The 57,671-nt window shown below is 30.1% G+C and carries 54 protein-coding genes and 1 other annotated feature (1 of these 55 running past the window's edge); of the genes, 12 read left to right on the forward strand and 42 right to left on the reverse strand.

Going from position 1 to position 57,671, the window contains the following annotated elements; translation table 11 throughout:
* Nucleotides 1-82: 82 nt before the first annotated feature.
* The 4 genes from Q0V24_RS00005 to Q0V24_RS00020 all read right to left on the reverse strand — a co-directional run bounded on the left by Q0V24_RS00005 (nucleotide 83) and on the right by Q0V24_RS00020 (nucleotide 6,127).
* Nucleotides 83-1,294: a DUF6688 family protein gene (locus Q0V24_RS00005; protein WP_297517283.1), complete on the reverse strand. Its 1,212-nt coding sequence runs from the start codon at nucleotides 1,292-1,294 to the stop codon at nucleotides 83-85.
* A 147-nt stretch (nucleotides 1,295-1,441) separates the two neighbouring features.
* Nucleotides 1,442-2,080, reverse strand: coding sequence for a hemolysin III family protein (locus tag Q0V24_RS00010; protein WP_297517284.1), 639 nt, complete (start codon nucleotides 2,078-2,080; stop codon nucleotides 1,442-1,444).
* 95 nt (nucleotides 2,081-2,175) lie between these two features.
* Entirely contained in the window at nucleotides 2,176-3,465 is a 1,290-nt protein-coding gene (locus Q0V24_RS00015; protein WP_297517286.1) for a folylpolyglutamate synthase/dihydrofolate synthase family protein, read from the reverse strand.
* Nucleotides 3,466-3,484: 19 nt separating this feature from the next.
* Nucleotides 3,485-6,127, reverse strand: a complete 2,643-nt coding sequence (locus Q0V24_RS00020) for a valine--tRNA ligase (RefSeq protein ID WP_297517870.1) — start codon at nucleotides 6,125-6,127, stop codon at nucleotides 3,485-3,487.
* A 101-nt stretch (nucleotides 6,128-6,228) separates the two neighbouring features.
* Nucleotides 6,229-6,444, reverse strand: a binding site (T-box leader).
* Nucleotides 6,445-6,622: 178 nt separating this feature from the next.
* Here Q0V24_RS00020 and Q0V24_RS00025 point away from each other — a divergent pair.
* Nucleotides 6,623-6,982, forward strand: a complete 360-nt coding sequence (locus Q0V24_RS00025; RefSeq protein WP_297517288.1) for a tetratricopeptide repeat protein — start codon at nucleotides 6,623-6,625, stop codon at nucleotides 6,980-6,982.
* 53 nt (nucleotides 6,983-7,035) lie between these two features.
* On the opposite strand, the gene Q0V24_RS00030 is transcribed toward Q0V24_RS00025, so the two are convergent.
* From Q0V24_RS00030 to Q0V24_RS00040, 3 genes are read right to left on the reverse strand one after another with little or no spacing between them, the layout of a single operon-like run.
* A complete protein-coding gene (locus Q0V24_RS00030; protein ID WP_297517290.1) occupies nucleotides 7,036-8,145 on the reverse strand; it encodes a transglutaminase family protein in 1,110 nt (369 codons plus the stop codon).
* Nucleotides 8,135-8,791 carry a recombination regulator RecX gene (recX, locus tag Q0V24_RS00035; RefSeq protein ID WP_297517292.1) on the reverse strand — a complete coding sequence of 219 codons (657 nt, stop codon included), beginning with the start codon at nucleotides 8,789-8,791 and terminating at the stop codon, nucleotides 8,135-8,137. The genes Q0V24_RS00030 and recX overlap by 11 nt, the downstream gene beginning before the upstream one ends.
* Nucleotides 8,792-8,795: 4 nt before the next feature.
* Nucleotides 8,796-10,040: a pitrilysin family protein gene (locus Q0V24_RS00040; protein WP_297517873.1), complete on the reverse strand. Its 1,245-nt coding sequence runs from the start codon at nucleotides 10,038-10,040 to the stop codon at nucleotides 8,796-8,798.
* Nucleotides 10,041-10,162: 122 nt separating this feature from the next.
* On the opposite strand from Q0V24_RS00040, the gene Q0V24_RS00045 reads away from it, so the two are divergent.
* Both Q0V24_RS00045 and Q0V24_RS00050 read left to right on the forward strand, forming a co-directional pair.
* Entirely contained in the window at nucleotides 10,163-10,864 is a 702-nt protein-coding gene (locus tag Q0V24_RS00045; RefSeq protein WP_297517294.1) for a response regulator transcription factor, read from the forward strand.
* Nucleotides 10,824-12,377: a HAMP domain-containing sensor histidine kinase gene (locus Q0V24_RS00050; protein WP_297517296.1), complete on the forward strand. Its 1,554-nt coding sequence runs from the start codon at nucleotides 10,824-10,826 to the stop codon at nucleotides 12,375-12,377. The genes Q0V24_RS00045 and Q0V24_RS00050 overlap by 41 nt, the downstream gene beginning before the upstream one ends.
* 47 nt (nucleotides 12,378-12,424) lie before the next feature.
* Here Q0V24_RS00050 and Q0V24_RS00055 read toward each other — a convergent pair whose 3' ends face one another.
* Nucleotides 12,425-13,216: a LysR family transcriptional regulator gene (locus Q0V24_RS00055; protein ID WP_297517298.1), complete on the reverse strand. Its 792-nt coding sequence runs from the start codon at nucleotides 13,214-13,216 to the stop codon at nucleotides 12,425-12,427.
* Nucleotides 13,217-13,344: 128 nt separating this feature from the next.
* Here Q0V24_RS00055 and Q0V24_RS00060 point away from each other — a divergent pair, with 128 nt between their 5' ends.
* A complete protein-coding gene (locus tag Q0V24_RS00060; protein ID WP_297517300.1) occupies nucleotides 13,345-13,860 on the forward strand; it encodes a DUF4865 family protein in 516 nt (171 codons plus the stop codon).
* 305 nt (nucleotides 13,861-14,165) lie between these two features.
* Here Q0V24_RS00060 and Q0V24_RS00065 read toward each other — a convergent pair whose 3' ends face one another.
* The 4 genes from Q0V24_RS00065 to Q0V24_RS00080 form a co-directional block, all read right to left on the reverse strand.
* Nucleotides 14,166-16,202: a sodium-translocating pyrophosphatase gene (locus Q0V24_RS00065; protein ID WP_297517302.1), complete on the reverse strand. Its 2,037-nt coding sequence runs from the start codon at nucleotides 16,200-16,202 to the stop codon at nucleotides 14,166-14,168.
* A 181-nt stretch (nucleotides 16,203-16,383) separates the two neighbouring features.
* On the reverse strand, nucleotides 16,384-17,190 hold the full coding sequence (locus Q0V24_RS00070) for a DUF262 domain-containing protein (protein ID WP_297517304.1): 807 nt from the start codon (nucleotides 17,188-17,190) through the stop codon (nucleotides 16,384-16,386).
* Nucleotides 17,191-17,280: 90 nt separating this feature from the next.
* Nucleotides 17,281-17,424 carry a hypothetical protein gene (locus tag Q0V24_RS00075; RefSeq protein ID WP_297517306.1) on the reverse strand — a complete coding sequence of 48 codons (144 nt, stop codon included), beginning with the start codon at nucleotides 17,422-17,424 and terminating at the stop codon, nucleotides 17,281-17,283.
* Between the two features lie 128 nt (nucleotides 17,425-17,552).
* Complete coding sequence (locus tag Q0V24_RS00080; RefSeq protein ID WP_297517308.1) at nucleotides 17,553-18,377, reverse strand: MerR family transcriptional regulator; 825 nt, start codon at nucleotides 18,375-18,377, stop codon at nucleotides 17,553-17,555.
* An 88-nt stretch (nucleotides 18,378-18,465) separates the two neighbouring features.
* Here Q0V24_RS00080 and Q0V24_RS00085 point away from each other — a divergent pair, with 88 nt between their 5' ends.
* Complete coding sequence (locus Q0V24_RS00085) at nucleotides 18,466-19,812, forward strand: MATE family efflux transporter (protein ID WP_297517310.1); 1,347 nt, start codon at nucleotides 18,466-18,468, stop codon at nucleotides 19,810-19,812.
* Nucleotides 19,813-19,846: 34 nt separating this feature from the next.
* Here the strand turns inward: Q0V24_RS00085 and Q0V24_RS00090 are convergent, their stop codons facing one another.
* On the reverse strand, nucleotides 19,847-21,412 hold the full coding sequence (locus Q0V24_RS00090) for a ClC family H(+)/Cl(-) exchange transporter (RefSeq protein ID WP_297517876.1): 1,566 nt from the start codon (nucleotides 21,410-21,412) through the stop codon (nucleotides 19,847-19,849).
* Between the two features lie 409 nt (nucleotides 21,413-21,821).
* On the opposite strand from Q0V24_RS00090, the gene Q0V24_RS00095 reads away from it, so the two are divergent.
* A complete protein-coding gene (locus Q0V24_RS00095) occupies nucleotides 21,822-22,778 on the forward strand; it encodes an L-lactate dehydrogenase (RefSeq protein ID WP_297517312.1) in 957 nt (318 codons plus the stop codon).
* A gap of 57 nt (nucleotides 22,779-22,835) precedes the next feature.
* Here the strand turns inward: Q0V24_RS00095 and xth are convergent, their stop codons facing one another.
* From xth to Q0V24_RS00110, 3 genes are all read right to left on the reverse strand, one after another.
* Nucleotides 22,836-23,594, reverse strand: a complete 759-nt coding sequence (gene xth / locus Q0V24_RS00100) for an exodeoxyribonuclease III (protein WP_297517314.1) — start codon at nucleotides 23,592-23,594, stop codon at nucleotides 22,836-22,838.
* Nucleotides 23,595-23,620: 26 nt separating this feature from the next.
* Nucleotides 23,621-23,926, reverse strand: coding sequence for a hypothetical protein (locus Q0V24_RS00105; RefSeq protein ID WP_297517316.1), 306 nt, complete (start codon nucleotides 23,924-23,926; stop codon nucleotides 23,621-23,623).
* Between the two features lie 87 nt (nucleotides 23,927-24,013).
* Nucleotides 24,014-24,706 carry a peptidylprolyl isomerase gene (locus tag Q0V24_RS00110; protein WP_297517318.1) on the reverse strand — a complete coding sequence of 231 codons (693 nt, stop codon included), beginning with the start codon at nucleotides 24,704-24,706 and terminating at the stop codon, nucleotides 24,014-24,016.
* Nucleotides 24,707-24,880: 174 nt separating this feature from the next.
* Here Q0V24_RS00110 and Q0V24_RS00115 point away from each other — a divergent pair, with 174 nt between their 5' ends.
* Both Q0V24_RS00115 and Q0V24_RS00120 read left to right on the forward strand, forming a co-directional pair.
* Nucleotides 24,881-25,756: an LD-carboxypeptidase gene (locus Q0V24_RS00115; RefSeq protein ID WP_297517320.1), complete on the forward strand. Its 876-nt coding sequence runs from the start codon at nucleotides 24,881-24,883 to the stop codon at nucleotides 25,754-25,756.
* A 174-nt stretch (nucleotides 25,757-25,930) separates the two neighbouring features.
* Nucleotides 25,931-28,765 (forward strand): discoidin domain-containing protein, encoded by a 2,835-nt coding sequence (locus Q0V24_RS00120; RefSeq protein WP_297517322.1) that lies wholly within the window; start codon nucleotides 25,931-25,933, stop codon nucleotides 28,763-28,765.
* Between the two features lie 41 nt (nucleotides 28,766-28,806).
* Here the strand turns inward: Q0V24_RS00120 and Q0V24_RS00125 are convergent, their stop codons facing one another.
* The 5 genes from Q0V24_RS00125 to ybaK form a co-directional block, all read right to left on the reverse strand.
* On the reverse strand, nucleotides 28,807-29,217 hold the full coding sequence (locus Q0V24_RS00125; RefSeq protein ID WP_297517324.1) for a hypothetical protein: 411 nt from the start codon (nucleotides 29,215-29,217) through the stop codon (nucleotides 28,807-28,809).
* 116 nt (nucleotides 29,218-29,333) lie between these two features.
* On the reverse strand, nucleotides 29,334-30,071 hold the full coding sequence (locus tag Q0V24_RS00130) for an SDR family oxidoreductase (RefSeq protein ID WP_297517326.1): 738 nt from the start codon (nucleotides 30,069-30,071) through the stop codon (nucleotides 29,334-29,336).
* A 14-nt stretch (nucleotides 30,072-30,085) separates the two neighbouring features.
* Entirely contained in the window at nucleotides 30,086-31,039 is a 954-nt protein-coding gene (locus Q0V24_RS00135; RefSeq protein WP_297517327.1) for a dipeptidase, read from the reverse strand.
* 81 nt (nucleotides 31,040-31,120) lie between these two features.
* Entirely contained in the window at nucleotides 31,121-31,342 is a 222-nt protein-coding gene (locus Q0V24_RS00140; RefSeq protein WP_297517329.1) for a hypothetical protein, read from the reverse strand.
* A 99-nt stretch (nucleotides 31,343-31,441) separates the two neighbouring features.
* Nucleotides 31,442-31,927, reverse strand: coding sequence for a Cys-tRNA(Pro) deacylase (ybaK, locus tag Q0V24_RS00145; protein ID WP_297517330.1), 486 nt, complete (start codon nucleotides 31,925-31,927; stop codon nucleotides 31,442-31,444).
* A gap of 347 nt (nucleotides 31,928-32,274) precedes the next feature.
* Between ybaK and Q0V24_RS00150 the strand changes: the two genes are divergently transcribed.
* Together Q0V24_RS00150 and Q0V24_RS00155 are read left to right on the forward strand one after the other, a co-directional pair.
* Entirely contained in the window at nucleotides 32,275-33,198 is a 924-nt protein-coding gene (locus tag Q0V24_RS00150) for an ABC transporter ATP-binding protein (RefSeq protein WP_297517332.1), read from the forward strand.
* Between the two features lie 11 nt (nucleotides 33,199-33,209).
* Entirely contained in the window at nucleotides 33,210-34,865 is a 1,656-nt protein-coding gene (locus Q0V24_RS00155) for an ABC transporter permease (RefSeq protein WP_297517334.1), read from the forward strand.
* A 59-nt stretch (nucleotides 34,866-34,924) separates the two neighbouring features.
* Here Q0V24_RS00155 and Q0V24_RS00160 read toward each other — a convergent pair whose 3' ends face one another.
* From Q0V24_RS00160 to glyA, 3 genes are all read right to left on the reverse strand, one after another.
* Nucleotides 34,925-36,424 carry a PH domain-containing protein gene (locus Q0V24_RS00160; protein WP_297517336.1) on the reverse strand — a complete coding sequence of 500 codons (1,500 nt, stop codon included), beginning with the start codon at nucleotides 36,422-36,424 and terminating at the stop codon, nucleotides 34,925-34,927.
* Nucleotides 36,411-36,929, reverse strand: coding sequence for a PH domain-containing protein (locus Q0V24_RS00165; RefSeq protein ID WP_297517337.1), 519 nt, complete (start codon nucleotides 36,927-36,929; stop codon nucleotides 36,411-36,413). The genes Q0V24_RS00160 and Q0V24_RS00165 overlap by 14 nt, the downstream gene beginning before the upstream one ends.
* 202 nt (nucleotides 36,930-37,131) lie before the next feature.
* Nucleotides 37,132-38,364, reverse strand: a complete 1,233-nt coding sequence (gene glyA / locus Q0V24_RS00170; protein WP_297517338.1) for a serine hydroxymethyltransferase — start codon at nucleotides 38,362-38,364, stop codon at nucleotides 37,132-37,134.
* Nucleotides 38,365-38,630: 266 nt separating this feature from the next.
* Here glyA and Q0V24_RS00175 point away from each other — a divergent pair, with 266 nt between their 5' ends.
* Together Q0V24_RS00175 and Q0V24_RS00180 are read left to right on the forward strand one after the other, a co-directional pair.
* A complete protein-coding gene (locus Q0V24_RS00175) occupies nucleotides 38,631-39,401 on the forward strand; it encodes a threonine/serine exporter family protein (protein WP_297517340.1) in 771 nt (256 codons plus the stop codon).
* Complete coding sequence (locus Q0V24_RS00180) at nucleotides 39,401-39,913, forward strand: threonine/serine exporter family protein (protein ID WP_297517341.1); 513 nt, start codon at nucleotides 39,401-39,403, stop codon at nucleotides 39,911-39,913. Before Q0V24_RS00175 ends, Q0V24_RS00180 begins: the two co-directional genes overlap by 1 nt.
* A gap of 14 nt (nucleotides 39,914-39,927) precedes the next feature.
* Here the strand turns inward: Q0V24_RS00180 and Q0V24_RS00185 are convergent, their stop codons facing one another.
* From Q0V24_RS00185 to ruvB, 18 genes are all read right to left on the reverse strand, one after another.
* Entirely contained in the window at nucleotides 39,928-40,209 is a 282-nt protein-coding gene (locus Q0V24_RS00185; RefSeq protein ID WP_297517343.1) for a metal-sensitive transcriptional regulator, read from the reverse strand.
* 31 nt (nucleotides 40,210-40,240) lie between these two features.
* Nucleotides 40,241-40,513 carry a hypothetical protein gene (locus tag Q0V24_RS00190; protein WP_297517344.1) on the reverse strand — a complete coding sequence of 91 codons (273 nt, stop codon included), beginning with the start codon at nucleotides 40,511-40,513 and terminating at the stop codon, nucleotides 40,241-40,243.
* Nucleotides 40,514-40,763: 250 nt separating this feature from the next.
* Entirely contained in the window at nucleotides 40,764-42,563 is a 1,800-nt protein-coding gene (gene aspS / locus Q0V24_RS00195; RefSeq protein ID WP_297517346.1) for an aspartate--tRNA ligase, read from the reverse strand.
* 12 nt (nucleotides 42,564-42,575) lie between these two features.
* Nucleotides 42,576-43,832, reverse strand: a complete 1,257-nt coding sequence (gene hisS / locus Q0V24_RS00200) for a histidine--tRNA ligase (RefSeq protein ID WP_297517348.1) — start codon at nucleotides 43,830-43,832, stop codon at nucleotides 42,576-42,578.
* A 22-nt stretch (nucleotides 43,833-43,854) separates the two neighbouring features.
* Nucleotides 43,855-45,336: a coproporphyrinogen III oxidase gene (locus tag Q0V24_RS00205; protein ID WP_297517350.1), complete on the reverse strand. Its 1,482-nt coding sequence runs from the start codon at nucleotides 45,334-45,336 to the stop codon at nucleotides 43,855-43,857.
* Nucleotides 45,326-45,946, reverse strand: a complete 621-nt coding sequence (locus Q0V24_RS00210; protein ID WP_297517351.1) for an MBL fold metallo-hydrolase — start codon at nucleotides 45,944-45,946, stop codon at nucleotides 45,326-45,328. Before Q0V24_RS00210 ends, Q0V24_RS00205 begins: the two co-directional genes overlap by 11 nt.
* A 15-nt stretch (nucleotides 45,947-45,961) precedes the next feature.
* Nucleotides 45,962-46,411: a D-aminoacyl-tRNA deacylase gene (gene dtd, locus Q0V24_RS00215; RefSeq protein ID WP_297517352.1), complete on the reverse strand. Its 450-nt coding sequence runs from the start codon at nucleotides 46,409-46,411 to the stop codon at nucleotides 45,962-45,964.
* Between the two features lie 17 nt (nucleotides 46,412-46,428).
* Complete coding sequence (locus Q0V24_RS00220) at nucleotides 46,429-48,609, reverse strand: bifunctional (p)ppGpp synthetase/guanosine-3',5'-bis(diphosphate) 3'-pyrophosphohydrolase (protein ID WP_297517879.1); 2,181 nt, start codon at nucleotides 48,607-48,609, stop codon at nucleotides 46,429-46,431.
* Nucleotides 48,610-48,718: 109 nt separating this feature from the next.
* The gene (locus Q0V24_RS00225) at nucleotides 48,719-49,237 is read right to left on the reverse strand and encodes an adenine phosphoribosyltransferase (RefSeq protein WP_297517353.1); all 519 of its coding nucleotides are present in this window, start codon (nucleotides 49,235-49,237) and stop codon (nucleotides 48,719-48,721) included.
* Between the two features lie 28 nt (nucleotides 49,238-49,265).
* Nucleotides 49,266-50,123: a DHH family phosphoesterase gene (locus Q0V24_RS00230; RefSeq protein ID WP_297517355.1), complete on the reverse strand. Its 858-nt coding sequence runs from the start codon at nucleotides 50,121-50,123 to the stop codon at nucleotides 49,266-49,268.
* A gap of 144 nt (nucleotides 50,124-50,267) precedes the next feature.
* Nucleotides 50,268-51,146: a protein translocase subunit SecF gene (secF, locus tag Q0V24_RS00235; RefSeq protein WP_297517357.1), complete on the reverse strand. Its 879-nt coding sequence runs from the start codon at nucleotides 51,144-51,146 to the stop codon at nucleotides 50,268-50,270.
* The gene (gene secD / locus Q0V24_RS00240; protein WP_297517359.1) at nucleotides 51,121-52,428 is read right to left on the reverse strand and encodes a protein translocase subunit SecD; all 1,308 of its coding nucleotides are present in this window, start codon (nucleotides 52,426-52,428) and stop codon (nucleotides 51,121-51,123) included. Before secD ends, secF begins: the two co-directional genes overlap by 26 nt.
* A gap of 88 nt (nucleotides 52,429-52,516) precedes the next feature.
* Nucleotides 52,517-53,935, reverse strand: coding sequence for a thioether cross-link-forming SCIFF peptide maturase (scfB, locus tag Q0V24_RS00245; protein ID WP_297517361.1), 1,419 nt, complete (start codon nucleotides 53,933-53,935; stop codon nucleotides 52,517-52,519).
* An 80-nt stretch (nucleotides 53,936-54,015) separates the two neighbouring features.
* Complete coding sequence (gene scfA / locus Q0V24_RS00250) at nucleotides 54,016-54,165, reverse strand: six-cysteine ranthipeptide SCIFF (protein ID WP_297517363.1); 150 nt, start codon at nucleotides 54,163-54,165, stop codon at nucleotides 54,016-54,018.
* A gap of 83 nt (nucleotides 54,166-54,248) precedes the next feature.
* Nucleotides 54,249-54,539, reverse strand: coding sequence for a preprotein translocase subunit YajC (gene yajC / locus Q0V24_RS00255; RefSeq protein WP_297517365.1), 291 nt, complete (start codon nucleotides 54,537-54,539; stop codon nucleotides 54,249-54,251).
* Nucleotides 54,540-54,583: 44 nt separating this feature from the next.
* The gene (tgt, locus tag Q0V24_RS00260; RefSeq protein ID WP_297517367.1) at nucleotides 54,584-55,723 is read right to left on the reverse strand and encodes a tRNA guanosine(34) transglycosylase Tgt; all 1,140 of its coding nucleotides are present in this window, start codon (nucleotides 55,721-55,723) and stop codon (nucleotides 54,584-54,586) included.
* A 112-nt stretch (nucleotides 55,724-55,835) separates the two neighbouring features.
* Nucleotides 55,836-56,864, reverse strand: a complete 1,029-nt coding sequence (gene queA, locus Q0V24_RS00265) for a tRNA preQ1(34) S-adenosylmethionine ribosyltransferase-isomerase QueA (RefSeq protein ID WP_297517370.1) — start codon at nucleotides 56,862-56,864, stop codon at nucleotides 55,836-55,838.
* 25 nt (nucleotides 56,865-56,889) lie between these two features.
* On the reverse strand, nucleotides 56,890-57,671 hold the 3' portion of the coding sequence (ruvB, locus tag Q0V24_RS00270) for a Holliday junction branch migration DNA helicase RuvB (RefSeq protein WP_297517372.1). 256 nt of this gene lie beyond the right edge of the window; the window shows 782 of its 1,038 coding nt (coding positions 257-1,038); its start codon lies off the right edge, out of view — the gene reads right to left on this strand; it ends in the stop codon at nucleotides 56,890-56,892.

Here is a 57,671-nt window from a genome sequence, read left to right on the forward strand (position 1 = left end):
TGAAAAAGGTACATTTCTATATTTTAGAAATGTACCTTTTGTCTACAATCTGAGACAGACTCAATAATGAGTCTGTCTTTTCTTATTTGTATTCTAACTTTCTTCCCTCTCTAAGTTCACTATATTGTATATTAATTCTATTCTCAGGATTTTTATCTATACAATATAAAACAACTAAAAACATCCACTCTAAAGGTTTCATTACTATATATGTTATATCTGCTGAAAACTTAGTATTTATCTTCTTACTTAAAGGATATCCATACTTATCATAAATATATCTAATAAATTTATGAGTTTTAGGAGTATACTCTTCTAGGATATTTTCAAACGCATTTGCAACTAAAAGCTGTCTATTAACAAGTATTCTTTTATTACTTCTAAGTCCACTTCTAAGTGGCTTTACAAGATTTTTATGCCCCCTTGCAGAAACTGTACAAAGATAATGCGAATCTTGATATATAATTATAGGATCTGGTGCTGGAACCATAGAATATGTATAATTACTTGTATCTAAAAACATTTTTATAAAAGTATCTGGTGATTGTCCAAATAATACTAAAATTAATTGAATTACAAACATTACAGGGAATGCTAAAATAAATATAAATAAAGGTTTTGTATGAATTTTAATAAATAGTATATATATTTTATTAAAAATTACATTTTTATACTGTTTATTCTCTTCTTCTAACTCTTCTTTTTTTCTTTTCATCCCACTCGCCATAACTGTAAAATACATAAAAAAAAGTCCTATAAGTTCATATGCTGGAAATAAAAATACTCCTAAGTTATTACTACTCGCTCCAATTAATTGAGTAATAACAACTACTCCTAAAATAATATTTATCATAAGCATTATATTTGCTAGTACATATGGAATAGGTGCTAAATCTTCACTGTAAAATGATAGTATCCCAGCACATGCTAATCCTAGAACAAATATAAATGCATATATATATGATGATGTTTCTGACATTATTTTATATGAGGTGAAAATATTCAAATCATTTTGATAAAATGTTTGCTGCACCCCTGCACTTGTAGAATAACTATTAAATATAAACAAAGTTAAACTCCCTAAAACAGTCAATACTACAAATACAAACCTCTGTTTTAAAATATTATTTTCATTTTTTATTTTTTTGGCTTCTATTTCATTTTTTTTCCGACTTTTATCTTTATCAACTTTAAGTGTATTTATAAATGTAATTATCCAAAATATTGGTGCAATTAAAGCAAATATTATTGCTACAAAAAGTACCATTATAAATACAATACCTATTAACTCCATAACTCTCTTTCCTCCAAAGTCTATCTAATTAATCTTTTCTTATAATACCACCTCTTTTATATTTTTTCAACATTTTTTTATTGAAAAACAATAAATAACTCTCAAAAAAGAGAGGTAATTACTACCTCCCTCTTTAAATATCAATTATTATATTATTTTTAGTATAGCAAAATATTGAAAAATACTTCCTGCCATAACAAATATATGCCATATTGAATGATTAAATCGCCACTGATCTTTTGCAAAGAAGAAACATCCTGAAGTATATGCAACTCCACCTAAAACAAGTAATATAAGCGTTGTGCTATCTACTCCACTTACAATGCCCTTAACATCAACTACAATAAGCCATCCCATTAGAATATAAAGAATTGTAGAAGCTTTTGAGAATTTCTCCATACAAACAGCTTTAAAAACAACTCCAAGTATAGCAATTGCCCAAACTCCACCAAGCATATACCAGCCAAGTCCATCTCTTAAAACAACTAAAGTAATTGGTGTATATGACCCTGCTATAAGCAAAAATATAGATGAGTGGTCTATAATTCTAAATACTTTTTTAGCTTTCTGCCCTGGTATGCTATGATATAAAGTTGATCCTAAATAAAGTAAAATAAGTGTAGCACCATATATACTAACACTAGTTATTTTATAAGGATCCCCTGTTAGTGATGCCATCACTATAAGAACTACAGTACCTGCTATAGCAAGTAAAAGGCCAACTCCATGTGTTATTGCATTAGCAATTTCTTCACCTAGACTATAAAAATTTAAATCATTTCCCATAATAAATCTCCTTATAAAATATCATAAATCAAATATATAAAAATAATATCATAATATAATTAAAACTATATTACGATATTTTAAATTATTTTATTTTAAGAGTTTCTTATTACTTTTCTCATATCACCAATCATATAAAGTGAACCACAAATAAGTATTAAATCATCATTATTTGCTATTTCTAAAGCCCTTTTATATGCGTCTTTATAATCAAGTATTTTTTCATATGGTTTATCTAAGTTTTCTAGGCACTCACCCATTTCATCAATATTCTTTGCCCTATCATTATGAGGCTCTGTAAGTATTACAGTTTTTGATATTGATGATATATCTGATACCATTTTTTCTACTTCTTTATCACCAAGTATTCCAAGTACTAAAACTATATTTTTATAATTAAAATATGTCTTTACTGAATTTTTCAAACTTCTAATTCCATCAAGATTATGAGCACCATCAATAACTACTAATGGCTCATTTCTCATAACTTCCATTCTTCCAATCCACTTTGTTTTTGAAATACCAGCTTTTATAGTATCATCTTTTATAGGTTTTATAATTTTGGAAAACTTATCTATAACATTTAAAGCAACAAGAGTGTTTTTAACTTGGTGCTCCCCTAAAAGACCATGTTCTACTATTATATCCCTATTATTTAGATTAAATTCTATAAGTTGTGTATTGCTCTCTTTATTAGCTTTGACACTTTTTATAGAATCTAAACTTGCCTTAGTAAGTTCTACTTTTTTCAACTTACAAGTATCTTCTACAACTTTCATTGCATCTTCCACTTGTGGATATGATATTACAGGTGAATTTTTGATTATCCCACACTTTTCTCCTGCAATTTCAGTAATTGTATTTCCAAGAATATTCATATGGTCATGACTTATCGATGCAATTACACTGATTAAAGGATTTATAACATTTGTAGCATCAAGTCTTCCACCAAGACCTACCTCTAATACTACAAAATCTGTTTTTTCTCTTGAAAAATATAAAAACATAAGTGCTGTTATAATTTCAAACTGTGTTGGATTATCAAATCCTCTTTTTACAACTTCATCAATTGCTTCTTTTATTTCTGTTACAAGTTTTGCTAACTTCTCTTTTGGTATATTGACCCCATTTATTTGTATTCTTTCTTCAAATTCTTCTAAATAAGGAGAGGTATACATTCCAATAGTATACCCCTCCTCTTTTAGGATAGAAGTTATCATAGCTGTTGTTGAACCTTTTCCATTCGTACCAGCAATATGAATACATTTTAAATTTTTCTCGGGATTGCCTAGAAGCGAGAGCATAGTCTCTACTCTTTCTAGACCAAAATTCATACCAAATCGTGAAGTGCTTGCTATATACTCCATAGCCTCATCATACTTCATGATTTACCCCTCCTATAAATTAATTTAAAGCTTCTATTCTTTCAAGAACTGCTAAAAGCATTTCTTTATATTTATCACCTTTAGCTTTTTCTTCTGCAACTACCGCCTCTGGTGCTTTGCTTACAAATCTTTCATTAGAAAGTTTCTTCTCAACTCTTGTGATTTCACCTTCTAATTTCTTCTTCTCATTTCCAAGTCTTTCAAGCTCTGCGTCTTTATCAACTAAATCAAGAAGCGGTAAGAATAACTCTCCACCTTTAACAACTACTGAAACTAAATTTTTATCTAAGTTTTCTTTGTTATCAAGGAATTCAACTTCTGATGCAGAAGCAAGTTTCTCAAGGTAAGCTGCTCCATTTGTGAAAGCATCCTTAGCCTCTTGTGAAGCATAAGCATATAACTTAGCCTTTCTTGATGGTGGTACATTCATACCAGCTCTTAAGTTTCTAAGTGACTTAATAGCTTCCATTACAAATTCCATATCTTTTTCAGCCTTAGCATCTAACATAGCATCATCACATACAGGCCATTCTGATATTGTGATTGACTCTGACTCTGTGCTAAGGTGAGTGTATATTTCTTCTGTTATAAATGGCATTACTGGGTGTAATAATTTAAGCCCTGCATTTAAAACAGTATAAAGAACATTAAATACTCTTCCCTTATCAGCTTCGTTATCGCTATATAAAACTGGTTTAACAAGTTCTATATAATAATCACAGAACTCTGTCCATAAGAAATCATGAACTTTTTGAAGTGCTATTCCAAGCTCATATTTTTCCATATTTTCTGTAACTTCTTTAACTACACTATTCATTCTTGATAATATCCATTTATCAGCTAAGCTATAATCTTTATTATCTTTATATTTATCCATTAAATCTCTATCAAGGTTCATCATAACAAATCTTGAAGCATTCCACATTTTGTTAGCAAAGTTTCTTGCCGCTTCAACTTTCCCTGGAATATATCTTATATCATTTCCTGGGGCATTTCCTGTAACAAGCATGAATCTTAATGCATCAGCACCATACTCTTCTATAACTTCAAGTGGGTCAACTCCATTACCAAGAGATTTACTCATTTTCTTACCATTTTCATCTCTTATAATACCGTGAATTAATACTGTATCAAATGGTGCTTTACCTGTACACTCAAGTCCTGAGAATATCATTCTAGCAACCCAGAAGAATATAATATCATATCCTGTAACAAGTGTAGCTGTTGGATAGAAGAAATCTAAATCTTCTGTCTTATCAGGCCATCCAAGTGTTGAGAAAGGCCATAAAGCTGAACTGAACCATGTATCAAGTACATCACTTTCTTGCTCTAATTTTTCTGACTTACAATGATCGCAGCATTTTGGAGTTTCTGTTGCAACAGTTATTCCATTACAATCTTTACAATACCATACTGGAATTCTGTGTCCCCACCATAATTGTCTTGAAATACACCAATCTTGGATATTTTCCATCCAGTTGAAGTATGTCTTTTCAAATCTTTCTGGTACAAACTTAGTTTCTTTTTCTCTAACTGCTTTTATAGCTGGCTGTGCAAGTGTCTCCATTTTTACATACCATTGCTTTGATATAATTGGCTCAACTACAACTCCACATCTATCATGTGTCCCAACATTGTGAGTATGAGGCTTAACTTTAACTAAAAGACCTAATGCATCTAAATCAGCAACCATAGCCTTTCTAGCTTCATATCTTTCAAGACCTTGATATTTTCCACCAAGTTCATTTATAACACCAGCATCATCCATAATTCTGATTATTGGAAGATTGTGTCTTTGACCTACTGCAAAGTCATTAGGGTCGTGAGCTGGAGTTATTTTAACAGCCCCTGTACCAAACTCTGCATCAACATAATCATCTGCAACTACTGGAATTTCTTTATCTGTTAAAGGTAATTTAAGCATTTTTCCAACAAGGTGCTTATATCTTGAATCTTCTGGGTTTACAGCAACTGCTGTATCTCCAAGTAAAGTTTCAGGTCTTGTTGTAGCTATTTCTAAGAATTCATCTGATCCAACTACTGGATATTTGATATGCCAGAAACTCCCTTCTTGCTCTTCATGCTCTATTTCAGCATCTGATAAAGCTGTTTGACACTTTGGACACCAGTTAGTTATTCTATTTCCTTGGTATATAAGATCTTTCTTATAAAGTCTTACAAATACTTCTCTAACAGCCTTACTTACATTTTCATCCATTGTAAAAGTTTCTCTTGTATAGTCTGCAGAACATCCAAGTTTTTGAACTTGTCCTCTGATAGTAGCTTTATACTCTTCAGCCCACTCCCAAACTTTTTCAAGGAAAGCTTCTCTTCCCATTTCTTTTTTATAAAGACCTTGCTTTATAAGTTCATTCTCAACTTTAACTTCAGTCGCTATACTAGCATGGTCCTCTCCTGGAAGCCATAAAGTTTCAAATCCTTGCATTCTCTTAAATCTTATAAGCATATCTTGAAGTGTATTATCAAGTGCATGACCTAAGTGAAGTCTTCCTGTAATATTTGGTGGTGGCATGATTATTGTATAAGGCTTTTTAGTTTTATCTGCCTTTGGTGTAAAATATTTTTTCTCCATCCATGTATCATAAAGTCTTTGTTCAAATTCTTTTGGATCGTATGTAGTTGATATATTTTGCTTATCTATATTATCCATAAAAAATCCTCCTCTTCCTGCTATTATCTAATCTATTTTATTCATAATTTTTCTAAATACCCATAAAAAAGTAAAAAAAATACCCTCATCCATAAAAGGACGAAAGTTCGCGGTACCACCTTTTTTCCTTGCTATCACTAGCAAAGCACTCTAAATTAACGACAGAATTGCCGTCTTTGACTACTTACGTTCACCAAAGAAACTAAAAAGCTACCTTCAAGATATCAAATATAAAAAACCTTTCAGCCGGCGGGTTTCTCTCTCTAAATATTCTTCCTATCCTTACTCCTCTTTCTCAATGTTTTATAAATATTTAATTATATATTCTATGATACTATTTTAGAAACTAAAATGTCAATAAATTTTGAACTAAAAATTAAAAAGGAATAAAATCCCTTGCTTAACATATTATTTTATAGTGTGAGTATATTTTCTAAAAAACAGGTCAATAATATAATTGTTAATCATTTATACAGGAGGTTTAAAATGAATTATTTTTCAAAGGCTAACGAATTTTACAACACTCAAGACTATTCAGTTGCTTTAGACTTTTATAACAAAGCTATTGAAAGTAACCAATATGAAGCACATTCGTATTATAATGCTGGTGTTTGTTATATAAAATTAAAAAATTTTGATGAAGCAATCAAAATGATAACAGCAGCTCTTAGTTACTGTAAAGAATCTAAATATTTCTTTAATCTAGCATATTGCTATTCAATGAAAAAAGATAATCAAAAAGCTTTAAGATTTTTCAATCTTGCATGGGCTCTTGATCATAACGATAAAGATTGTGAGAAGGCAATCAAACTTATAGGTAAAAAACTTAATAAAACTAGACCATAAAAAAGACTATATATAGAATTTAAATCTATATATAGTCTTTATTTTTTATTTAACTACCATGCACCAATAACTTTATCATCTCTATGTGTACTAGCAAAATCTGTTGTTGCAAAATAATCTCCTGTACTTGCAAAAGTAGTATCTACTGGAATCCACTTCTTCTCACTTGGTATATATACCTCATTCCAAGCATGCGGTCCCCATGATGAGCCTGTATATCCCTCACCAGATATAATCCTAACTCTAAGACCTACATCAATCGCCATAGCTGCATATAAACTAGCATAGTCAAAACAAACTCCTTGTCTTGTATTAAATGCTTCTATCGCTCCTGAAGTAACGCCTTTACCTTTATCTCTTGTAATCTCCTCTGCCTTTGCATCATCATACTGAATATTATTTCCAACCCAGTTGTACAATGTTCTTGCTTTCTCTAAATCAGTACTATCTGATTTAGTAAGTTCAATTGCTTTAGTTTTTATTGCAGTATCACTTTTTATTGCCTCATCTAATGTTACACCATTATAATAAATAATAGTTTCTTCACTCACATTTGCCTCTGGTTTTGCAAACTCATAATCATGGAATGGATTTGCCTCACTACTTACCTGAACACTTTTTGCATTTTCTATTACTTTTGCAATAAATGTTGATTCACCCTTTATTGGCATAATTCCTCTAACAATTAAAAGCGTAAATATACTAGCAGCTATAAGACAATAAGCTATTCCTGTTGGTATATTAAATAATATACCTGAAAGCCCTGCTCGCTTACCATTCTTCATAAACTTCTTATGCTCTAAGTTATTTAAGTTTTTTACTAAAATAGTCTTTTTAAATATCCCTAAAAATATATTTAAAATTAAATATATGATATAAGTTGATATTCCATAAACAGCTACTGTCAGTATATATGCTGTAAAAGATGGCGATAGCATATCAATATTTATATATGATATAAGAATTGATATACCCTTATCTACAATAGAACTACTTTGTATAATATAATACGTAATGACTGCTCCTATGTAGGCTAGTATAACCCTTACTCCAAATAAAAAATCTGAAAGTAAAGCTTGTTTACTAAACTTTTTAACACTAGCACCTATAAGAGTTATCAAAAATATAATTACTAGTAGTATATCTAAATAACTAGCTCTCATAATATTCCTCCTCAAATTCATCATTTGTTACTTTCTTTACAACCCTTGAAACTAAATCAAATCCATATCCTTTACCAACTAGAAACCTATAAAGTTTTTGGGATAACTTATATTTATCTGATTCACTTTTTTTCAAAGTATCATATCTTCTTTTTGCAAGCTTTATTGCTATGTCCATTTCAATTTCTTCATCACTATTCTCTAAGAGTGCCTCTTTTATAATTGAGTCATCAATCCCTTTTCTTATAAGAGAATATTTGATTTTATTCTTACCCTCTGTTTTAAGCCTATCTCTTATATACATACCCGCATAATTTTTATCATCTATATAACCATATTCTTTTAAAAATTCTAAAGAAGAAGTTGCTACTTCCTCTTCATAGCCTTTTTCAATTAGCTTATTGTATACTTCCTTTTCTGACTTATAACTTCTCTCTATAATTCTAAGAGCTGTACTTTTGCACTTTTTAAACTCATCTCCTATAACTATCTCTTTTATTTTAGCAAGGTCAATTTGCATTCCTGCTTTTAGTTTTTCTTTATATACAAACTCTGCATCACATGCAAATGTAAATTCTCCATCTACATACACATTGACTCTTTCTTTATTTCTCTTTTGTACTTCAATATCTGTTATTTTACTCATAAATTTATTCCTCTGATTTTAAAATGTGAATTGTAGGATCTTTAAGATATTTATTAGCAACTCTTGTTATATCATCTTTTTTAAGCTTTTCAAGTTTTTCCATATCAACCCTAAAATCATCAATTTTAAGATTTTCTAAACTTTGATTTATAACATAACTACAAAGTTCCGCTGAATCTTCTAATGTTGATAAAACTGCTGTTTTATGAATTTTTTTCATAAGACCAAGCATATCATCATCAATCTTTAGAACTTCATTCCTAACATCTTCTATGACATCTTCAATCGCTTCTAAACTTTCATCTAGTGATTCTTCACCAACAGCTATAAAAATATTCATAAGTCTTATATTTTTACTTAAATCAATACATGTATAAACATCATAAGCAAGTCCTCTTTTTTCTCTAAGTTCTCTAAATAAAATTGAGTTAGAACTTTCTCCAAATTTATGATTTAGTATTTTTAATGGCATCTCATCTTCATCTACCATTTCATCTAGTGAATATAAATAAGTTATAGTATTCTGTTCTATTTGTTTTTTATAACTTGTAAATATACCAGCATTATTTTTTTCACTTACAAGTTCTATTTTCTTTGCACATTTACCTTCCCAGTTTTTAAAAGTATTATTTATAAACTCAAAACTCTCATCATGTCCAAGTGAACTTACTATTACAAATGTTGCATTATCAGGAGTATAATATTTTTTGTAATACTCTAATAACTGCTCTTTAGTAAAACTTTCTACAGCTTTTTCTGTCCCTAACACATCATACTGAAGCGCTGAGTTTGTAAATGCAAATTCATTAAGTCTTCTAAAACTTAAATCTTCCACACTATCCTTACTACTTCTTATTTCAGCAAGAACAACACCTTTTTCTCTTTTAATTTCTCTTTTATCAAACTTAGAATTCATAACCATATCAGCTAAAAGTTCAGTTGCATTTTTAATCTCCTCACTAAGGCAACTAGCACTATAAACTGTTGCAAGATTATCTGTATAAGCATTATAATCTCCACCTAAAAATTCAAGTTCATTATTTAATTTCTCGTTATTTCTAGTCTTTGTTCCTTTAAACATCATATGTTCTAAGAAATGTGAAATTCCTTTTTCAGTTTCATTTTCATAAAGTGAACCTATATTAAACCCTATATTAATAGCCGCAATATTAGTGTTTCTCTTTATTGTAATTACCTTTAATCCATTATCTAGTGTGTATATTTTATTGTCAAAATTCCATTTATCCATTAAATTCTCCATATTTTCTCCATTTTATTTTCTCTATTTACTATATTTCTTACTATATTCTAATTTTCATTGTATAATATTAGATAGGATAAACGCAATATAATTTTGGGGTGATTTTTTAAATGAACAAAAATATACTAATAGTTGAAGATGAACTTAGAATTAGAATTCTTCTAAGAGATTATTTTAGAAAAGATGGTTTTGCCATCATTGAAGCTAGTGATGGTGAAGAGGCTTTAAAGTGTTTTTCAGAAAACAATATAGACTTAGTTATCCTAGATATAATGATGCCAAAGGTTAATGGCTTTGAAGTTTGTAAAACTATTCGTTCTGTCTCAAACATACCAATAATACTACTTACAGCAAGAGAAGAAGAAGAAGATAAACTTCATGGCTATGATTTAGGTGCTGATGACTATGTTACAAAACCATTTAGTCCAAAAGTTTTAGTAGCTAAAGTAAAGGCACTACTAAAAAGAACTGCATCAGATACTATAAACAAAAACTTATCAAATTTTGATGGACTTAAAATAAATAAGTTATCACATGAGGTAACACTAGATGGCAATGAACTATCATTATCTCCAAAAGAATACGATTTACTCCTTTATTTAACATCTAATAAAGGTATCGCACTCTCTAGAGATAAGATACTTGATAATGTTTGGGGCTATGATTACTTTGGTGACATAAGAACTGTTGACACAAATATAAAACGACTTCGTGAAAAGTTATTACATAAATCTTCATACATCACAACAGTAAGAGGAAGTGGATATAAATTTGAAGTTAAAGAATCTAAAGAAATTAAAGATGAAATCTAATTTTGCAGAAAAATTTATAATGAAAAATAGTATTTCAAAAAAATTAATTCTGATTATCTTTACCCTTATTGCATCGCTTGTTATAGGGTTTATGATTTTTCAGAGTTTTTTCTTTCAAATGTATTATACAGACAAAAAAAGTGAGGATTTACAAAACTCACTTTTAAAATTTAGAACAATGTATCAATATAAAGCTGCTACAAACCCATCAGAACTTAATTCAGCTATGGCACTATTCGATGTAGAAAATACTGCTAAAATAGCTATTTACTCTACTGATGGAAAACTTAGATATATCGTAGGTGAAAAAAGCAATCCCAGCCTAGAGGGCACTTTAAATAGTATATTTAATAAATTATATTATGATAAAAGATATACTAATCAACTTTTAGAATCAAATAAAATAATAACAACACTTGTATCTGGTGACTCTAGTGATAAACATATCGTTTCAATGGCACCATTCTCACTCTATCATCAAAATGATTCTGTGCTAATAGCCATATCACCACTTAGACCAATTCAAGAAGCAAGTGTAATAATGAATGATTTTTATAAAACAATTTTCTTTGCACTTATTTTTATTTGTTTACTACTAGCTTATGTTTTTTCAAACCTTATATCTAAGCCACTACTTAAATTAAACCAAACTGCAAAAAAAATGAGTAATATGGATTTTACCGAAAAATGTGAAATTAAAAGAAATGATGAAATTGGAAATCTTGCTAGTACACTTAACTTTTTATCCTCTAATCTTTCAAGTGCCCTTGATGATTTGCAAGTCAAAAATAAATCACTTGAAAAAGAAATAGAGCGTGAACGTAAAGTTGAAAAGTTTAGAAAAGACTTTATAGCAGGTGTATCACATGAACTTAAAACCCCTATCGGGATAATTTCTGGATATGCTGAAGGTCTAAAAGATGGGGTTGTAGATGATGACTCTCGTGATGTTTATCTTGATGTCATCATAGATGAAGCTAATAAAATGAATAAACTTGTTTTAGATATGCTTAATCTTACAAAACTTGAATCTGGAAAAACTGAACTTGTTATAAGTAACTTCTCACTAAAAGAACTTACTCAAACAATTATTTCTAAGCATACAGCAGGTCTAGAAGAAAAAGGATTTACTCTAAATCTTGATATATCTCCTACTGATAATTTTTATGCAGTTGGTGATTCATTTAAAATAGAACAAGTTATAACTAACTTTGTAACTAATGCTATAAAATATAGCCCAAATAATGAATCAATTAATATAAGTATCAGAAGAAGAAAAAATCAAATATTCTTCTATATTGAAAATACAGGTACATTCCTTGATGAAACCACTCATCAAAAAATTTGGACACAATTCTATCGCGTGGATAACTCTAGAAATAGAGATGGTGGTAGTACAGGTCTTGGACTTTCAATTGCTAAAAACATATTAGAACTACACCATAGTTCATTTGGTTCAAAGAATACTGAGAAAGGTGTTATATTCTACTTTTCACTTGAAGTAGAAGCGTAACCCCAAAAAGGGATAGGACTGCTAAAAAGAGTAGTTCTATCCCTTTTTCAAATAAGTTCAAGATTGAATTTATTTGAATTGTTTAAAAGTTTGTACACATGAATTTTTATAATATTAAAATCATTTACAATATTAACTACTTCAATATTATAATTGCAATCAATTATTTTTTTAGGCAAGATTGCAATTGCTTCATTTGTTTCAATCATTCCTATAAGAATATCCATTGTGTCTACTTCTATAATGCGCATATCATTGAGTTTGTTGTTTTTAATATATTTAAAAGTTTCTATTCTATATGGACACTCTTTATCACGACTTACAATAATTTTATTTTCATCAAAATTTAATTTATTCATTTTAGATTTAACCCAACAAATTGACTCTAAAATTGCATCTCCCTCTTCTAATTCTATATCAAATAATTCTCTATTCACAATTAAAAAATCTATTGTACTGTCTTTAAGTAATTTTATTAATCCATTTATAGATTTAGTAAACAATAAAATATCTTCTCTTAAATAATATTTATTCAAATAATTTTTTAATATAGTTTGTGTCGCCCCTATTCGAATTCTCTCTTTATCCACTAAAAATTTTTTTTGCATATTTGCACTAATGCTTAAAATTTCTTTTGCATAAAATAAAAGAGATTCTCCATCCTCAGTTAATTTCATCCCCTTATTACTTCTTACAAATAATTTTTTTTCTAATTCCACTTCTAATCTTGTTATTCTTTTACTTATATTTGACTGTACATATCCTAATTTAGTTGCAGCTTTTGATGTAGATTTTAACTTAGCTACTTCATAAAATATTTTTATATCGTTAATTTCCATTAGCTCTCCTTTTTTTATAATTGCTATTCCAAATAGGAATAGCAATTATGATTTATAACCATTATACAACTCTGTACCATGCTTGTATAATCAAGTTATAACTAAAACGTAAAAAGGAAGTGCTTACTATGAATGCAATGCAATATAAAATAACCTTACCAAATGATTATGATATGAACCTACTCAGAAAAAGAGTTCATCAAAACGGAAAGAAAACTGATGGATTTACTGATTTGCTTATGAAAGCCTATTTAATAATAGATACCCCTTATAAAAAAGAATATGCCCCTTTTTATATTTGGAACAATCAAGTTGGAATGAATAAATTTATTTTCGAAGGCTTTTATGACAATATATTAAATTCATTTGGTTGGCAGCAGATAAATATCGCAATTCCAATACATTTAGATTTATCTAATAATATTAAAGAATCTAAGTATATGTTGGAAATTAAACATGATATTTATGAAACAACTAATATGTCTTATCCAAATTTTTCAAAAAAAGATGACAATTCCCTTGGAAAAATTTTAGTTTATAATCCAGACAAATGGAAATGGGTTGAATTTTACTTTTATAAAGAGATTCCTTTAAATAAGGATACTTCAAATTCAATATATGAAATACTTCATATATCAATGTAATCAGAAATCAAATCAATATACAGTAAGGGCTATAACTATGCCTTTCATTAAAATACACTATACTGATAGTTTAACTAACACCGATACTAAAGTAACTAGTAATTGCTTACATGAATCTCTTAAAATAAATTTTAATATCCCATCCAATGATATCTTTTATTTATTTCAAATTTATAAACCTGAAAACTTTACTCATTCAACCTATCTTCGATAATAAAAACAATCTAACTATTACGCTAAATAAACCTAAAAAAAGACTGTATCACTCTAGAAATTTACTTTCTTTGTGATACAGTCTCTATTATTTATAAAAATAATTTACCTATTATATTACCATACTCTAAAATTACACTAGCAAAAACTACTGATACAATAGTCATAAGTTTTATAAGTATATTCATAGCTGGCCCTGAAGTATCTTTGAATGGGTCCCCTACAGTATCACCTACTACGGCAGCTTTATGGGCATCACTACCCTTTCCGCCATGTTCACCACCTTCTATATACTTTTTAGCATTATCCCAAGCACCACCTGCATTAGACATAAATATAGCAAGTAAAACTCCTGTTCCAACACATCCAGCAATAGTTCCTGCAAGTGCTTCAACGCCAAACAAGAAACCTACTGATAGAGGAATTACTATCGCAAGTATACCTGGAAGTATCATCTCTTTTAAAGCTGCCTCAGTTGAAATTTCAACACATCTTTCATAATCTGGTCTTTCAGTTCCTTCCATGATACCTTTCTTCTCTCTGAACTGTCTTCTAACCTCTTCTACCATTTGCATAGCTGCTTTTCCTACTGCTTCCATAGTTAATGCTCCAAATAAAAAAGGAACCATACACCCTATTAGAAGCCCTACAAGTGTCATAGGATTAAGTAAGTTAATAGTATCTATATTTACAGCCTGTGCATATGAAGCAAAGAGAGCAAGGGCTGTAAGGGCTGCTGACCCTATAGCAAAACCTTTGCCAATCGCAGCAGTTGTATTTCCTACTGAATCAAGTTTATCTGTAATTTCTCTTACATCTTCATCAAGACCTGCCATTTCTGCAATTCCACCTGCATTATCTGCTATTGGCCCATAAGCATCAACAGAAATTATTGTCCCAGAAGTTGCAAGCATCCCAACAGCTGATAAAGCTATTCCATAAAGCCCCATACTAGAATCTTGCATTCCTCCCATGCTTATATAAGAAATTAAAATCCCAGCTCCAATAACAAGAATAGGTGCAACTGTTGATTTCATACCAACTGCAAGACCTTGAATAAGATTAGTAGCTGCACCAGTTTCTGATTTATCCGCAATTGCTTTTACTGACTTATAATCAGATGAAGTATAAATCTCTGTAATTTTACCTATTATAGTTCCAACTATAAGCCCAACTATAACTGAAATAAAAGGTTTCATGCTTGAAAGTAATAAATTACTTAAAAATCCTGCAAAAACAATAGTTATAAGAACTGCTATATACATACCATTATTAAGTGCTTTTTGTGGGTCATCATTTTTAGAAAACTTTACATAAAAAATTCCAATTATAGATGCAATAATTCCAGATGCTGCAATTAATATAGGAAAAAGCATTGCATTATCAAAACCTGATTTTGCACTAACTGCAAGCCCAAGGGTGATTGCTGATATTATAGAACTAACATATGACTCAAACAAATCAGCTCCCATCCCTGCTATATCGCCAACATTATCACCAACATTATCTGCTATAACCGCAGGGTTTCTTGGGTCATCCTCTGGAATTCCAACTTCAATTTTTCCAACAAGGTCTGCCCCAACATCCGCTGCTTTAGTATAAATACCACCACCAACTCTAGCAAAAAGAGCAATAGATGATGCACCAAGTCCAAAACCTGTTATATTCTCAACACCAATTTTATCAAGCCCAAAAGTCATTGCAAGAATTGCAAGTCCAAGAATTCCAAGACCAACAACACAAAGACCCATTACAGCCCCACCAGAAAATGCTACAGATAAAGCTTCTTTTTGCCCTTTTGTAGCTCCCTGAGTTGTTCTAACATTGGCCTTAACACCAATTTTCATACCAGCATAACCTGCTAAAAGTGAAAACCCTGCACCTAAAATAAAACTAAGTGATGTTTTCCAACTTAAAAATATAGCAATTAAAACAGCAACAATTACTATAAATACTCGTAGATACTTAAATTCTCTACTTAGAAAAGCCATTGCCCCCTCTGCTATACTATCTGAAATTTCTTTCATTTTTTCATTTCCAGCATCTTTTTTAGAAACCTCTTTTGCAATAAAAAATGCTAAAAGTAGTGTTACAAGAGCGATAGCTATTACAATGATTAACTCGTTCATAAATAATTATTCCTCCAGTTTATTTCATCCCTAAAGTATATTCATCTAATCCCCTTTTTATTAGCAAAATCCACAATTTTTGATTTTATTTTATATATAATGTCAAAATCCTTAACATAAAATAAATTTAACAATAAAAAAGCTACAATAGACTTTTAAAATCTATTGTAGCCTCTTCAACTTATGTTAAAGCTTTAATTAAACTTTCTTTACTAAAGATAGAACCTATTGAATTATATCTTGTTACAATATCGCATATATCCTCATTATTATAAAGTCCTGCATTCTCCACATCATCAAGAACTGCATAACAAATGCTATCTTGTATTGTGAAACAATTAATTAACTCATCAAGATTATCATCAATTACATTTCTAACTTCTTGCGTAAACTCTTCACCAACATCTTCTTGAATTTTTGAAATTACATTTCTTCTGTTAACATTATTTTTTTGATCTGAATTAATAACATCTTTAACCTTAATCCAATAATCAGATTTTTCATTTTCTCTCATAAATTTAAAGTTATATTTTAATCCTTTTTCGTTTGTTTCATCTCCACTTAAAACATTAAAATATAATTCTTTCCCATTGTAACTTCCATTTAAAGCTATAAATAAACCTTGTAGTCTTTGTTGCCCATCTAATACTAATAATTTTTGATTCTCAGTAATTGATTCTGGATTGCTATTTATATTAACACCCTCACTATACGTATTTACAAACCTTCTATAATTAATTGTTTTCTTTGTTTTTAAAACAAGAAAAACACCTATAGGGTATTCTCTCATAATACTATCAGCAAATTTTTCTATTTGCTCCTCTCTCCAAATAAATTCCTTTTGAACATTCGGAAGCCAAAAACCACCTTGCTCAATAGGGTTATTGAAGTATGTTATAACCTTTTTAATTGATATACTATTATATCCCATATACTCATCTCCCTTCCATTTCTTTATATATATAATTCTATGTATTAATATAGCCATATTATTCTGTTTTTAGACACAAAAAAGATTTAACTTTATAATAAAAGTTAAATCTTTAATTGAATTACCTATTTTTTTCAATCTTAACTATTACAAAAACCTATTCTTTGTATTATTGAATTGTTCTTCAAAGGTATTCTTATTATCTATGTTTTGTTTTAACTGATTGCTATCACCCTTTATAAACTCACCTAAATTACTAAACTTACTTTTTTTGTTTTTATTTTTAGCCATAATATATACCTCCTCTTTTTTAACAGCTATTGTCTACAAATATTTATCTTATAAAAAAAATAAATACTATTAGCTTGTTACTAATAGTATCTTCCATATCTATAAATATTATAAGAGGTATTTGCTTCCTAAATTTCCTCTACTTCTATTTGAAGTTCTGTAATAAATTCTTTTAAGTCACCGGTTTCATGTATATCAACTTTATAAATCTCTATTGGTTCTGATTTTATCTTAAAATTATTTTCTTCAATGTAATCAAACATTTCCTTTAGAATTTTCTTTTTCTTTGAATATTCTCCCTTATATGTATAAGAAATATATAGCCCCTCATTAAAACTCATATTGCTATAATCAATATCCTCTATATCTTCTTCACCTAAAAAACAAAATACTGATTTATAAAAATCATACTCTCCTACTTTAAGCTTGTCTAATGAAAACATAGCTCCTATATTATTATTGCCAAGCATATTAAATCTTCCCTCAAATTTTTTATGAAGTTTTTTTATAAGAAAATCAGTTTCTTCATCTCTTTTAATTTGTCCATTTAAAATTATAGATTTTCTCTCTTTTATATTTTTCACCTTAATTTCATTGCAAATAACAACCTCAAAATCTTCTTCTATCACAGAAAGCCTTTTCTCAACTTCCTCTTTTTTCTTTTTAAACTCTTCAATTTTTCTATCTAAAATATTAATTTCTTCATTTAATAATTCTTTTGTACTTTTAAGAGTTCTATTATCAATATACTCCTTGATTCTTTTCATAGAAAAATTAAGTTCTCTAAGTTCTTTTACAAGGTTTAATCTCCATATATCATTGATACTATAAAGTCTATATGAATTCTCATCTCTTATAGGATTTAATATCCCAAGTTTTTCATAATACATAAGTGAATCTTTCCCTATATTATATATTTTTGATATTTCTCCAATCTTATAATATTCCTTCACTATAACATCTCTCCCTAAAAAGTTTTAATTTCACATTGACCCTAGTATTATACCATAGTTTAATATAAGTATATAAGGAAGTGGTAAAATGGACTCGGCTAGCAGGAAAGTCTTAAAAAAGAAATTTATTAATTATCTTATTCCATCAGTTTGTGCAATGTGGGTTTTTTCCCTTTATACAATAGTTGATGGTATCTTTGTTGGAAGATATGTTGGTGCAAATGCTCTTGCAGCAGTAAATATATCTATGCCTTTTATAAACTTTATATTTGCACTATCTATACTATTTTCAATTGGTGCATCAACTATCATATCTATTTATCTTGGAGAAAAAAAACATAAAAAGGCAAATTCAATATTTACACTTGGGTTTGTTATTCTTCTTATTTTAGCTGCACTCATATTTTTAATAATATATTTTAACACAGAAAAATTAGCTGTATTTTTAGGTGCTGATACATCTACTATAGGCTATGTTGTGAAGTACCTTAAAACAATAGTTTTCTTTAATGGTTGTTTTATGATAGCTTACTATTTAGAAGTTTTATGCAAAACAGATGGTTCACCTTACCTATCAATAATAGGCGTTGCAAGTGCTGCTGTTACAAATATTTTGCTAGATTATATCTTTGTAGCAAAGCTACATATGGGCGTTGAGGGTGCTGCCTTTGCAACTGGTTTATCTCAATTATTATCAGGACTTATATTCCTTAGCTACTTTTTAAGTAAGCGTTCTAATTTAAAACTAGAAACTTTTAAAATTGATTTTAAAGAACTTAAAAGAATAATTTTAATAGGATTTCCTGATTCAATTACAGAACTTGCAACAGGTATTGTAATCTTATTATTTAATAAATTTATTTTAAAAAACATAGGTGAGGATGGACTTATAGCTTATAGTATTATTAGCTATGTAAATTCTCTTGTTATAACCTCAATGGTAGGTATAACTCAAGGTATGCAGCCACTTATAAGTTTTTATTATGGACAAAAATCCTTTAAATCAATTAAATATATATTTAAATTAACTATTATATCAATAGCGTCAATGGGTATACTAGCATTCTCAATCTCTATGCTATTTACTAGTGATATTGTATCTCTATTCCTAGATAAATCAGCATCAATTTATTTAAATAATCTTTCAATAACTGCACTTAGAATATATTCTATTTGTTTCCTACTACTTGGATTCAATATAGTTATATCAGGTTTCTTTGCTGCTATTGAAAAGCCATTTTATGCAACATTAATTTCATTATCACGAGGACTTGTGATAGTTGTAGCAGTCTTATTCTTATTTACTACCCTATTTGGAAGTACAGGAATTTGGATAACAACAACTATATCTGAGAGTTTATGTCTTATAATATCTATCCTCGCATTAAAAAAAATATATAAAGAGACTAATTTATTAGAAAAAAAGATAGCCTAGAATCAATTGATTCTAGGCTATCTTTTTTTTAATCCTATTCTACCTCATCTTTTATATATCTATTAGCAATAGATATATGTTCTAATATCTCAAACATTTCAGCTTCTCTAGTTTCACTAGCCATAACAACAAGATAATCTCCTGCAATTACTTTAGTATAACCTCTTGGAATAATTTCCTTATCGCCTCTTTTAATAGAAACTAAAAGACAACAATCTGGGAAATTTATATCCTTTACAAGCTTTCCTTCTATTTCTGAGCCAATTTCAACAACACTTTCTATTAAAGTTTTGTTGCTAGAAACAATATCTCCTTTTTTATACCCGATTTTCTCAAGCAATCTATCAAGAAGTGTTTCATATATTGGTTCCATTTTAAGAAGATCTGAAACTGTATATGAAACTATTACCACTATTGAAAGTGCCAATAAATGTTCAAATGAACCAGTCATCTCCATTATAAGTACCATTCCAGTTATTGGTGCTTTTACTATAGATGCAAAATTACCTGCCATTGCAAGAATAATAAAGTTAAGTATAAATATACTTGGAAGGCCAAGCGAATGACAAATTATTATTCCAAATATATCCCCAATTACTCCACCTAAAACTAAAAGTGGGAAGAAAATCCCCCCTGGTATCCCAGAACCAAAACAAATTATTGTAAATAAAAACTTTATAACAAGAAGTATGCATAGCATCATAAGTGAGTATCCCCCTGTTGGAAGACTCATTATAAGTCCATGTCCTCCACCAAGAAGTATTGGTAATGTTACTGCTATTATTCCTGTTAATATGAATGGTATTATCACCTTAGCTTCTACTGGTAATTTAGTTTTTCCATATAAATTTTGAGCTACAACTATTCCTTTTGAAAAAATAGCTCCACCAACTCCAATAATTAGACCAAGTAAAATTAAAGTCCAATAATATTTTAATGGTAAAGTTTGCATTTGCACTCCAAAATCTAATGCAAGACCAGCATGTAAAACCTGTCTTAATACAAAATCAGCTGTTAATGATGCTGTCATTGCTGATATTAAAACTATAGGTGAAAAATTCTTATGTACTTCCTCTAGTGCAAAAATAACTCCAGATAAAGGAGCATTAAAAGCTGAACTAAGTCCTGCTGATGCACCTGCTGTAATTAAAAATTTTTGTTCTATGTTAATTCTTTTTAGTAACTTACCAAATCCTTGACCAATAGATGCTCCCATCTGAACAGAAGGGCCCTCTTTACCTACCGACAATCCAGAACCAAGTACTAATATTCCTCCTAGAAATTTGTAAATTAAAACTTTAAACCAACTTATTTTTAAATTTCTGCTAAGTATCCCCTCAACTTGTGGAATACCACTTCCAGCTATCATTGGTTCTCTCTTAACCATTTTACCAACTATAAAGCCACCAATTATAAGTAGTGTAAATACAATAATAAGCCCCACATAGTCATGTCTTGCCCATGCATATAAATCTTTAAATTTAGCAAATAACAAGTCAACTAATACTCTATTTAAAACCATAATAACACCTGCTATAAGTCCAACTAAAGCACCTTCAATGATAAGTTTAGATTTAAGGTTTTTCCTATTATTAAGCATATGCTTAATTTGTCCACTCTCCAACTTTTCACCTCTCCCCATTTATAATATTTATTTTTTTATATTTAATGTCGATTCTATTATATTACTTATTTTTTATACAAACAAAGTTAATTTACCTCATATTCTGTAATTTTTAGCTTCTTTAAGAGTTTAATCTTACTTACCTTAGTAATTCCCATTTTCTTATATTTTATAATTTGGAAACATTTGTTAGCATAATTGTTAACAAACTTTGAATTGTCGAAAATCCATTGATTATGTCGTTTCTATAGTATATAATGAGCTTATAAAAATAATTGTTAACATAAAAGCTCTATACTTTGTAGTTTTTATAACAATTTATTCATATTTGATAGTACATAATTTACTATACATAACTTAAGAAAAGATTTTAGGAGTGATTTTAATGTTAAACAGAAAAACAAATAAAATTTCTATAGTTGGAGCTGGATTTGTGGGATCAGCATCAGCTTATGCACTAATGATACAGTCATTAGCATCAGAAATAGTAATAGTTGATATAAATAAAGAAAAAGCTGAAGGTGAAGCAATGGACCTTGCTCATGGAGCATCTTTTGTTAAATCAGTAGCAGTAACTGCTGGAGATTATATTGATACAGCTCATTCAGATATCGTTGTTATAACTGCTGGAGTTGGTCAAAAGCCAGGTGAAACAAGACTTGACTTAATCAACAAAAACGTCGCAGTATTCAACCAAATAATACCTGAAATAGTTAAATATAGCCCAAATGCTATATTACTAGTTGTTTCAAACCCAGTTGATATTTTAACACATATTGCATATAAAATATCAGGATTCCCAAAGAACAGAGTTATCGGTTCAGGAACTGTTCTTGATACATCAAGACTTAAATATATGTTAGGTGAGCATTTTGATATCGCACCTCAAAATATAAATACATATATTATAGGTGAGCACGGAGATTCAGAAATCGTTGCTTGGAGTTTAACAGATGTTGCTGGAATGCCAGTGGACAAGTACTGTGAAGAAGTTTGTGGTAAATGTGATGCTACTATGAGATTAGAAATCCCTGAAAAAGTTAAAAATGCTGCTTATGAAATTATAAACAGAAAAGGATATACAAACTACGCTATCGGATTATCAGTAGCTAGAATAGTTGAAGCTATCTTAAGAGATGAAAATTCAATCCTTCCATTATCTTCATTATTTGAAGGTCAATATGGAATTGATGGAGTTCACTTAGCTGTTCCTACTATAGTAAACAGAAGTGGAGCTAAAAAAGTTCTTGAAATGCCTTTAAGTGAATTAGAGCAAACAAGACTTAAAGAATCAGCTGACTTATTAAAAGAACACATAGCTAGTTCAAACTTAATAAAATAATTCACATAAAAGGGATGAGGCATTTGCCTCATCCCTTTCTTTATATCTCTTTATTAATTAATCCATATATAAAACTACAGGACAATGATCTGATCCTAAAATATCATGATCTATATCTGCATCTTTAATTCTATCCTTTAACTTTTCTGAAGCAAGGAAATAATCTATTCTCCAACCTGTATTATTTTCTCTGGCTTTTGCTCTATATGACCACCAAGAATATCTTCCTGTAACGTCTGGGTAGAAATATCTAAAACTATCAACAAAACCAGAACCCATTAATATATCCATTTTTCCTCTTTCTTGTGGTGAGAATCCTGGACTATTTCTGTTTGTTTTATAATTTTTAAGATCTATCTCATTATGAGCTACATTTAAATCTCCACAAACTACAACTGGCTTAATATTATCAAGCCCCATTAAGTATTGTCTAAATGCATCTTCCCAAGACATTCTATAATCTATTCTAGCAAGTTCATTTTGAGCATTTGGAGTATAAACAGTTATCATATAAAAATCTTCATATTCAAGAGTTATTACTCTCCCCTCTTTATCATGCTCTTCTATATCCATTCCATATCTTACACTTAAAGGTTCTTTTTTAGTGAAAATAGCTGTTCCTGAATATCCTTTTTTCTCAGCATAATTCCAATACTGATAATAGTCCTTAAGTTCTTCATCAAGATTTATTTGTCCTGCTTGAAGTTTACTCTCTTGCAGACAGAATATATCTGCATCTTGCTCTTTAAAATATTCTATGAACCCTTTTTTAACACATGCTCTAAGTCCATTAACATTCCATGATATTAATTTCATTTGTGTCCTCCCAATTTTTCTTTTGTTTATTTTACTTCATATCCATACTGATGAAGTGTTTTATAAGACTTTTCCATTATTTCACTTGAGAATAAATTTGAATATTTTTCTTTTAATATTAAATACTCTATACTAAGGTCAAGTCTGCCTTTACTCCATAACTTTGTAAATGTAGCTCTTCCACCATTTTTATTAATTATTTTTTCTACATAAGAAATTAACTCTTCCTCATTTCCAAACTTTGAAAAAACCATATCTATATTAAGTGCTTCCTTTATTTCTTTCTCCACACTTAATAGTTCTTTATAAAACTCTTCATGTAAAACTTTCATTTTCAACTCTCCTAAAAATTTAATTACTAGTATATTATACATCTGAATTGTGTAAAACTTAATTATTTTCTAGTAAAATATCCTAGTTTACTTTATCTTTTTTGTTTCTACTTGGTCATTTCCATTAAGGTCCACAGTTATATCTTCTATAACTATTTCTTCTACTGGTGACTCTCCTGCAACTTTTGCTACGTTAATTTTATCTACTATTTCAATTCCTTCAATAACTTTTCCAAAAGCTGCATAACTACCATCTAAATGTGGTGCATCCCCTGTCATTATAAAGAATTGACTTCCACCTGAATCAGGATCTTGTGATCTTGCCATTGATAGTACACCTTTAGTATGGGCAATATCATTTATATTAACTCCATTTTGTGCAAACTCACCTTTTATTCCATAACCAGCATCCCCTGTACCATTACCTAAAGGACATCCACCTTGAAGCATAAAATCTTGAATTAATCTGTGTACTATAAGTCCATCATAAAAATTACTATTTGCAAGTTCTGTAAAGTTAGCTACTGTATTTGGAGCTTTATGCGGATATAACTCTGCTTTTATTATTCCATATCCTTTAATTTTTATTTCAGCTATTGGTAAATTTTCTGGCGCTTCTATTACTTTATCAACTATTTCTGACTTTTCTTCTTCCTCTACCTTTTCAATCTTAGTTAGAGTTTCACCTTTTTTCTTTTCTGAAACTTCCTTTTCACCACATCCTACAAATGCTAGTACTGGTAATAATAAAAGTCCTGCTATAATAAATTTCTTCTTCAAAATTCTTCCCCCTTAAATCTCTTATAAGATATTAATTTAAATTATACAATATATCCGCCCTCACTTTCCATAATATTTGAAAGTAAAATTATTAAATTTAAAAGAATAGTTTTATAATTTATTCGTTATACCCTATAATTTAATTATAAATATTTTTTAATAGGAGGATTTTATATGGGAAGTATACTTAAAATTAATGATACTGTCGCCTTTTTTGCTGCCTCTAATGGCTTATCTCCTTTTTCTAAAGATAATATAAGTTCACTTAAACTTATATTAGAAAGTTTTGGACTTAAAGTCATTTATGGAAATAATCTTTTTGCCCCTGATAAAAATATTATTTTTAATGAAACATCTCAAAACAAAGGAAAAAATTTGAATAAACTTTTTGCTGATAAAGATATACGAGCTATATTTGATTTATCAGGTGGAGATTTATCAAATTCAATTATAGATTACTTAGACTTTGACCTTATAAAAAGAAACCCAAAACCTTTCTTTGGATATAGTGACCTTTCAACTATATTAAACTCAATTTATACTAAAGCAGGTTTTCCAACTTTTTATTACAACTTAAAAAACCTTATAACCGGTGATTATAAAGAAGAACAAATATCACTTTTCAAAAGTTCTATAATGGGTAATTCTAATGACCTATTCAAATTTAAATATGATTTTTTAAGTGGAAAAGCTTTACGTGGTTTTGTAGTTGGTGGAAATATCCGTTGTACTTTAAAACTTGCGGGAACACCTTACTCTCCTAATTTTTCCAATAAAATTTTATTTTTAGAAGCTTATAGTGGTAATGCTGCTAAAATTTATACTTACCTAAATCAATATAAACAAATTGGTGCCTTTGATGATTTAAAAGGTATAATTCTTGGTAGTTTTACAGAAATGGAACTTAACAATATCACTCCCTCTGTTTCTGAAATGCTTATCGAAATTCTTGGAGATGAACATAAAATTCCTATTGCAAAAACCTTAGAACTCGGACATGGTTCTGATTCAAAATGTATCGTAATTGGCGGTTCTTGCACATTAAATTAAACATAATATAAGAAAAGGCACTTACTAAAGTGTCTTTTTTTCTATATTTCTCTCCTTTCTATTATTTGTCCACTTTTTGTATAATTTTTACACTTATTACAATAAACGTTTTCATGATAAATTTAACCTATGATAACTGGTTATATAAAAATATGAAATTTAAGGAGAGTTTATATGAAAAATGAAAATGTTTTGCTTAGGAAAAACAAAAAAATACTACCTTTATTTTTAGCTGGTTCACTTGGGTTTAGTTTGATTTCTTGTGGTAGTGATGCTGTTGTAGATAGTTCAACGGAATACAGAGTTACTCAAGAAGGTACAGAAATTTTTATGACTAATAATATTGTTTCACCTCACTGGTTCCCAGAAGAGTTATTAAAATGGACACCAGAAGCTGATAAAAATTTAAACTTTAATAAAAGTGTTGTTCCTTTAGCTGATAAGGTTGAAAAAGATAAACTTGAAGTTGTAAATGAAACTCAAAATAAAAATATGGATGTAGTCGCTATTTCAATCATGAACTCTAGTACTAGTGGTAACCCTTCTCGTGGTTCTACTAAATTCTCTTCAAACACATTCTCATATTGGCAATACATAGACAAGCTAGTATATTGGGGTGGTTCTTCAGGGGAAGGTCTTATAGTTCCTCCAACACCTGATGTTACTGATTCTGCCCACACAAATGGTGTACCAGTACTTGGTACTGTTTTCTTCCCAACTCTTGAGCACGGTGGAAAACTTGAGTGGCTTGATACATTCCTTACAAAGGATGCTAAAGGTGGCTTCCCTGTAGTTGATAAATTAATTCAAGTTGCAACTGAAATGGGCTTTGATGGTTGGTTTATAAACCAAGAAACTCAAGGTACAGATGAAATGAAAGAAAATCCAACTGATGATGCTATTCTTACACCAGAGCACTCAAAACTTATGCAAGAACTTATAAAAGAATTTAAAACTAAAGCTGGTGATAAACTTGAAATTATGTGGTATGACTCAATGACTGAAGAAGGCGAAATGGATTGGCAAAATGCTCTTACACAAAAGAATGAGATGTTCTTAATAGATGGAGATAAAAATTCAGTTGCTGATAGTATGTTCCTTAACTTCTGGTGGACTGAAGAAAAATATGTTAAAGAAGAATTAATTAAAAATTCAAATAAGAAAGCTAAAGAACTTGGGATTGACCCTTACTCATTATTTACAGGTATAGATACACAGGCTAATGGTACTACAACGCCAATAAGGTGGGACTTAATTGAAGAAAGTGCTAATAACACATATACTTCACTTGGACTATACTGCCCAAGCTGGACATTCTTCTCATCAGACTCACCAGATTCATTCCAAGATAAAGAAAGTAAGTACTGGGTAAATGAACTTGGTAATCCTGCTATGGCAACTACTTCTACAGGTACTCAGTGGAGAGGTATTTCAACTTATAAAACAGAAAATACAGTTATAAATGCATTACCATTTAACACAAACTTTAATATTGGTAACGGATATAACTTCTTTATAGATGGAGAACTTGTATCAAAACTTGATTGGAATAATAGAAGTATGGCTGATGTTATGCCAACTTATAGATGGATGGTAGAACATGAGGGGAATAATAAATTAACGACTTCTCTTGATTTTGCTAATGCTTACTATGGTGGTAACTCAATTAAACTTTACGGAAATCTTGATGCTGCAAAATCTTCAACAATTAAATTATTTAGTAGTGAACTTAAACTTACTAAAGATACTAAATTTGAAACTGCTGCTAGAGGAAATGATGGTACAATACTTGATTTAGTTCTTGAATTTGAAGATGGCTCAAAAGAAATTATCACAGCAGATAATACTCTTACAGATGCTTGGCAAGTATTAAACTATGATGTTTCAAAATTTGCTGATAAAACAATGCAATCAGTATCATATAAAATGTCATCTGATAAATCTATAAATGGAGCTAGTATAAATATTGGGTCTATTAATATCACAGATTCAAAAGTTGACGTAAAAACTGCTGATGTAACTAAAGTAACTGTTGAGGATACAATGTTTGAAGAAGATGATACTCTTGCTGGCGTTAAACTTTCATGGGAATCAGCTAATATAGAGAATATTAGTCACTATGAAATTTATAGAGTTAACTCTGATAAAACTAAATCATTACTTGGTGCTACTCCATCAAATGATTTCTTCATTAACTCACTTCAAAGAGATGAAGTTGATGATATAACAAACCTTGAAATAGTTGCTGTAAATACAAACCTTGAAAGAGGTGAATCTGCTAGCGCAAACTTTGAATGGCCAGATAATGATATGCCAAAAGCTAACTTTGCTGCTGGAACAACATTAATTGCCCCAGGTGGAGAAGTTAAATTTGAAAACTTATCTTCAGTAGTTACAGAATCAATTGAATGGTATTTTGAAGGTGCTACAACTCCTACAAGTACAGAGGATGCACCTACAGTAAAATATGATAAAGCTGGAATTTATGATGTTAAAATCATAGCTAAAAATGAATTTGGTGAAACAGAGCATATATTAAAAGACTTCATCACAGTTTCAGATAAAGCTAAAGATGGACTTGTAAATCTTGGACTTAATCAAAAAGCTGAAGCTTCATCATTTGTAAATCCTGCTGAAGGACCTGAATTTGCCTTAGATGGTAAATCTGAAACTAAATGGTGTGCAACTGGCAAGGCACCTCATACCTTAACTGTAGATTTAGGTGAAGTTAGTACTGTAAGTGGAATTACAATGCTACATGCACAAGCTGGTGGAGAAAATGAAGGAATGAACACAGAAGATTTCTCATTTGAGTATAGTCTTGATGGTAAAATATTTGAACCAATTCTAGTAATTGAAGAAAATGAACTCGGAACATCAAACCATACATTCAAAGCTACAGAAGCTAAATTTATAAGAATTAATATAAATAAGCCCTCTCAAGGTTCAGACTCTGCTGCAAGAATATATGATGTGCAGATTCAAGGAATCAAAGGAAGTTTAAAATAATATAAAATAAATGGAAGTATCAATTTGATACTTCCATTTTCTTATTTAAATACTTTATAAAGTCCAGCTAATGTATAAAATACATCTTTTGCACAAAGTTTTTCTATCTCTTCCATAAGCATATGTCCATATCCAATTAATGCATCATAGTCTTCTGCTTCTAAAATATCAAAATTAAATTTTTCTTTGAATTTATCTGTTAAAGCTTGCGCTAAATAATCAGAATAAATTCTTGTAGCATCACCATTATAACCATACATAACTTCTGCTGTTCTTCCAAGTTCTTTTATACTAAATCCAAGTAAAGTATATGTACCTGTTATAGGGTCCGCCTCTTCTAAAACTTCATTTTGTTTTGTTTTAAAGTTGATAGCTGCTTTAAGTCTTCTTCTCACATCACCTTTATCACATTCAATTATGTTCTCTTTAATCCATTTACTTTCTTCTCTCATTGCGATTTCTCCTTAGTTTGCTTTTTAAGTAAAGGTTTAACCCTACTTATACATTTTAATATTATATAACAAACTATAGCATTTTAAAAACATTTTATCTAAATTTCAGCCTATCTTTATAGCATCCCACCATCAACAGTTAAAATTTGTCCTGTCATATATGTTGCTTTATCTGAACAAAGAAAAGCTACAACATCTGCAATTTCACTAACTTTTCCAAATCTATTCATAGCAATCTCTTCTTCTAGTGCGCTTCTATCCTCTGCACTCATCCAAGAATTCATCTGTGTTTCTATAACTCCTGGGGCAACTGCATTAACTCTAACACCTGACATTGCCATCTCTTTTGCAAGTGACTTTGTAAATAAGTTAATAGCTCCCTTAGTTGTAGAATATAAAACTTCACAAGATGCACCAACATTCCCCCATATAGAAGAAATATTAACTATAGAACCTTTTGTAGTTAAAAGAGATTCCATTGCAAATCTTGAACAATTTAAAACTCCCTTTAAATTTGTATCAAGCATTCTATCCATTGAATCATCATCTATATCCATAAATAATCCAACCTCTGAAATAGCTGCATTATTAATTAAAAAATCTATCTTTCCAAATTTGGACAGTGCTGTATCTATAACTTCTCTACATCCACTAGTAGTTGCAATTGATGCTTTAACCACCACACAACTGCCTCCAAGTGCTTTAATCTCCTCTAAAGTATCACTAGCAGCATTATCATTTCCAGCATAATTCAAAACTAAAGTTGCTCCATTTCTAGCAAACTCCATTGCAATTGCCTTTCCGATTCCTCTAGTCCCACCAGTTATCACTGCAACCTTACCATTAAAATTCATAACTTATCTCCAATCTATATTAAAACTTCTTTTATAACTCTTTTAGCATTTCCACTAAATATTTTCTCTATTTCACTCATTGTAAAACCTTCTTTTGAAAGTCTATCTGCAAGTTTCATCATCTGAGTAGCATTTTCTATCTCTACCTTATTTTCTATACCATCAAAATCACTACCAAGACCTATAATATCAATTCCACCAATATTTTTAATATGCTTAATATGTCCTACCATATCATCAATAGTTGCTATCTCATCATCGCTAACATCATCCCTATTAATTAAAAATGCACTACAAAAATTAATCCCTGTGATTCCACCATTACTAGCAAGTTTTTTAATCATATCATCAGTCATATTTCTTGGGTGTGGACTTCTTTCTCTTGCATTTGAATGTGATGCAATTATAGGTTTCTTAGAATACTTGATACAATCATAGAACCCTGCATCAGATAAGTGAGAAACATCAACAAGCATACCAAGTTTATTCATTTCTTCAACTACTTCTATTCCTCTTTCCTTTAACCCCATATCTTTAAACTTAAAACCAGCATTAGGATACCCTAAAGCATTCTCAAAATTCCAAGTAAGAGTTATAAGTGATATACCCTCTTTTTTAAACTCTCTAAGTTTTTCTATATCACCCTTTATAGCATCTCCCTCTTCTATTGTTAGAAAGGCTCCAAGTTTACCTTCTCTCTCTGCTCTTTCTAAATCTCCATAATTTCTACAAAGACTTATATAGTCTTTATTAAGCTCTAATTCTTCCTTGAACTTTTTAAGCATTCTTTTGCAATAGTCATATGAATCCTCTACCTCATCTTTCGCTATGAACATTGCAAAAAATTGTGCAAGTGCCTTTCCTTCTTGTAACTTCTCTATATCAATACAAATATCATTCTTATAAAGCTTTTTATCACTTTCAAATATATGCATAGCTGTATCACAATGTAAATCTATAAACTTCATTTTCTTACCTCCAAATTATATTTACTTCATTATACTATTTTCACCTAAAAAAACCCACAATATTTCTAAGGTGGGTTTATACTAGAATACTTCTATCCATTTAGTTCTTTTTTTCCTTGGTTTCTCTATAAGCTTATTATGTCTAACTGAAAACCCTACAAGGCACATTCCTAAAAGTAACAACATATTTGTGCTTGAATTTATAAACTTATTTGTAGAAAGTACTGTTAGCCTTGATGAAATAAGTACCATTATACTCATAATTGTGTACCTAGCATTCATCATTCTTTTTATTAAAAACATATGACACCTCACATTTTATTATGTTCTATATATTCTATGAAACATAATAAAAAATGTTCAAAAAAAGACACATCTATATGCGACATGCCTTTGTAAAAATCATTTAATTATATCTGCAAATTCAACATCTATAACTTTCTCAAAATCTATTGGCGCAATATCCATTTGAAGACCTATTTTCCCACCAGATACAATCATCATAGAAAGTTCTTTTGCACTCTCATGTATTCTAGTCTTATAATTTTTCTTCATTCCAATAGGTGAACAGCCACCTCTTATATATCCAGTTATTTTATTTATATCTTTAACATGAATCATCTCTATATTTTTCTCACTAACTGACTTTGCAGCTTTTTTCATATCAAGTTCCTCTGCTACTGGTATAACAAAAACATAATAATTTTTGCTATGTCCAACAGTAACTAAAGTTTTAAAAACTTCCTCTGGATTTTTTCCAACTTTGTGTGCAACTGCAAGTCCATCTATATGTCCATCACTTGAATCATACTCTCTCATCGCATAAGACACATTACCTCTATCTAATATCCTCATAGCATTTGTTTTGCTTATCTTATCTTTAGCCATATATTTTTCAGCTCCTAAACTTTTATTTTTAGTAGGATAAAATCATTAATATTAGTTAATCCCACCTACTTGTTTTTATAATTATACATATTTAATTATAAAAAATCTTTTTACTTTTCATCTCAATTATATTTTATACTTATTTTCTATTTTTTTTGGCTATCAAACTGATAATTATATTAGTTAATATTACCATTTTTATATTTTCTTTTAATAAAAAATATCCTTTTCACATATTTTTTTCTCCCTTCATTTTTTTAATCATTTTGAAACTAATTCGCAATTTTAGACCTGTATAATTTTGGACAATGTCCTTATTGGCAAATAAATTATGTTAGGAGCAACTAATGAAACCAATACTTGAACTTAAAAACGTAAGCAAATCTATTGGAAAGAAAAAAATAATTGATAATCTTAGTTTCACTATTAATTCTGGTGAAATTTTTGGATTCCTTGGCCCAAATGGGGCTGGTAAAACTACAACAATAAAAATGATAACAGGACTTATTAGCATAGGTGAAGGTGAAATCATCATTGATGGTTATAATGTAAAAACAGATTTTGAAAAAGCACTGTCAAATGTCGGTGGTATAGTAGAAAACCCTGAAATGTATGGTTATATGAGTGGTACAAAAAACCTTAAATATTATGCTAAAATGCATGATGGCATAACACAAGAAAGAATTAATGAAGTTGTAAAACTTGTAAAGCTTGATAATAGAATTAACGAGAAAGTAAAAAGATATTCTCTAGGTATGCGACAAAGACTTGGAGTTGCACAAGCAATTCTTCATAACCCTAAACTTATTATACTTGATGAACCAACTAATGGACTTGATCCTATGGGTATCAAAGAGCTTAGAGAAACTCTTAGAAACTTAACAGAACAAGGTTCCTCTGTAATCGTATCAAGTCACTTACTTTCAGAAATGGAGCTTATGTGTGATAGATTCTGTATCATTGATGGTGGAAAACTTAAAGATATCAAATCAATGAGTGATATTAATACACACTCTAAAACTGAGGAATCGCTTTATGTAATTGATACTGACGATATAAACAAAACATTAAATCTTATAAATCTAAACTTTAGTGATGTAAAAGCTACTATAACTGATGAAAAAATAAAATTAAATGCTAGTAAAGAAACTATCGCAAAAATATGTAAACTTTTAGTTCAAAATGATTTATCTATTTTTGAAATTTCAACTTCTATAAAAACACTTGAAGATGAATTTATAGAATTAACTGGCTCTAAACAAATAAGGTAGGTGATATTTTTATGATTAAAAAAATGTATAACTTAACAACAAACGAACTTACTAAATTTTTAGTAAAACCAAGCATATTGATAATAATAGCCTTAATATTTATATCATCAATACTTGTACCTCTTATCCCTAAAGCAATTATGAGCCATGAAGCTGGATTTACTACTGATATGTATCACTTCCAACTTGGTGCTATAAATGGAGAGGTTAAAGGATTAAATACAAAAAAAGTTAATGATAAAAATAAAGAGACATTTTTAAAGTCTCAAAAAGCACAGGTACAACTTTTAATTGATTCAAAAGTTGAAGCAACTGGTTGGAGATATAATGTAGCAAATGAGTATCTTATGACTTTAACACAAATTGATACTATACATCTATTAAAAGAAAATATAACACCAGCTACTATCCTTGCTAGTCTTCCACCACAAGTTTCTCCGCAAACTATAAAAGAAACTCTAGCAATTCCAAGTAGTGAATATGCATCTGCACTAAAAAAACTTGATGCAAAAAAAACTAAACTTTATAATGATGTTAAAAATAATAATTATATTGGGTATTTCACAAAAGAAATTACTAGTAATAAAGCTCAAGTTAAAAATCTTGAAAAAGAACTTACAGCTTTAAATGCAAAACTAAAAAAAGAACCTACAAGCATGGACTTAAAAACTCAAATCACAAAACTTAATGATACTATCAACACTTTAAATAGCATCATTAAAATAGACCAATATAGAGTTGACCATAAAATACCTTTCAGCAAGAAAAATTGGAAAAGTGCTACACTAACAAACCTTGAGCAACTTGCAGGTTCTAGTCAAACTCAAATGGCAACAAAAACTCAGTTCCTATCTAGTCCTCATAAAAGTGTAACTTACGAACAATATGTTGCTAAATTTAAACAGGACCAGATGATAACTAATAATAAAATCAAAGCAAATTGGTATAGCCTTGAACATAATATTCCTCAAACACAATTCCAAAATGCTAGTTCTAGGGATGTTACAAATTCATTCGTTGCACTATATTCAATGATTGCTATAGTATTTACTCTTATACTTGCTAGTGGACTTATTTCAGCAGAATTCTCAAAAGGAACTATAAAATTGCTACTTATAAGACCAGTTTCAAGATTTAAAATTCTCCTATCAAAGCTTATTGCAGTTTATATTATTGGGTACTTTGTTCTATTTGGTTCAATGATACTTTTAACAATATCAAGTGGAATACTCTTTGGATTTTCTGATTACTTAACTCCGATTTTAAAAATTTCATCAGGAGTTATTGTAACTCATGCTTATATTGGAAGCCTTATACTTGCAATACTATATCTTAGCCTTAGTGTGCTTCTTTTTACTACATTAGCATTTACGCTTTCAATAGTAACAAAAAGTACAGCAGCTTCATTAGCCTCAAGTCTAATAATATTTATAGGTGCACCAATAATTACAATTATATTATTTACTAAAGACTTTATATGGTTTGACATAACACCACTACCTTACTTAAACCTCCCTTTTGTTGGAGTAATAAAAGTATTTTCATCAATGTTTAATAGCAAGGCTATACTTAGCCATTCACTTGGTGGAATTGAAGTAGCAATTCTTACAATAATTCTTGCAATCATAGGATTTGTTGTATTTATAAAATCAGATGTAAATAGCTAAACTTAAACTCAAAGGAGTATCAAAGCCACTATGCTTTGATACTCCTTTTTTATCTATGTTTATTTTAATTTCACACTGAAATTTTCACTTGCCATCCCAATAATATTTTCTTCTTCATTTCTATCCTCTTTACTACTCAAAGTTCTTGAAATCCTTAGTAAATTATCTTTGCTAAGATGTGCAAGGCTTAACCCACCACCAACTTCACTATAATAATATATTAAAATATTGGCAATTCCAAGTCTACTAAGAAGTCTTGACTCTTTTGCACTTATAGCCTGTATATTTCTTGGATTAATTCTTTTTTCTACTTTATAAAATCCTCCTGATACTCCTCTTAACACCTTTTTATTAAAAGAAAGTTCTGTGTTCTTTATAATAAGTAATCTTCCTATTAAACTAAAAATAGAAAACAGATTCCAAAGTAGTGTATAGGGACTTTTAAAAACAACAAATAATACTATACTAATAACCAAATTAATAACAATAGGTTTCATCACATAAAATGCTTTTGCTTTTTCAAATTTTTGAACCTTTTCATCTATAATAAATCCTAATAGAACATTTTTAAATATTTTATCTAATTCTGAATTTTTTATAAAAGGTGTAAGCATAATAGCAGCGTCTCCAAAGCCACTATACCCCTTCACTTCAAGTTTTATATCACTATACGATAGTACTTGTCTTATAGGATTTGAATTTACCACAACAGCCTTTATATCACTTCTAGCAAATGAAAATTCTCTAACATTTAAAAGACCATATTTTATATTTATCTTTTCCTCAGTTACAACTAAAGTGAAATTATAAAACTTTACTATATTCACAATACCAACCGCAATATTTATAAGTATAAAACTAACAATAAAAATAATTCCTAAAATCCCTACATGAAGCTTTGAAAAATTGCTCATAGCAAATGCCATTGTATTATCCACTGTTTCCTGTTGACCTATTTCACCTAAAAATAATCCCCCTTGAAAAATAGCAAATACTACAATAAAAAATCCTGCCGAGGTCAGTCCACCTAGAAATAAATCCTTAGCAGAAATCTTATTTTCATAAACAATATTTTCTACAACCTTTATTACCTCTTCAACTTCTCTTTCACACTCTTCTTCATAACTATTTAAATTACTTAAAAGATACTCTTTTATCTCACTTATCTCATTATCCTTTAAATACATCCTTATAGTTGTATCTTCCACCCCTCCCATAACAGCTGTTTCTATCTTAACTGTACTAAAATTAAATATTCTACCAACTATATTTTTAGATATATCCATAGATTTAAGTCTTTCCTTATGAATCCTAAGAGATTTTTTCATTATAATACCTCTATTATAAAAAACCTCATCCTTGCATATTTTAATATACTCAAACCTCATTAAAACTAAATAATACCCTAAAACTATCAATGTAACAGATACTAAAACTATTGGCTCTCTAAAAAATACTAAATAAAGAAATATCCAATTCATAACAAAGGATGTCATCTTTACAATAACTGCTATACTTGCTGATTTATAAACAACTTCATTTAAATTATTCTGCTCCATAAGTTACCTCTTGCTCTTTTTTAACATTCTCATTAACCTTCTCACGAAGAAATTCCATTATAATATCAACCTCTGATTTATCAATTGCTGGAATCTTATAGCTTCCACCTGCTGTCCCAATAGTTATATCTGCAATATTAAGACTTTTACTTATAGGTCCTTCTTTTAAGTTAATATTTTGAATTCTAACAATTGGAATCACAACTTCCTTAGACCAAAATATCCCCTCTCTAAACCAGATTTCTTCATCATTAATCATATAACTCCATTGCTTATATGAAAAAGTAGGTGCTATCACTGTATCTATAAAACAAACTATAAATGCCGTAATAAATGCAAGATTAGTCCATTTTTCATTACTACTAACCCAATTTTCAAAACCTGAACTCCCTAAAATTCCAGTACCATATTTCATAAAGATAAAACCTATAAAAACTATTCCCATAATTATAAGCCCCTCAAAAAACCATGATTTCACCGCATTTGTGCTAAGTTTTTTCTTCATAAATCCCCCTAAAATATATATTATTCTATATTTTACCATCATTTTGAAATTTTAAACTTTTATTCTGATAAGCTTAACAAAAAAGTAACTTTCAAAATAAAAAAAAGAACTGACCTATCAGTAGTTTCCTACCACTAAGTCAATTCTCTTAAAAAAATTAATTATTAATCTGATGGGTCATATTTCTACTCCCCTCTATCAATTAATATAATGGATACTTATCGCATAAAGCTTTAACTCTAGCCCTAGCATTTTCTAAATCACCATTTCTATTTTCTATAGTTTCATTTATAATTCCAGCAACTTCTTTCATATCCTCTTCTTTGAATCCTCTAGTTGTTATCGCTGGTGTACCAATTCTAACTCCACTTGTTATAAATGGACTTCTAGTTTCATTTGGCACTGTATTTTTATTTAAAGTAACTCCCACAGTATCTAAAAGATTTTCAACCTCTTTACCAGTAACATCTTTATTAGTTAAATCTACAAGCATAAGATGATTATCTGTTCCACCAGAAACTATTTTAAATCCATAGCCTTCTAATGCACTAGCTAAAGCTTTAGCATTAACTACTACTTGCTTTTGATATTCTACAAACTCAGGTTGCAAAGCTTCCTTAAAACATACAGCTTTAGCAGCTATAGTATGCATAAGTGGACCACCTTGAATCCCTGGGAAAATATTTTTATCAACTGCCTTTGCATACTTTTCTTTACAAAGAATAAGTCCACCTCTTGGTCCTCTTAAAGTTTTATGAGTAGTAGAAGTTACAAAATCACAAAAAGGTACTGGTGATGGATGAACCCCTGCTGCTATAAGACCAGCAATATGAGCCATATCTACCATAAGGTAAGCTCCAACTTCATCAGCAATTTCTCTAAACTTTGCGAAATTTATAGTTCTTGAATATGCACTAGCACCAGCAACTATCATTTTAGGCTTATGCTTAACTGCAAGTTCTCTAACATTTTCATAATCAATCATTTCTGTCTCTGCATTTAATCCATATGATACAAAGTTATATAATCTTCCAGAGAAGTTAACACTTGAACCATGTGTTAAATGACCACCATCACTAAGACTCATACCAAGAACTGTATCTCCAAGCTCTAAAACACTTAAATAAACAGCCATATTAGCCTGTGACCCTGAATGTGGTTGAACATTTGCATGTTCTGCCCCAAATATTTCTTTAACTCTATCTCTAGCTAAATCCTCAACCTTATCAACAACATAACAGCCCCCATAGTATCTTTTTGATGGATACCCTTCTGCATATTTGTTAGTAAGATATGACCCCATAGCCTCCATAACAGCCTCACTTGCGAAATTTTCTGATGCTATAAGTTCTATACCATCTTGTTGTCTTTTTAACTCTTGCTCAACTATCTGAGCAACTTCTAAATCTACATTTTGTAAATTTTTAAAATCCATTTAATCACCCCAACTATATATTTTTATTATATTATAAGTATATTACTTAATTTTTTCAATCTTTATTAACCAGTCTGTATCTATATATTTTTTTTCATTTATGCTATTATATAATTAATTAGTATATAATGTATATTCTTTCTACATATTATATTCTTTTTCACTATTTAAAAGAGTATTTATGTTTTTTATTGTATAGATATAAAGTCAATTTTTAGGGAATTTTAAATGTTAATAATTAATAAAAAAACTGTGAGGTGCTTGAAATGAATGTAGACAAAATCTTGCATGTCTCTACTTACGCGGGGAAAATCCTTTTAGAGAGTGGAGCTGAAACTTATAGAATTGAGGAAACTATCGTTAGAATTTGTAAATCATTCGGCGTTGATTTTGCCGAAAGTTATGTTACTCCTACCGGTATAATGGTTTCTATATATGACCAAGAAAAAAATACTAAAACATTAGTTACCAGAGTAAAAAATAGAAGTAATAATCTTCAAAAAATTCATTTAGTAAATAATCTTTCAAGAGAGCTTGCAATAAATAGTTATACTGTATCTGAAGTTGACGAACTCTTAAAAGAAATTGATCATAGTAAGGTTTACTCAAATGGAGTAACACTTCTATCTTCTGGATTTGCAGCAGCCTTTCTTACTATTTTATTTGGTGGCAGACTACTTGATTGTATAGTTTGTTTTTTTATAGGTATTTGCATACGACTTATGGCTGTTGCAGCAGACAAACTTTTAATTAATAGCTTTTTTGTAAATGCTCTTGGCGGTGCACTTGCAGCAGGTTCTGCAATCTTTTTCTATAAAATCGGACTTGATATAAATATAAACCATGTTATAATCGGTTCTATAATGCTTCTAGTACCAGGACTTACAATTACTAATGCTATAAGAGATACTATTGCTGGCGACCTTTTATCAGGTCTTACAAGGGCAGCTGAAGCTGTATTTATAGCAATATCAATTGCAATTGGAACTGGTGCTGTTATGACTATATGGGTCAACCACTTAGGAGGTAGTTTTTAATGCAACAACTATTAATTGAAACACTAGCCTGTTTTCTTGCTACTTTCGCATTTTCTATAATATTTAATATTAGAGGAAAATTTCTTATTTGGGCCTCTATTGGTGGAGGTATCAGTTGGTTTTTCTACAAACTAATACTAAATGCAAGTGATAGTAATACACTATCAATGTTTGGTTCTGCAGTTATTTTTAGTTCTTATGCTGAAATACTTGCAAGAAAATTAAAAACACCGGTTACAACCCTTGTAGTTTGTGGGCTTATTCCGCTAGTTCCTGGTAGTGGCATGTATTATACAATGTCTAGTGCTGTTAACGGAAATATAACACAAACTTGGAGTCTTGCAATTGCTACTTTCGCATCTGCTGGAAGTCTTGCACTAGGTGTAGTCTTTACCTCAACAATAACAAGGATAATTTTAACCTTTAAAAACAAAACCTATAGAAAAGTTAAATCAATCTATAAACCTAAAATTAAACTTCAATTCAAAAAAAAAAGTAATGAGAATAAATAATTCTCATTACTTTTTTATTTAATAAAACTATTTAAAGTTTTTACAAGTTCTTGAAGACCTTCATAATTCTCATCTTCTTCTTTGATTCCCATACAATTTCTTGCATAATTCTCTACTATAAGCACCCCAACTTTATTTATAGCTGACCTTATAGCTGATACCTGAGTTAAAACATCTTTTTGACAGATATTTTTCTCCATCATTCCTTGTATACCTTTAACTTGACCTTCTATTCTTCTAAGTCTTACAAGTATTTCTTTTTTTGCAAGTTCTTCTTTATCTAATTCATTACTCAAATTCATACCTCACTTAATAACTAAATATTAACTATTTAATATTATTTTCTTCCTTAGCTCTTCTTCTATCTTTTTTACTCATTTTAGTTTTTATAACTACTGTAGATTTTCCTGGTGGTTGTATCCCTATTTTCTTATGCTTTTTCTTAACATAATTAGGTGTATATTTATCGTAGAATTCTCTTTTCCCCTCTTCTGTTTCTTGCATTTTTTTAGCTTTCTTTTCTAACATGTACATATAGACACAGAATGCACCTATCACTATTGATATACTCACCATTCCAAATCCTTCTGGTAAATTCATAATTAATCCCCCCATAAAATATGATAATAACCTATAATACCTATATTACCAATTATATCAAATTTCTGGAGATTAATTAACCAAAATTATATCATTTAACAAAAATATAAAATTTAATATTACATAATTTTTAAAAGGTAAAATTCCTACTCTACTATTAATATTATTAACTAAATAAACTTCTTTTATAAAAATAAAAGTTTATTTGCTTTTAAAAGGCTTAGAATCCTAAAATTCTAAGCCTTTTATATTATTCTTCTATTTTTTCTTCTTCTTTTTTAGTAAGCTCTATTCCAAGCTCTCCAAGTTGCTTTTCATCAACTATGTTTGGTGCTGATGTTAAGTAACAGAATGCATTTTGGTTTTTAGGGAATGTAATAACATCTTTGATGTTATCTGTTCCGGCAAGGAACATTATCATTCTATCTAATCCAAATGCTAATCCACAGTGTGGAGGTGGTCCAAACTTAAATGCTTCTAATAAGAACCCAAATCTTTCCCATGCTGATTCACTAGTAAATCCAAGAACTTCAAACATTTTTTCTTGAAGCTTAGTATCATGAATTCTGATTGAACCTCCACCAAGCTCTTCTCCGTTAAGTACAAGGTCATATGCCTGCGCTCTAACTTTTGAAGGGTCAGTATCAAGAAGATGTAAATCTTCAAGTAATGGCATTGTGAATGGGTGGTGAGCAGCTGTATATCTGCCTTCCTCTTCATTAAATTCAAGAAGATCAAACTCTGTTATCCATGTAAAGTTAAATGCACTCTTATCTTTAACAAGGTCATATTTTCTTGAAAGCTCAAGTCTAAGCTCTCCAAGAGATTTTAATACTACTGAATCTTTATCAGCAACTATTAATATGATATCTCCTGTTTCTGCTCCCATAGCTTCTACAACTGAATTCATTTGCTCTTCATTTAAGAATTTAGCTATTGGTGATTTGATTCCTTCTTCTTTTAATTGAATGTATGCAAGACCTTTTGCTTTGAATCCTTTAACAAATTCTCCAAGTCTATCTACATCTTTTCTACCCATTGTAGCTCCACCTTTAAGACAAAGTGCTCTAACACTTCCTCCCATTTCTAAAGCTCCTTTGAATACCATGAAATCAACATCCTTAACTGTTTCACTAAGGTCTGTTATCTCCATTCCAAATCTTACATCTGGCTTATCTGAACCATATTTGCTCATAGCATCGGCAAAAGTCATTCTCTTTATAGGCGTCGGAATATCTATTCCTTTAACAGTTTTAAATACATGCTTTATAAGCCCCTCATTTAAAGCCATTATTCCTTCTTGATCTTCAAATGACATTTCCATATCTACCTGTGTAAATTCTGGTTGTCTGTTTGCTCTTAAATCTTCATCTCTGAAACATTTAACTATTTGGAAGTACTTATCAAAACCTGACACCATTAATAATTGCTTAAATAATTGTGGTGATTGAGGTAATGCATAAAACATTCCTGGATAATTTCTTGATGGAACTAAGTAATCTCTAGCACCTTCTGGTGTTGACTTAGTTAGCATTGGTGTTTCAAGCTCTAAGAACCCATTATTATCAAGATAATCTCTGATAGCTTTAGTTGTTCTATGTCTAATTTTAAATATTTCTTGCATATCAGTTCTTCTTAAATCTAAGTATCTATACTTAAGTCTTAATTGTTCTGATGTTTCACTATTCTCTCTAATATCTATTGGAGATGGTTCTGACTCTGATAATATTTTTAAATCCTCAGCCATAAGTTCTACCATACCAGTTGGCATGTTAGGATTTACTGATTCTCTTTTAACTATCTCTCCTGTTACAGCAACACAGTACTCTGCTCTTGCCCCTTTAGCTTTTGCAAGTAATTCATCTGATAAAGTATCTCTAAATACAACTTGCATAACACCTTCTCTATCTCTAAGGTCCATAAATTGAAGACCTCCAAGATTTCTGTTTCTTTGAATCCATCCCATAAGGGTAACTTTTTGTCCAATGTGGCTTTCTCTTGCTTCACCACACATTATTGAACGTTTAAGTCCATTTAACGCTTCAGCCATTATAAAATCCTCCTACTTGTTGTTAAGTATTATATTAACTATTTCATCAATATTTGATAACTTTGTTTCAAATTTTTCGCCATCACTCATTCTTTTAACTGTAAGTGTGTCTTCTTCAATTTCTGAATCTCCAATAACTACTGAGAACTCTGCCCCAATTTTATTAGCATACTTCATTTGAGCTTTCATTTTCTTACCAAGATGATCTACCTCAACCTTTAAACCTTTTTTCCTAAGCTCATTAGCCATAAACATAGCTTTAAGTTTAGCTTCATCACTCATATTAGCTATGAATAAATCAAATCTATTAGGTTCTGGTATAACAACTCCATCTTTATCAAGTATCATTAATAGTCTTTCAAGACCTAATGCAAACCCAACTGCTGGAGTTTCAGGTCCATCAATTTGTTCTACAAGACCATCATATCTTCCACCACCACAGATAGTTAAACCATCTTTAATAACTTCAAATACTGTCTTTGTATAGTAGTCAAGTCCTCTAACTATTTGAGGATCTACTTTATATTCTATTCCCATAACATCTAAATATTTTTTAAGGTCTTCAAAGTGATCTGAACATTCCTCACAAATATGATCAAGTATTAAAGGAACATCTTTAACTATTGTTTTGCAACTTCTTTCTTTACAATCTATAATTCTCATTGGATTCTTTTCAAATCTTGTTTGACAAGTTTCACAAAGTTCTTCATAGTTTTTTTGTAAATACTCTCTTAAAGCATCATTATATGCTTTTCTACAAGTTGGACAACCTATACTATTTATATTAAGAGATAATCCCTTAGCACCAAATTCATTTAAAGAATTCATTACTAAAGCTATAAGTTCTGCATCAACAGTAGCCTCTTTTGATCCAAATACTTCGATTCCATATTGGTGGAATTGTCTGTATCTACCTGCTTGGGCTTTTTCATATCTAAAGCAAGGTGTGAAATAGAATAATTTTGTAGGTTGTGCATCACCAAACATACTATTTTCAATAAATGATCTAACAGTTGGTGCTGTACCCTCTGGCTTTAAAGTAATACTTCTATTGCCTTTATCTTCAAAAGTGTACATTTCCTTTTGAACTACATCTGTAGTTTCTCCTACGCCTCTTTTAAAAAGCTCAGTTGCTTCAAAAATAGGTGTTCTAATTTCTCTAATACCATACTTTGCTGATACTACTCTTAATTTATCTTCAATAAACTGCCACTTATATGCATCTTGTGGTAGCATATCTTTTGTACCTCTTTGTACTTGTATAGCCATGTAAGATTCCTCCTATTTAATTTTATTTATATAAAGTATCTAGAAGAGCTAATTTTCCTTCTATCATTTCATCGGCTCTATTAATATACTCTCTAACATTTTTTAAGTTTGCAAATCTTTCTATTCTTCCTTTACCCTCACTTAGGTAAACTACTTTAGAAACAGCATCTGCACCTATTGCTATAATAGTTTGCGTATCTTCTATCATTTGAATATTGTAGTAACACTCTAAATTATCTCTTGAGTATCCTACATTCTCCATATTTCCAACCATATTCTTTTGTCTATACATGTAATATGGTTCCATACCTAAATCTTTTGCAAATTGTGCACTAGCATCAAACATCTCATTTAATTCATGTTGATCTGCTATCTTAACATTCTCTTTTAAAACTAGATTTTCATATAACTTAGATGCTCTTTTTATTGACAAACCGTGTACTGTTAAACTTTCTGGATTAAGCTCTTTTAAAGCTCTAACTGTATGTTTAACCTCTTCCATACTCTCATCTGGAAGTCCTATGATTATATCCATATTTATATTATTAAATTCTAGCTTTCTAGCTAAATTAAACTTATCAATAACATCTTGTGATAAATGACCTCTACCAATAGATTTTAAAGTCTTATCATTCATACTCTGAGGATTTATAGAAATTCTAGTAACCTCATATTTTTTCATAGTTATAAGTTTCTCTTCTGTAATAGAATCTGGTCTACCACTCTCAACAGTAAACTCAATAAGATTTTTATCTTTAACAAAACTATTATATATGTCATTCATCAGACTTTCAAACTGCTCATTGTCTACTGAAGTTGGTGTACCTCCCCCAAAATAGACATTATCAACTATAAGACCTTTTTCTGCCACATACCTCTTAATAGCCTTAATTTCTTTTTTAATAGCCTCTATATATTCTACAATCTCTGGTTTATTCTTTTTATTCACAGGATTAGCTGTAAATGAACAGTATAAACATCTTGTAGGACAGTAAGCCATTCCAATATAAATAGCTATAGTCTTATCATTTTTATTTATATATGATAATTCTCTTTTAGCAATATGTATACAAAGTTCTGCCTTCTCTTTTTTAGCAAGATAAACTTCTTCAAAATGTTCTATAATCTCTGCATCTGAATGACCTTTAACCATCATTTCTGAAGCTATTTTACTTGGTCTAATTCCAACTAAAGTTCCATAAGGATATTCTTTATCTAATACTTTTGATAAAAACTTAAAGATACTTCTCTTTATTTCTTGAACTATATTATCTGATCTAAGTTCAAAAGTTTCTTCTTTATCAAAATTACTTATTCTAAACTTATTATTGAAATTCTCAGAAGATAATTTCTTATCTTCTGTAATTTCTCCTATTTCAACTTCATAGTTAAAATCTCTATTTTTTTCATTTACTTTTATATCATCAAAAGTATAGAATATATTAAATATCTGATATATATGATATCTATACTTTTCATCATTCATCTTAATGTTAATAAACATATTCATCTCCTAGTATATACGGGTTATTATTTCTTTCATAACCTATAGTAGTCTCTGGCCCATGACCTGGGAAAGCTCTTATAGAATCCCCTAAAGGTAGTACCTTATTTTTTATTGAAGAAATTAAAGTATTAAAATCTCCACCTGTAAAATCAGTTCTCCCTATTGAACCATTAAATAAAGTATCACCAGTAACTAAAATATCTTCACAAAGGAAGCATACTCCCCCTGGAGTGTGACCTGGTGTTGTTATAACTTTTATTTCTTTACCATTTCCAAATGTAATTTTATCACCATCATTTAAGTAATTATCAGCTTTTACTATATTCATAAATAACTGATTATCTACTTTTTGCATTTCTTCATCTGTTTTATTGATATAAAAAGGTATATTATATTTACTTCTAACTGCCTCTACTGAACCTACATGGTCAAAATGTCCATGAGTTAACAATATCATAACTGGCTTAATATTAAGTCTTTCAACAACAGCAAAAATTAAATTTTCCTGTGCACCTGGATCAAATATAACTGCCTCATTCGTAGTCTCATCAATTAAAAAATAACAATTTTCTTGATATGCACCAACCGGTACGCTTTTTAATATCACTAAAATCAACCCCTTTTAGAATATTTTTTTACTTTCAAGTAAAAGTGTAACTGGACCATCATTTTCAATAGAAACATTCATATGAGCTCCAAACACCCCTGTCTCAACTTTTATGTCTTCCTCTTTACACATAGCTACAAAAATTTCATAAAGCTTCTTTGCTTCCTCTCCACCTTGTGCTGCCATAAAGTTTGGTCTTCTACCTTTTCTACAATCACCATAAAGTGTAAATTGTGAGATTAAAAGAAGTTCTCCACCTACATCTTTTAAAGATAAATTTAATTTATCATTTTCATCTTCAAAAACTCTAAGATTTATAACTTTGTCTTTTATATATTTAAGGTCCTCTAAGGTATCCTCTCTACCTATTCCAAGAAGTACATTAAAGCCCTTACCTATTTCGCCTATAACATTTTCATCAACCATTACCTTAGACGATGTTACCCTTTGTACTATAGCTCTCACAAAATCACTTCCTAAAATTAATTTTTCACTCTATACACATCTTTAGTTCCTTTAATTTTTCTTAATTTTTTCATAAGATCACGAAGCTTATCAACAGAATCAACTTTTACTTTTACATTTACATGAGTAAAGTTACTTTTTGTAGTTTTCGCATTTAATGATGTAATATTTACTTTCAAATCAGAAATAACCATCATAACTTCTGATAAATACCCTGAAGTATCCTCTGCTTTTATTTCAAGTTCTGCTTCATAGCACTCACCACTCGAACGATTCCAAATAACATCTATAACTTTTTCATTTCTGATTTCTATTATATGTTTAAAATTACTACAATCTGCTCTATGAACTGAAATGCCTCGTCCCTTAGTTACATAACCAACAATTTCATCACCAGGAACAGGGTTACAGCACTTTGCAAACCTAATCATCAAATTACTAAGTCCTTTTACCGAAACTCCTGAAGTATTCGGACATCCTTTAAGTTGTTTTAACTTTTCAGCTTTTGCCATTTGCTCTTCAATTTCTAATTGAGCTTTATCAAGAGTAGTAACTTCAACTACTTCACCTTTTAACTTTGAAATAACTGTATTAGCTGATAAAATACCAGCTCCTATTCCTGCAAATATATCTTCAATTACATTAAAGTTATATTTTTTCATAAGCTTATCGTATCTCTCACCTTTTGCAATATCCATAAAGTTAATGCTTTGTTTCTTACTTTCCTTCTCTATATGCTCTTTACCTTTTTCAATATTCTCTTCTTTTCTAATTCTTTTAAACCATTGCTTAATTTTTGACCTTGCCTGATTGCTCTTTGCAAAATTAAGCCATGACATATTAGGACCCTTAGCTGCAGTTGCTGTTAATACTTCTACAATTTGCCCAGTTTTTAAATTATAATCTAAAGTAACCATTTTCCCATTTACCTTAGCACCAATACATCTATTTCCTACATCAGTATGTATTCTATATGCAAAATCTATTGGAGTTGCACCTGCTGGAAGGTTTAAAACAACACCTTTAGGTGTAAATATGAAAATTTCATCTGAAAATAAATCAAGCTTAAATCCTTCCATAAATTCTTCAGCATCTGATGTTTCATCTTGCCATTCTAAAATTTCTTGAAGCCAACCTAGTTTATTCTCAAAACTAGGCTCTTTAACATTTTCGCCTTGTTTATACTTCCAGTGTGCTGCTATACCATATTCAGCTGTTCTGTGCATATCAAATGTTCTTATTTGTATTTCAAAAGTTCTACCAGCCTCACCTATAACAGTCGTATGAAGTGACTGATACATATTAGGTTTTGGCATTGCTATGTAATCTTTAAATCTTCCTGGTATTGGTTTGTATATAGTGTGGACTATTCCTAATACTGCATAACAATCTTTAACACTATTAACTAAAATCCTTATAGCAGTCAAATCAAATATTTGATCTAAACTTTTATTTTTACTAACCATCTTTTTATAAATACTATAAAAATGTTTTGGTCTGCCCTCTATATCACATAAAAGATTTGATTGTTTCAAATTATCATCTATATCTGATACAATCTTTTCTATATTATGCTCTCTCTCAATTCTCTTTTCTGCTATATCCTTAACAAGTGAATAATACTCTTTTGGCTGTATGTATCTAAGACATAAGTCCTCAAGTTCCCACTTAATTTTTGACATACCAAGTCTATGTGCAAGTGGTGCATAAATATCTAAGGTTTCTTGTGCCTTAGCTTTTTGTTTTTCCAGTGTCATATGCTTTAGTGTTCTCATATTGTGAAGTCTATCAGCAAGCTTTACTATAATAACCCTTATATCTCTTGCCATTGCTAAAAGCATTTTTCTAACATTATCTGCTTGTTGTTCTTGTTTACTTTTATATTGGATTTGTCCAAGCTTAGTTACCCCATCAACTAAGTTAGCTATCTCCTCACCAAATGCTTCTTTTATATCCTCGTAAGTAAACTCTGTATCTTCAATTACATCATGCAAAAGCCCTGCTACTATTGTACTAGTATCCATACCCATATCAGCAAGTATCATAGCTACATTAATTGGGTGCATTACATATGGTTCACCTGATTCTCTTTTTTGCTCTATATGTGCAGTAACTGCAAGGTCATATGCTTTTTTTATTAATTCTATATCAGCACCTTTACTGCCTTTTTCAACTCTTATGATTAATTCTTTTAGCATTGACATCGCTTCCTCTCACCTACAATTTCGATAAAACAAAAGCTGGTTAGTTAAAACCAGCCCTTTACTATCTTTAATTATATTATATTTCACTTGCTATTTCAATGATTTAAAATTCGTAGCTTACTACTGCATCTATATCTTGACCTTTAAGCTTGTCTCTTCCATTAAGACCTGTAAGTTCAATTGTAAATGACATTCCTACAACTACCCCACCAAGACTTTCAACAAGTTTTGCTACGGCACTAATAGTACCACCCGTTGCAAGTAAATCATCAACTATGGCAACTCTTGTTCCTGGTTTAATAATATCTTTGTGAATTTGTAGTGTATCAGTACCATATTCTAAATCATAGTCTATGCTAACTGTTTCACCTGGAAGTTTCCCTGGCTTTCTAATCGGTACAAATCCAGCACCTATAGCGTATGCTACCGGAACTCCAAATATAAACCCTCTAGCCTCTGGTCCTACAACTACATCAATATTTTTATCTTTAAAGAACTCTGCCATTCTATCTACTGAAGCTTTTAAAGCATCCTTATCAGCAATTAATGTTGTTATATCTTTAAAACTAATTCCTTCTTTTGGGAAGTTTTCTATTACTCTTATTTTTTCTTTGAAATCCATAGTGATTCCCCCTTGATTTTTTTTGTATTTATAATCTAAATTTTTCATTGTGTAAATATTTAGTTATCTGCTCAGCTCTATCTTTATCATCAGTAGTTAAAAGCTCAACTATTATCTTTGCATTGTCTTTTTCTGAAATAGCTCTATTTCTTGGTGTCAGGGTACTTATTATTTTCTCTATATTTTCCCCATTAAGCTCTTTTATATTGTGGAATTTTTTTATAGCTATTAATCCAACGTTATTCGTCCTATCTAAGTAAGATACACCTTCTTTTAATATTATTCGGTTCTCACCTACATATCCAATTTGCTTTGTAAGACCCCCAATTAATATTAAATCAAGGTACCTATTAATACTTTTCATATTATAATAAATAGCAATTGCTTGCATTAATTTAAAAACAACGCCGCTCTGACTAATATCTTTATATCTATAAAGACTTTTCTCTTCGCTTGGATTTATATATATAGAATTATAAAAAGATTTTTTCTTTTTATTTTCAGTTACTATAAGGTCTATATTTCTTTCTTTACAAAGTTCTTCAACTTTTTCATTTTCCAAACCTGAACCTACTGTTATTAAAAGTTTTGCACCTAAAAATGCAATATCATTTTTAAGTGATTCTTCTTTTAAATCATAATTATTGTCCTCAGTTATATCTGCTATGCAATATTCAACATCTGCATTAAGATATTTGAGAACAAGAAGAAAAGCTGATATGCCTGAGATGCAATCAACATCATAACCACCATAAACTAATATCTTTTCTCTATTATTTATAGCTGCCACTAATCTTTCAATAGCTTTATTCATATTTTTAACATTAAAAGGGTTGTAGCCCGATATATAATTTGGTGAATAGATACTTTCCCAAAGCTTATGCATAATTTAACTCCTCCATATTTTTTAAAAGAAAACACGTTCTATTATAATTTAAAATGCCTTATTTGACAAATATTTTTGACTAAATAGCAAAAAAACAGGGTAAAAAGCTTATTCAAGCCTTTTACCCTGCCAATTTATAGTAAATTAGATTGTTTTTTTCTCTTTTTTTCCTGTAGATTGCTTTCTATTTTTAAGCATACACCAAATTGGGCTTGCTATAAAAATTGAAGAATATGCTCCAGAAGCAATACCAATTATTAATGGTAAGGCAAAATCTCTAACTGTTGGAACAAAGAAATAAACTGCAACTATACTTACAAGAGTTGTAAGAGTTGTATTTATAGATCTTGTCATAGTTTGAGTAACACTTTTGTTTGCGATATCTTCTGAAGAAGATGATCTCATTTTTTTAACATTTCCTCTTATTCTATCAAATATAACAATTGTATCATTAAGTGAATAACCTACTATTGTTAATATCGCTGCTATAAAAGGTGTATTAACTGGTAATTGCAGGATAGCATATACACTGACCGTCATAAGTATATCATGCAGAAGTGCTGCTATTGCTGCTATTCCATAATTAGTTTCAAATCTAAATATTACATATACAAGCACTGCTAGTATTGCTACTACAAGAGCTATTATTGAATCCCTTGTAAGTTGTTTACCAACTGATGCTCCTATTTGATTTTCTGAAACTAATGCATTATCTTTTAATTTGAAATCTGTAGTTAATCCACTGACCATTTCTTTTACCTTTGCAGTATCAAGCTTATTAGACTTAATTTCAAGTTGAGTAGAATTAACAGTGTTTGTTATTGCATCTGGTGCGTACTGATGAACTATTTTATCAGCTGTTGCTTTATTAAAATCTTGATTCATCTGAACTACCACTTGAGTTCCACCTCTGAAATCTATTCCAAAGTTTAGACCTTTAAAAACCATAAACCCTATCCCTACTATTATAAGTAAGAAAGAAATACTAAACCAGATCTTACTTTTCTGTACTATTTTCAGCATTTGGTTTACCTCCTTCTACTTTTACTCCAAACATTCTAGGACTTTTTAATATGCCCATATCAAATAATATGTTCATAAAGAACTTAGTAACAAAGATAGCAGTAAACATACTAATGATTATACCAATCATCAGTGTAAGCGCAAATCCTTTAACTGGACCTGTACCTAGGAAGTATAATACAAGCGCTGCTATTATTGTTGTTGTATTAGAGTCTAATATTGATGACATAGCATTTTTAAAACCACCTTTGATAGATGCTTTAACACTTCTACCAAGTTTAAGTTCCTCTTTTGTTCTTTCAAATATAAGTACGTTAGCATCAACTGCCATACCTATAGTTAGTAAGAATCCTGCTATACCAGGGAGTGTTAATGTTACTTTCATTCCCACATAAGCGAACAGCACTAGTAATATGTAAACACTAAGTGCTAAACTAGCTGCAATTCCTGGTCCTCTGTAGTAAAGTATCATGAATAAGAATATGATTATAACTCCTACCACTCCAGCTTTAATTGCATCTGGAAGTGCTGAAGCACCAAGTTGCGCTCCTGTTGTTTGAACAGAAACTTCTTTAATCGGAACTGGTAGTGCCCCTGCATTAATTATTCCTGCTTGTCTTTGAGCTTCTGCCATTGATTGACTACCTGTGATAGTAGCTTCACCATTAGTTATAGCTGACTGAACTGTTGGATTTGTTAATTCAGTTCCATCCATAGTTATTTTTATTTGCTGACCTACATATTTTGTTGTAGCATCTGCAAATAATTTTTTCCCAGTTTCATTAAACTGAAGTCCTATTGTTGGTTGCCCTGTTTGACTATCCATATAAGCTGTAGCTTTTTCTACATCTTTACCAGTCAATATAACACTTCCGTCTGGTGCTAAGAAATCTAGTGTACCTGTTTGAGTTAATGATTTAACAATATTATTAGAATCATACTTACCAGGTATATTAATTCTAATTTGGTTATCACCTTCAGTTGTAACAACTGTTTCTGCAACCCCTACTTTATTAACTCTTAGTGCAAGTAAATCCTTAACCCTGTGTAGCATATCTGGAGTGACATTTTCCTCTTGAATTTGCATAAGCACAGAAACTCCACCTTGCAAGTCTAACCCTTTAGTTATGACTTGGTCAAAAGACTTAACTTGGTATCCACCAACATTAAATCCTTTAAACCCTGCAAATGCGAAGAATCCTATAAAAACAAGTGAAACTAAAAAAAGAATTATACTACTAAATCTTCCCGTTTTTGACTTTTTAGTCTTCTTAGTTCTCATGGTCTTCCCCCTCTGTAAATCTCTTTCTAAAAAGAATTATACCCTTTTTCACTTTCCATAGCAATAATTTGTAAAATTCTAGTTATTACTATTTTGTAAGCGCTTTTTTATCTTTTAAGCTTTGAACATATTCTGTACAATCTTGATCAGTTCTAGCCTTTAAAGCTATAGAGCATTCTATTCTTTTCTTTTGCATTAAACAACCTGTTTCGTATGGATCTAAAATATCTCCATTGAATGCATAATTATTTGCTTGACATCCACCACTACAGTAGAATCTAGCCCAACATTTTTTACACTTTGGTTTGTTATAGATATGAGCAACTTTGAGTTCATTACTTTTCTCTTTCTCCACAATCCCTGTATCTAATGTTCCTAAAATATACTCAGGTTTACCAACAAATTGATGACATGGATAAATTTCTTCATCTGGTGTGATAGCAATATATTCATGTCCTGCTCCACATCCTGAGATTCTCTTATACACACATGGTCCACCATTTAAATCTATATTGAAATGGTAGAACTTAAATGGATTATCCATTTCCATTCTTCTTCTTAAGATTTCTGTATATAACTTATCATATTGCGTAAAGATTTGTGGTAAATCCTCTTTTCTTAATGATAATGGATGTTCATCTGGTAAAACAACTGGTTCAACTGAAACTTCATCAAATCCTTCACCTACAAGGTGCATTACATCTTCATAGAAATCAGTATTATTTCTTGTGAAAGTTCCTCTTGCATAGTAAAGTTTATCATCATCTCTTTTTGCAACCATCGCTTTTATGTTTGGTAATATTCTTTTATAACTTCCTGACCCATCAATTCTAATTCTAACCTTATCATTTACTTCTGGTCTTCCATCTATTGATAAGATTATATTTCCCATATGCTTGTTTAAGTATTCCATTTTCTCTTCATTTAGAAGTGTCGCATTTGTAGTCATTGTAAATCTGATGTTTTTCTTATGCTTTGGACCCACTTCATGACCATACTCAACTATTTTTTGTATTGTAGGATATACCATCATTGGCTCCCCACCAAATAAGTCTACCTCAATATTTCTTCTAGTTCCTGAGTTTGCAATAATAAAATCAATTGCTTTTTTAGCAACTTCAAATGACATTGACTTTCTGCACCCTTGGTTGTACTCTCCCTCATCTGCAAAACAATACGTACATCTTAAGTTACAATCATGAACTATATTTAAACAAACTGCTTTAAAGAATGATTCTGAATCATCTGTCATAGCTATTTCTTCATATAAGTCCTCTGAGTATAAGTCCCCATCTTTAACTAGGTACTCAAGCTCCTCGTAAACTTCTTTCATATCTTCTTCTTTATATTTGTTTCCTAATTTCTTAAGAATTTCATCAAAACTTACTAGTTTATCGTTATCTATTATCATATCATAAACTAACTCGTCCACTTCGTGTATGCTTCCTGAGTTAACGTCTATGACATAATAATAATCCTCTTGTTTAAATTTATGAACTAATGACATCTTTTTCTCCTCCTATAAATCACAACTAGAATTGTGGCAGCAATCCCAAATGGATTACTGCCACCCTTCTTTAAATATAATTAGTTATTCTCAATGTATTCACAAGGTAAGTTAGCAACTGTTGCTGATGTCTTACAAGCTGATTGACATGAGTTTGCACACTCTTTACATCCAGGTCTTTGTAAGCTATTCTTTAAGTTTGACTTATTTATTGTCTTTATATGTTTCATTATCCAGTTCCTCCATTCATAAACAATTCAGAAACAATTTTACCATATTTCTGACTTTATTTAAAGATTTTTTATAAATAATTTTATATTACCTCTTTATTATCTGATTTGCTATCTAATTTAGAGTTTATTCCATCCTTAGATATTCTAATTCTTGTTCCTTCAGAATCAATAACTACCTCATCTCCATTGATTTTAACTACTTTACCAATAATTCCACCTTTAGTTAAAATTTTATCGTGTGTTCTTAATTCATCAATCATTTTTAAACGATTCTTTTGTTTCTTTCTTTCTGGAACAATCATCATTGCCCAAGTAATTATAAAGATTAAAATAATCGGCGCAAATAGAAACAATAATTGAGTCATATGCATAATTAATCACTCCTAGCATCTTATGTTTATTTGTGCTGGTTATATTACTTTGTTACGCCCCAGTCTTTAAGTTTTTTAGCTTTATACTCTGCGTAGCATCCTTTATCTATAGCATCTCTGATTTCTTCCATCATTTTATTATAGAAATATAAATTATGAATAACTGCAAGTCTCATTGCAAGCATTTCTTTTGCTTTAAATAAATGCCTTATATAAGCTCTTGAATAGTTTTTACAAGCTGGACATTCACAATTTTCATCAATAGGTCTTGGATCAAGCTCATATTGCTTAGTCATTATTTTAAGAGGTCCATTATCTGTAAATACTTGCCCATGTCTTCCATTTCTTGCCGGAAGAACACAATCAAAGAAATCTACTCCTCTTTCAACTGATTCTAATATGTTAGCTGGTGTACCAACTCCCATAAGGTAGATTGGTTTATCTTCTGGAAGATGTGGAACCACTGCATCAATAATTCTATACATCTCCTCATGACTTTCTCCAACTGCAAGACCACCTATAGCATATCCATCTAAATCAAGCTTAGATATCTCTTTAGCGTGTTCTATTCTTATATCTTCATATGTTCCACCTTGGTTTATACCAAATAGCATCTGATGTTTATTTATTGTAGTATCTAGCTCATTTAATCTATTCACTTCTACTTTACATCTTTTAAGCCATCTTGTAGTTCTTGCTACTGAATTTTTTACATACTCTCTTGTAGATGGTATTTCTACACATTCATCAAAAGCCATAGCTATTGTTGAGGCAAGATTACTTTGTATTTGCATACTTTCTTCTGGTCCCATGAATATCTTTCGCCCATCTAAATGTGATCTAAAATGAACACCTTCTTCTTTAATCTTTCTAAGTTCTGAAAGTGAGAATACTTGGAATCCACCTGAATCTGTAAGAATTGGTCTGTCCCAATTCATAAATTTATGTATACCACCTAATTTTTTCACAACATCATCAGTTGGTCTTAAATGTAAGTGATAAGTATTTGATAACTCCACCTGACAATTTATATCTTTTAAATCCTGTGCTGAAACTGCCCCTTTAATAGCTGCAAGTGTTCCAACATTCATAAAAACTGGAGTTTGAATAGTTCCATGAACTGTTCTAAATTCACCTCTTCTGGCCTTACCATCTTTCTTAAGTAATGTATAATTTTCTGACACGGTCTTTCACATCCTCATTATAAATATAATCAAACCCTATATTATAGGATAATTTAACTTTTTAATCTTACATCATTCTTTATCTACTAATCTAGTCATATATGTTTACAAATTAATCATCTATAAACATAGAATCTCCAAATGAGAAAAATCTGTATTTCTCTTCAACAGCAGTTTTATAAGCTCCCATTACAAGATCCTTATCAGAAAGTGCTGATACAAGCATTATAAGTGTTGATTCTGGAAGGTGGAAGTTTGTTATAAGATTATCTACAATCTTAAACTTATATCCTGGATAGATAAATATTGAAGTCCATCCACTTGCTTCTTTAACCATTCCATTTTCATCACCAATAGTTTCTAAAGTTCTTGTTGAAGTTGTTCCAACAGAAACTATTCTTCCACCATTTGCTTTTGTATCATTTATAAGTTTTGCATTTTCTGCATCTAAATGATAATACTCTGAATGCATTATATGATCATTAATATCTTCAACTTTAACAGGTCTAAATGTTCCAAGACCTACGTGTAAAGTTACATAAGCAATATTAACACCTTTAGCCTTAATCTCATCTAAAAGTTCTTTTGTAAAATGAAGCCCCGCTGTCGGTGCTGCTGCTGAACCTTTTTCTTTAGAATAAACTGTTTGATATCTTTCTTTATCCTCTAATTTTTCATGAATATATGGAGGAAGTGGCATTTGTCCTAGTTCATCTAAAACTTGCTCAAATATTCCATCATACTTAAATTCTATAATTCTACTTCCTTCTTCCCCAATTCCAACTACCTGTGCCTTAAGTTGTCCCTCACCAAACTCAATGATAGAACCTACCTTAGCTTTTTTACCTGGTTTTGCAAGTGCTTCCCATTTGTCTCCCTCTATTCTTTTTAATAAAAGAAACTCCATTTTAGCTCCTGTTTCAGCTTTTTGACCAATAAGTCTAGCTGGAAGAACTCTAGTATTATTTAAAACTATAGTATCTCCTTTTTTAAGATAGTTTACTATCTCATTAAAATGTTTGTGCTCTATTTCCTTTGTATCTCTATGAATAACCATAAGCTTTGATGCATCTCTTTTTTCAAGAGGACACTGTGCTATAAGTTCTTCTGGTAAATCAAAATAAAAATCATTAACCTTCATCTTTACTACACCTCTTTATCTATAATTAAAACAACGTACATTGTGCATCGTTTGCTACTCTTTTGCTTTTACTAATATCTCTTTCAAGATGATTATAAGCTTTTTCTGTTGCCATTCTTCCTCTTGGAGTTCTAACTATGAATCCCTTTTGAAGAAGATATGGTTCATATACATCTTCTATTGTATCAAGTTCTTCACCCACAAAATAAGCAAGTGTTTCTACCCCAACAGGGCCACCCTTAAAATTATCAATTATAGCAGTTAAAATATTATTATCAACTCTATCAAAACCTTCTTTATCAACATCTAGAAGTTCTAGTGCTTTTATAGCTGCTTTTTCATCTATCATTTTTTCACATTTTACTTCTGCATAATCTCTAACTCTTTTTAAAAGTCTATTTGCTATTCTTGGTGTACCCCTTGATCTTCTTGCAACCTCAAGTGCTCCTGCTCTTGTAATATCACAACCTAGTATATATGCACTTCTAATAATTATCTCGCATAATTGGTCTATTGTATAATATTCCATAGAACATAAAACTCCAAATCTATCTCTTAGCGGCGCACTAAGCATTCCTATTCTTGTAGTAGCACCTATTAAAGTAAATTTAGGGAGGTCAAGTCTTATTGACTTACTTGCTGCACCTTTACCTATTATGATATCTAAAACATAATCCTCCATAGCAGGATATAATATCTCTTCTACACTTCTATTAAGCCTATGAATTTCATCTATAAATAAAACATCATTAGTATTTAATGTAGTTAAAATGGCTGCAAGGTCACCTGCTCTTTCTATTGCAGGCC

The organism is uncultured Clostridium sp. (assembly GCF_947039605.1).
In the GTDB taxonomy this organism is placed as follows: Bacteria; Bacillota; Clostridia; order Clostridiales; family Clostridiaceae; genus Sarcina.

What these genes read in the sequence shown, in the direction of transcription:
- Q0V24_RS00005 (WP_297517283.1), bottom strand. Translation starts at nt 1,294, where the DNA reads ATGGAGTTAATAGGTATTGTATTTATAATGGTACTTTTTGTAGCAATA.
- Q0V24_RS00010 (WP_297517284.1), bottom strand. Translation starts at nt 2,080, where the DNA reads ATGGGAAATGATTTAAATTTTTATAGTCTAGGTGAAGAAATTGCTAAT.
- Q0V24_RS00015 (WP_297517286.1), bottom strand. Translation starts at nt 3,465, where the DNA reads ATGAAGTATGATGAGGCTATGGAGTATATAGCAAGCACTTCACGATTT.
- Q0V24_RS00025 (WP_297517288.1), top strand. Translation starts at nt 6,623, where the DNA reads ATGAATTATTTTTCAAAGGCTAACGAATTTTACAACACTCAAGACTAT.
- Q0V24_RS00030 (WP_297517290.1), bottom strand. Translation starts at nt 8,145, where the DNA reads ATGAGAGCTAGTTATTTAGATATACTACTAGTAATTATATTTTTGATA.
- recX (WP_297517292.1), bottom strand. Translation starts at nt 8,791, where the DNA reads ATGAGTAAAATAACAGATATTGAAGTACAAAAGAGAAATAAAGAAAGA.
- Q0V24_RS00040 (WP_297517873.1), bottom strand. Translation starts at nt 10,040, where the DNA reads ATGGATAAATGGAATTTTGACAATAAAATATACACACTAGATAATGGA.
- Q0V24_RS00045 (WP_297517294.1), top strand. Translation starts at nt 10,163, where the DNA reads ATGAACAAAAATATACTAATAGTTGAAGATGAACTTAGAATTAGAATT.
- Q0V24_RS00055 (WP_297517298.1), bottom strand. Translation starts at nt 13,216, where the DNA reads ATGGAAATTAACGATATAAAAATATTTTATGAAGTAGCTAAGTTAAAA.
- Q0V24_RS00060 (WP_297517300.1), top strand. Translation starts at nt 13,345, where the DNA reads ATGAATGCAATGCAATATAAAATAACCTTACCAAATGATTATGATATG.
- Q0V24_RS00065 (WP_297517302.1), bottom strand. Translation starts at nt 16,202, where the DNA reads ATGAACGAGTTAATCATTGTAATAGCTATCGCTCTTGTAACACTACTT.
- Q0V24_RS00070 (WP_297517304.1), bottom strand. Translation starts at nt 17,190, where the DNA reads ATGGCTATATTAATACATAGAATTATATATATAAAGAAATGGAAGGGA.
- Q0V24_RS00075 (WP_297517306.1), bottom strand. Translation starts at nt 17,424, where the DNA reads ATGGCTAAAAATAAAAACAAAAAAAGTAAGTTTAGTAATTTAGGTGAG.
- Q0V24_RS00085 (WP_297517310.1), top strand. Translation starts at nt 18,466, where the DNA reads ATGGACTCGGCTAGCAGGAAAGTCTTAAAAAAGAAATTTATTAATTAT.
- Q0V24_RS00090 (WP_297517876.1), bottom strand. Translation starts at nt 21,412, where the DNA reads ATGCTTAATAATAGGAAAAACCTTAAATCTAAACTTATCATTGAAGGT.
- Q0V24_RS00095 (WP_297517312.1), top strand. Translation starts at nt 21,822, where the DNA reads ATGTTAAACAGAAAAACAAATAAAATTTCTATAGTTGGAGCTGGATTT.
- xth (WP_297517314.1), bottom strand. Translation starts at nt 23,594, where the DNA reads ATGAAATTAATATCATGGAATGTTAATGGACTTAGAGCATGTGTTAAA.
- Q0V24_RS00105 (WP_297517316.1), bottom strand. Translation starts at nt 23,926, where the DNA reads ATGAAAGTTTTACATGAAGAGTTTTATAAAGAACTATTAAGTGTGGAG.
- Q0V24_RS00115 (WP_297517320.1), top strand. Translation starts at nt 24,881, where the DNA reads ATGGGAAGTATACTTAAAATTAATGATACTGTCGCCTTTTTTGCTGCC.
- Q0V24_RS00120 (WP_297517322.1), top strand. Translation starts at nt 25,931, where the DNA reads ATGAAAAATGAAAATGTTTTGCTTAGGAAAAACAAAAAAATACTACCT.
- Q0V24_RS00125 (WP_297517324.1), bottom strand. Translation starts at nt 29,217, where the DNA reads ATGAGAGAAGAAAGTAAATGGATTAAAGAGAACATAATTGAATGTGAT.
- Q0V24_RS00130 (WP_297517326.1), bottom strand. Translation starts at nt 30,071, where the DNA reads ATGAATTTTAATGGTAAGGTTGCAGTGATAACTGGTGGGACTAGAGGA.
- Q0V24_RS00135 (WP_297517327.1), bottom strand. Translation starts at nt 31,039, where the DNA reads ATGAAGTTTATAGATTTACATTGTGATACAGCTATGCATATATTTGAA.
- Q0V24_RS00140 (WP_297517329.1), bottom strand. Translation starts at nt 31,342, where the DNA reads ATGTTTTTAATAAAAAGAATGATGAATGCTAGGTACACAATTATGAGT.
- ybaK (WP_297517330.1), bottom strand. Translation starts at nt 31,927, where the DNA reads ATGGCTAAAGATAAGATAAGCAAAACAAATGCTATGAGGATATTAGAT.
- Q0V24_RS00150 (WP_297517332.1), top strand. Translation starts at nt 32,275, where the DNA reads ATGAAACCAATACTTGAACTTAAAAACGTAAGCAAATCTATTGGAAAG.
- Q0V24_RS00155 (WP_297517334.1), top strand. Translation starts at nt 33,210, where the DNA reads ATGATTAAAAAAATGTATAACTTAACAACAAACGAACTTACTAAATTT.
- Q0V24_RS00160 (WP_297517336.1), bottom strand. Translation starts at nt 36,424, where the DNA reads ATGGAGCAGAATAATTTAAATGAAGTTGTTTATAAATCAGCAAGTATA.
- Q0V24_RS00165 (WP_297517337.1), bottom strand. Translation starts at nt 36,929, where the DNA reads ATGAAGAAAAAACTTAGCACAAATGCGGTGAAATCATGGTTTTTTGAG.
- glyA (WP_297517338.1), bottom strand. Translation starts at nt 38,364, where the DNA reads ATGGATTTTAAAAATTTACAAAATGTAGATTTAGAAGTTGCTCAGATA.
- Q0V24_RS00175 (WP_297517340.1), top strand. Translation starts at nt 38,631, where the DNA reads ATGAATGTAGACAAAATCTTGCATGTCTCTACTTACGCGGGGAAAATC.
- Q0V24_RS00180 (WP_297517341.1), top strand. Translation starts at nt 39,401, where the DNA reads ATGCAACAACTATTAATTGAAACACTAGCCTGTTTTCTTGCTACTTTC.
- Q0V24_RS00190 (WP_297517344.1), bottom strand. Translation starts at nt 40,513, where the DNA reads ATGAATTTACCAGAAGGATTTGGAATGGTGAGTATATCAATAGTGATA.
- aspS (WP_297517346.1), bottom strand. Translation starts at nt 42,563, where the DNA reads ATGGCTGAAGCGTTAAATGGACTTAAACGTTCAATAATGTGTGGTGAA.
- hisS (WP_297517348.1), bottom strand. Translation starts at nt 43,832, where the DNA reads ATGGCTATACAAGTACAAAGAGGTACAAAAGATATGCTACCACAAGAT.
- Q0V24_RS00205 (WP_297517350.1), bottom strand. Translation starts at nt 45,336, where the DNA reads ATGTTTATTAACATTAAGATGAATGATGAAAAGTATAGATATCATATA.
- Q0V24_RS00220 (WP_297517879.1), bottom strand. Translation starts at nt 48,609, where the DNA reads ATGCTAAAAGAATTAATCATAAGAGTTGAAAAAGGCAGTAAAGGTGCT.
- Q0V24_RS00225 (WP_297517353.1), bottom strand. Translation starts at nt 49,237, where the DNA reads ATGGATTTCAAAGAAAAAATAAGAGTAATAGAAAACTTCCCAAAAGAA.
- Q0V24_RS00230 (WP_297517355.1), bottom strand. Translation starts at nt 50,123, where the DNA reads ATGCATAAGCTTTGGGAAAGTATCTATTCACCAAATTATATATCGGGC.
- secF (WP_297517357.1), bottom strand. Translation starts at nt 51,146, where the DNA reads ATGCTGAAAATAGTACAGAAAAGTAAGATCTGGTTTAGTATTTCTTTC.
- secD (WP_297517359.1), bottom strand. Translation starts at nt 52,428, where the DNA reads ATGAGAACTAAGAAGACTAAAAAGTCAAAAACGGGAAGATTTAGTAGT.
- scfB (WP_297517361.1), bottom strand. Translation starts at nt 53,935, where the DNA reads ATGTCATTAGTTCATAAATTTAAACAAGAGGATTATTATTATGTCATA.
- scfA (WP_297517363.1), bottom strand. Translation starts at nt 54,165, where the DNA reads ATGAAACATATAAAGACAATAAATAAGTCAAACTTAAAGAATAGCTTA.
- yajC (WP_297517365.1), bottom strand. Translation starts at nt 54,539, where the DNA reads ATGCATATGACTCAATTATTGTTTCTATTTGCGCCGATTATTTTAATC.
- queA (WP_297517370.1), bottom strand. Translation starts at nt 56,864, where the DNA reads ATGAAGGTTAATGATTTTTATTTTGATTTACCAGAAGAACTTATAGCA.